The organism is Tomitella fengzijianii (genome assembly GCF_007559025.1).
Classification (GTDB): Bacteria; Actinomycetota; Actinomycetes; order Mycobacteriales; family Mycobacteriaceae; genus Tomitella; species Tomitella fengzijianii.
Genome location: NZ_CP041765.1, coordinates 3,899,952 through 3,948,637 on the forward strand (window position 1 = coordinate 3,899,952; position 48,686 = coordinate 3,948,637).

Consider the following 48,686-nt stretch of genomic DNA (forward strand, 5'->3'; position numbering starts at 1 on the left):
TCCGGACGGGTACGTCGCCGAGGCGGACGGCGGCGTCATCACCTCCGCGCCCCAAGCGCGCTACCTGACCGTCCGCGCCGACGGGTCCGGACCGGTGACGGTGCGCGTGCACGGCCGGTGAGGGGCGGAGAGGCGACTCACCGGCCGCCCCGCGCGCCCACTCCCGCGACACGCCGGGGCGACACGCGCGCGGGGCGCAGGTGCGCGCGTAGCGATCGATGCCACGCCGCCGGGGGACTGGGACTACTCAGCAGCGCAGGCGCTCGCGGATCGCCCACCCCATCAGCGCCAGCAGCACGAACAGGATCAGCGATGCCAGCATGCTCGGCTCGCCGACGACGATGGCACGCACCGCCGCGGCGGCCGTGACGACGAGGAAGAAGCCCAGGAAGCCCAGCACGGCCTCGAGCCGCTGGCCGCGCCGACGACGCGCCCGCTCCACCTCCGTCGGCCGGCGGCCTGCGGTCACGACTTCACCCCGCCGGCGGTGAGCCCGGAGACGATCCGCCGCTGGAAGATCAGCACCATGATCACCAGCGGGATCGTGACCAGGGTGCCGGCCGCCATGATCGCCGCGTACGGGATGGTGAACGAGTTGGGACCGTGGAACAGGGCGATCGCCACCGTCACCGGCCGCGTGGACTCGTTCGAGAGCTGGCTGGCCAGCATGTACTCGTTCCAGGTGAAGATGAACGCCAGGATCGCAGTCGTGAAAAGCGCCGGCGCGGCCAGCGGCAGCAGCACCATGCGGAACGCCTGCAGCCGGGTCGCCCCGTCCACGCGCGCCGCCTCCTCGAGCTCCCACGGCAGGTCCGACAGGAACGAGGTGAGCGTGTAGATCGTCAGCGGCAGCACGAACGAGATGTTCGGGATGATCAGCGCCTGGTACTGGCCGATCCAGCCGATGTCGCCGAACAGCTGGAACAGCGGCGTCACCAGCGCCACCGGCGGGAACATCGCGGCACCCAGGATCACGCCGGTGAGAAGGAACTTTCCCCGGAACTCCATGCGCGCCAGCGCGTAGGCGGTGAAGATTCCGATGAGCAGCGCGATGACGGTGGTCACGCCGCCGATGATGAGGCTGTTGACGATCGCGCTCAGGAAGTTGTTGCCGCTGGAGGTGTCGAGCGCATCGGAGAAGTTCTGCAGCGTCAGGTTGGTGGGCCACGGCGTGGTGTCGTAGGTGTGCGAGCGTTCACGGAAGGCGACGATCACCATCCAGTAGAACGGCGCGAGCCCCCACACCAGGATCACCGCCACGCCCAGGTAGGTGCGCACGGCCGGCCACCAGGGGCGGCGGTGCGTCGCCGGGACGGGGGAGGGCTCCTGCGGGCGTTCTGCGACGCGCACCCCGCCGCCGGACGCGCCGCCGGGTCCCTGCGATTCCGCGTCCATACCGGCGTCCTCGTCGGGCGCGCGGTGCCGTCCCGCCATCACAGTGCGCCTCCCTTGCGTTGCTCGTCCTGGGTTCTGACGGCGTTGGCCCCCAAGAACTTCACCAGGATGAATGCGACTATGAAGATGATGATGAACACCAACGTCGATAGTGCCGACGCGCTGTTGAAGTTGCCCTGGCGCATGTCGGCGGTGACGAGGATCGACATCGTGGTGGTGGGCGAGGCGCCCGAGTCGCCGGTGAGGATCGCCGGCAGGTCGTACATGCGCAGCGCATCCATGGTGCGGAAGAGCACGGCCACCATCAGGGCCGGCTTGACCAGGGGCAGCGTGATCCGCGTGAACCGCTGCCACGCCGTGGCGCCGTCCACGCGCGCGGCCTCGTAGAGCTCGTTCGGGATCATCTGCAGGCCTGCCAGGATGAGCAGCGCCATGAACGGCGTCGTCTTCCACACGTCGGCGATGATCACCGCGAACCGCGAGGCCCACGGGTCCGTGGTCCACGCGATGGGCTGGCCGATGATCTTGTTGGCGATGCCGTCGGGCGCGAAGATGAACGCCCACAGCTTGGCGGTGACCGCGGTGGGGATGGCCCACGGGATGAGCACCGCCGCACGCAGCAAAGATCTGCCCAGGAACGAGCGGCCCATGACCGTCGCCATCCAGATGCCCAGCACCGTCTCCACCGAGACGGTGATGACGGCGAAGAAGAAGGTGATCCCGACGGCCGGCCAGAAGTCGTGCCCCAGTGTGCCGGGGACGCACGACCACGCCCCGCCGCCGCAGTCGCCCAGCAGCCACGTCTTGTAGTTCGACAGCCCGGCGAAGCCGCCCTGCACGAACATCCCGGTATCGGGGTCGAGGCCCTTGTCCTGCTGGAACGACATGTAGGCGGCCCGCACCACCGGGTATCCGATGACCGCCGCCAGGACCACGACAGTGGGGCCGACGAACCAGATCAGGCGCTTGTCGAAACCCGCGACCCGCGACCGCAGCCGATCGAACACGCCCCCGCCGGGGCCGCCCTGGCCGCCGCCGTCGCTCTTACGGTCCGCGCCGCCGCCCCGGTGGGCGTGCTCGACGTCCGCACGGGCGCCGCGGCCGGAGTCGATGACTCCGGCCGCGGCCCGGGCGTCGTCTGCCTCGGCAGATCCAGCCATCTTCTTCGTCGTCCCCGTTCTCGCCGATCACCCCGCGCGGGGTGATCCGGCCTGGTTACTGACCGGCGTTCTTGATCACCGTCGAAATGTCGGTGACCGCCTGATCGATCGACTTGCCCGCGGTGAGCGACGCGTAGACGTTGTCGCGGATGCCCTTGCTGACCTCGGAGTAGAACGGGGTCACGGGGCGCGGCTTCGCCGTCTCGAGCGCCTGCTTCAGCACCGGCATGTACGGGTACTGCTCCGCCAGCGCCGGGTCGTCGTAGATCGAGGCGAGCACCGGCGGGAACGCGTTCTCGGCGAACGACATCTGGCTCTCCGGGCTCTCGATGAAGCGGATGAAGTCCAGCGCCGTGCTCTTGGCCTTGGAGTTCGCGTTGATCGCCAGGTTGTATCCGCCCAGCGTGGACGCGCCCGGGCCGTTCTCGCCGACGATCGGCGCCACGGCGAACTTGCCCTGCACCGCCGACTTCGGCTTGTCGCCGGTGCCGTCCGAGGCTGCGTTGTCGTACATGTACGGCCAGTTGGTGGCGTACATCGCCTCGCCGTTGACGAAGGCGTTGTTGGTGGCTTCCTCGTCGAAGCCGTTGGAGCGCTTCGCGATGACGCCGTTCTTGTAGCCGTCGACGAGCGCCGTCAGGCCCGCCTTGGCCTCCGGGGAGTCGACGGTGGGCGTCTTGCCGTCCGGTCCCACGACGGAGCCGCCCCAGGAGTTGATGAACTGGGTGGCGTTGACCGTCAGGCCCTCGTAGTTCTTCAGCTGGGTGACCATGCAGTCCACGCCGGCCGCCTTGGCCTTGTCGCAGCTTGCGGTGAGGTCGTCCCACGTGGCCGGGGCCTGCTCGACGAGGTCGGTGCGATAGTAGAGCAGCTGCGCGTTGGTGTTCTGCGGGCCCGCGTAGAGCTTGCCGTTGTAGGTGGCGCTCTCCACGGTGGCCGGCAGGAGCTTGGAGGTGTCCAGCGCCAGGTCGCCCTCCAGCGGCGCGATCCACCCGTTGGCGGCGAACTCCGCGGTCCACGTGACATCCACGGCCATGACGTCGTAGTCGTCGTTGCCCGCCTGGAGCGACTGGACGAGCTTGTCGTGCTGGCCGTCGGCGTCGGCAGGCAGCTCCTTGAACTCCACCTGCTGGTCCGGGTGCGACTGGTTCCACTTCTCGATCAGCGGCTTGACCTTGCCGGCGTCGTTGGAGCCCATCGCGAAGGTGATGCTGCCGCTGCCGCCGTCGGATCCCTCGCCGGTCGCGGACGAACTGCCCCCGTCGTCGCCGCTCGAGCAGCCGGCGAGTGCGATCGTGGCCGCAGCCGTCACCGCCACGACCGCCCGTGGAATGTAAGAACGCATGGTTCGCCTTTCCCCTTACCGAATTCCGTCGGCGCTAGCATGTCACGTCTGCGCGCGCCTGTCGCCGATTACTGTGACATGACTTACCGGCCAAGGCGAAACCGGCCCGCGGTGGTCCGCCGTCCGCCGCGGGGCGGGGTCAGCCGACCCGCGCCCCGTCCGCCGCCGAGAACAAGTGGGTCTCGGCGGGGTCGAACGCCAGCGTCACCCGGTCCCCGCGCCGCGGCGGGGTGCGCCAGTCGGCCCGGGCCACCATCTGATGCGCCGGACCGGCCGCACCGGTTCCCGGAACCGCGCCTTCCGCGACCTGCGCGTCGGCACCGAGTCCGGCGATGTGCCCGTACATGTAGGCGTCGGCGCCCAGCTCCTCGACCACGTCCACGCTCAGTTCCAGCGTCACCCGGTCGCCCGCGCCCTCGGAGCCGACGGTGACGAAGTGCTCCGGCCGGATGCCCAGCACAAGCTCCCCGCCGGAGCGGTCCGCCGTCTCACGCTCCACAGGCACCACCGCGTCGCCCAGCCGAACCCCGCCGTCGACGACGGGAAGCCGCAGCAGGTTCATCGCGGGCGAGCCGATGAAGCCGGCCACGAACTCGTTGACCGGGCGGTTGTAGAGCTCGCGCGGCGGGGCGCACTGCTGCAGCACGCCGTCGCGCAGCACCGCCACCCGGTCGCCCATCGTCATGGCCTCCACCTGGTCATGGGTCACGTAGACCATCGTGGTGGCGAGTCGGCGCTGCAGGTCGGCGATCTGCGCGCGGGTCTGCACGCGCAGCTTGGCGTCGAGGTTGGACAGCGGCTCGTCCATGAGGAACACCTGCGGCTGGCGCACGATGGCCCGGCCCATCGCCACGCGCTGACGCTGCCCTCCGGAAAGCGCCTTGGGTTTGCGACCCAGGAACTCGGTGAGCCCCAGCAGCTCGGCGGTCTCGGCGACCCGCTTGGCGATCTCGGCCTTCGGGGTCTTCGCCAGCTTGAGCCCGAAACCCATGTTCTCCGCCACCGACATGTGCGGGTACAGCGCATAGTTCTGGAACACCATCGCGACGTCGCGGTCCTTCGGCTGCAGGCCCGTGACGTCGCGGTCGCCGATGCTGATCCCGCCGGAGCTCACGTGCTCGAGCCCGGCCAGCATTCGCAGCGAGGTGGACTTGCCGCAGCCGGACGGACCGACGAGGACGAGCAGCTCGCCGTCGACGATCTCGAGGTCGAGCGCGTCGACGGCCGGGCGGTCCGAGCCCGGGAAGATGCACGACGCGCGCGCATAGGTCACTGAGGCCATGGGTGGCGGTTCCCTTCACCGGCAGGAACGTGCCGGACGATCCGAGTAGAGGGTTGCGCCAGAACGCTAGCAGCCCCGCCCTCGCCGGCAGGTCATCCCGTGAAGACCCGCGCCGTCGCCGCATCCGCCGGATAGAACGATTCGATGGCGAGCTCGGACACCGTCACCTCGAGCGGCGTGCCGAACACCGTGGTGACGCTGAGCAGCGACAGCACGCCGGCGTCGGTACGCAGGCGCAGAGGGACGATGATCCCTTCGCCGACCGCGCAGTCGCCCGCGGCCGGGTCCGCCCCGCCCGGGCACGGATAGCCGCGCAGCTCGGCGTACAGCCGCTCGAGCCGCGCGTCCGCGGAGGCCTCGATCTCCTTGCCCAGACGGTGCAGCAGGTGCGACCGCCACTGGGCCAGGTTCGCGATGCGCGGGGCGAGGCCGTCGGGGTGCAGGCTCAACCGCAACACGTTGACCGGCGGCTCCAGCAACGAAGGATCAGCGACACCGGCCAGCAGCGGGGTCAGCGCATCGTTGGCGTCCACGAGCTCCCATCCGCGATCCACCACGAGCGCCGGATACGGCTCGTGGACCTTGAGGATGTGGGCGATGGCATCGCACACCGCGGCCATCGGCGGGTCGGCCAGCCCGCGCTCCGGATAGGCGGGCGCGTACCCGCCGGTCAACAGCAACGTGTTGCGTTCACGCAGCGGCACCTCCAGGGCATCGCACAGTGTCACGATCATCGACGCCGTGGGATTGGACCGTCCGGTTTCGACGAAGCTGACGTGCCGGGTCGACACCTCGGCGCGCAGCGCCAGCTCCACCTGGGTGAGCCCTCGGCGCAGGCGCCACCCGCGCAGAAGATCGCCCAGGGCGGCGGTCTGCGGCGGCTCCGGGGTGTGCGGGTGGTCCGAGGCGATCTGCACCATGACCACGACGCTATGCCGCGGCGCATCCGCCCGTTATGACCTCCGGGGTAATCGACGCCGTGACCTCCGCACCGCAGAATCGGACGTACCCGCCGGAACGCGGCAGGGCAACCGAGGAGGACTTCATGGCCGACACACTGTCCGATGAGCAGATGCGCGGGCTCATGCCGCTCGCCGCGCACCTCGGCATGGAGTTGATGGAGGCCTCGCCGGAGCGGGTAGTGGCCCGGGTGCGGCACGCGCCGGAGCTGTGCACCGCAGGCGGAATGCTGCACGGCGGCACCATCATGGCGCTGGCGGACAGCGCCGGGGCCGTCGCCGCGTTCCTCAACCTGCCCGAGGGCGCCTCGACCTCCACCACGTCATCCAGCACAGTGTTCCTGCGCGGGGTGTCCGGCGGGGCCGTCACCGCGATGGCGCGCCCGCTGCACGTGGGGCGCAGGACCATCGCGGTCGTCGTCGAGGTGGCCGACGACCAAGGGCGCGCGGTGGCGCAGGTCACGCAGTCGCAGGCCGTGTTGTCCTGAACCCGCGCCCCGCTCCTGGTCACCGCGCATAGCACCCGGCACCGGGGGCCTGGCCGGGATTCGGAAGGCAGGCGGCCCGGAGGCTCTGGCTACCCTCGTCACCGTGCCTTCGACCCACACGACCCGCGCGACGACGATCCTGCGGGCGGACCGCCGCCTGCCCGTCGTCGCGCAGCTCGCCGGCGCGGTGATCGTGGCCGCGGCGGTCAGCGCCGGGTACCAGGCCGCGTACCGGCGCTTGCATTTCCCGCTGCCGTCCGAGGTGCCGACGGTCGTCGCCTCCCTCGTCACCATCGCCGTCACGGCCTGCATCGCCGGGGCGGTGCTCGCGCGCCGACGCCGCCTGATCGCGGCCTGCGGCTGGGTCCTGCCCGCACTGCTGAGCACCGCGATCCAGTCGTGGCTGCTGACGGGCACGAAGTTCTACATGAACGGACTCGGCGGCGACCAGCAGTTCCGCACCGCGTTCCTCACCCGGATGACCGACTCGCCGGCGCTCGCCGACGCGGTCTACCCCGACCTGCCGCCCTACTATTCGCCGGCCTGGTTCTGGGTCGGCGGGCGGCTGGCCGACGTCACCGGGATCCCCGGCTGGGAGTTCTACAAGATCTGGTCGATCCTCACCCTCGCCGTGGCGGCGGCGCTGGCCCACGTCCTGTGGTCGCGGGTGGTCCGGCCATCCACGGCCCTGATCCTGGCGCTGGTCACCGCGCTGGTCGGGCTGCAGACCGACGCCTACTCGCCGTACTCGTGGATCCTGGTGGCCCTGGCCCCGCCGCTGGCCGTGCTGGCCCTGCGCACGGCCCGCCGGCTCCTCCGCGACGGGCGCCTCGACGTGGGCGCGTGCGCGGGGATCGGCGTGTTCGTGGGGATCGCGTCGATCACGCACGCGCTCTACGCCGGGGTCGCCGCGCTGTTCCTCGTGGCCGCGGTGGCGGCGGTGGCGCTGCGGGCGCGGACCCGGGCGCGCACGCATCTGCCGCAGTTCCTGCGCGGCGCCGGGATCGCCGTGGTCTCGGCGCTGCCGTTCGTGGCGGTGGTGTGGGTCCCGTACCTCCTGGCGTCGAGCCCGCTCGACCCCGACAGCACGGCGGCGAAGTTCCTGCCGGAGATCGGCGCCCGCATCCCCACCCCCGTCTTCGACGCCACGCCCATCGGGGTGCTGTGCGCCGTCGGCCTGGGCTGGCTGATCGTGCGCGCCCGGCGCGACGTGGTCGCCACAGGGCTGGCGATCGCCGTCGGCACCGCATTCTTCTGGTACGCGCTGTCTTTCCTGGCTCCGCTGGTGTCGACAACGCTGCTCGCGTTCCGCCTGGAGCCGCTGCTGGTCCTCGCGCTGGCCTGCGCCGGCGTGCTCGGGATCCGCGACGCGGCGGCGCTCGCCCGTCGACGCGTGCGCGATCCGGGGCGCCGCTCGCGGGCGGCGGAACGGGCACGCGTCGTCACGGCGGTCGTCGCCGCGTTCGCCGTCCTGGCCACCCTGCACGTGGCCTACCAGGTTCGCTACGTGCATCCCGATTGGGACCAGGCCGCGCTGAACACTCCGGGCCCCGACGGCGTGATCGCCGAGGGCACCGAGCTGCAACGCACCGCGGGCGGGCCGTCCGCCGACGAGATCCGCGACGCCATCGCCGCGCTTTCCGGCGGGCAGGACCCGAGCGACCTGGTCGCCCTCACCGACGTCCACTCCCTGCTGGCGTTCTACCCGTACCGCGGCTTCCAAACCGTGACGTCCGCCTACGCCAACCCCAAGGCCGGTTTCGCCGACCGCAACGCCCTCATCCGGGACTGGGCGAAGGCCGGCGACGGGCTGGCCGCGGCGCTCGACGCCTCTCCCGTGCGGGCCCCGGACGTGTTCGTCCTCAGCCGCACCCCGCAGGGCTGGGTGTACAGCCTGTCGGTCTCGCGGCTGCCCCGCGAGCCCGGTGACGTCGGTGAGCCGGTGGTCTTCGCGCCGTCCGCCTTCGACCCGGAGCACTTCGCTGTGCAAGAGGTGGGGCATCTGGCTGTCGCCGTGCGGCGGTGATGGGTCGCACATCTACCATCCCACCGCCGAGCGTATGCGCGACCCGCCGGATTCAGCGCGATCGCGGCGGTTTGTGCATACAGTCGTGGTGACCGCACACCCGATACCTCGGAGGTCAGCCCATGACGGATCGCCCCATCCGCATCGGAGTGCAGCTCCAACCGCAGCACGCCCCCCGCTACGAGCTGATCCGCGACGCCGTACTGCGCGCCGAGGACGCCGGCGTGGACATCGCGTTCAACTGGGACCACTTCTTCCCCCTGTACCCCGACGCGCAGGGCAACACCGACGGCCCGCACTTCGAGTGCTGGACGATGCTGGGCGCCTGGGCCGAACAGACCGAGCGCATCGAGATCGGCGCACTGGTCACCGGCGGCGGGTACCGCAACCCGGACCTGCTGGCGGACATGGCGCGCACCGTCGACCACATGAGCGGCGGGCGGCTCATCCTCGGCATCGGCGCCGGTTGGTTCGCCAAGGACTACGAGGCGTACGGCTACGAGTTCGGCACCAAGGGCTCGCGCATCGACCTGCTGGGGGACAACCTGGACCGCATCGCGGCGCGGCTGCCCCGCCTGGACCCGCCGCCCACGCGCGCCATCCCGGTGCTCATCGGCGGGGGAGGGCTGCGCAAGACGCTCCGGCACGTGGCCCGGCACGCGGACATCTGGCATTCGTTCGCCGATCCGGACGGCTACCCGGAGAAGCTCGACGCCCTGAACCGGCACTGCGCCGACGTGGGCAGGAACCCGGCCGAGATCGAGCGATCTGTACCGTGGCCGGCCGCCTCCGACGACGGCCACACACCCGAGCAACGGGCGGATCAGCTGGTGGCGCAGGGCGCGACGCTGTTCACCGTCGCCTCCGGCGGCCCCGAATACGACTTCAGCGAGCTCCGGCAGGCGCTCGCCTGGCGGGATTCGCGGGCCTGATTCTGCCCGCCGCTCGGACTCGCGGCGTCAGCTCGCAGGGCGGGCGTGCGCACCCGACGCGCCGCGCGGCACCGTCGGCCCCGCGCTCCCGGCGAGCAGGATGGACGCCACCAGCTGCGGGTTGTCCCACATCGGCACGTGGCCGACGCCGGGGACGATCGTCACCTCGGCCTGCGGGAAGACGCCGCGCACCCGTTTGGCCTCGTAGCAGGGGAGCACCAGGTCTCGCCGCCCCCAGGCGACGGTGACCGGCACCGACTGGTCCACCGGCCGGGTGAACGAGAAGTCCGCGTTGAGGCCCCGGTCGATGACCTTGTTGCTGAGCAGGCTCGCCGCGTCGATCCGCGCCGTCGCCGCGGGCACGCGCCACGGGTGCGACATGAACACGCCCATGCCCACCGACTTTCCGACGGGGTTGCCGACGAAGGCGTCGCGCGCCCCGCCCATCCGGCGCGTCGCCCAGCGCAGGGCGCGGAACGTGTTGACCGTCCGGGCCTGGTCGAGCGCGTTGGCGAAGAAGCCCGCGGGAGACAGGCCGGTGGCCGACGCGACCTCGCCCCGCGCGGCCGCCTCCAGTGCGAACCAGCCGCCCAGCGAGTTGCCGGCCACGTGCACCTTCTCGTCCGGTGCGATCTCGCGGAGGAAGTCCACGGCGAGGTCCATCCCGATCTGCAGCGGGTTCGCCCCCGCTGGCATCTCCGGGGAGTCGCCGTGCCCGGGCAGGTCCACGGTGACCACGCGGCGGTGCCGGGCGAGCAGGTCCACCACCGGGTCCCAGGCGTGCCGCCGGTGGATGACGCCGTGCACCAGCACCAGGGTGGGGCCTTCGCCGCGGATGTCGTAAGCCAGCTCCATCCCCTTAGTGTGACCCACGTTCACGCCTACAGCAAGATGGACGTGTGACCGATGCCACCGGGACTCGGCTTTGGCCCGCCGGGTCATTTAGTTAGACTTACTAACTATGTCCGATCATGCGGTGTCCCCGCAGTCGCCCCCGGCGGGCGCCCACCCGACGGCCTGCGCCGACGAAGCCGCGCTCGCATCCGACCTGCGCCCGGTGCTGCTGCGCCTGAACAACCTGGTGCGACGCCGAGTACCGTCCGTCGAGCTGACGCCGGCGCAGAGCACCGCCCTGACGACTGTGCTGGACCACGGACCGCTGCGCATGGGGGAGCTGGCCGATCGCGAGCAGATCCGCATGCCCACCGCCACCGCCATCATCCGGCGCGTGGAGAAGCTCGGGCTGGTCCAGCGCCGGCCCGACCCCGACGACGGGCGCGCCGTCCTCGTCGAACTGACCGACTCCGGTCGCGAGCGCCTGGGGCACGTGGCCCGCGAGCGGAACGCCCTGCTCGCCGGGCTCCTCGAACAGCTCACCGACGCCGACCGGCAGGCGATCGCGGATTCCGTCCCCGCCCTGACCGCCATGCTCGCGCTGGACCTGCCGGGTCCCGAACGCCTCGACGACCACCGCTCCGACATGACGCGCACCCAGGAAAGCGAGCCGCAACCACGATGAGCACCACCCCGCACAGCGCACCGCCCGACCACGCCGACGAACATCCCGGCCTCCTCGACGCCCTCAAAGGCCAGCCCAAACAGGTGTGGGTCACCGCGTTCGCGGCGGTCATCGCGTTCATGGGCATCGGCCTGGTCGACCCGATCCTCAACACCATCACCGAGGCGCTGCACGCCACGCCGTCGCAGACCACCCTGCTGTTCGCCTCCTACCTGGGCGTGCAGGTGTTCGCGATGCTGCTCACGGGGCTGATGAGCTACCGCTTCGGCGCCAAGCGCACCGTGGTCACGGGTCTGGTCCTCATCGTCATCGCCGCCGGGCTGTGCGCCTTCGCGGGGACGATCGAGCAGCTCGTGTGGCTGCGCGCCCTGTGGGGCCTGGGCAACGCGTTCTTCATCGCCACGGCGCTGTCGGTGATCGTCGGCGCCGCCACCGGCGGCCAGAAGGGCGCGATCCTGATGTACGAGGCGGCGCTGGGCCTGGGCCTCGCCGTCGGCCCGCTCGCGGGCGCCGTGCTGGGCAACATCTCGTGGCGCGGGCCGTTCGCCGGCACCGCCATCCTCATGGCCATCGGCGCGCTGCTGTGCGTCATCATGCTCCAGCGCGACGGGGACAAGGCGGACCGCACACCGATCCGGCTCACCGATCCGATCCGCGCGCTCAAGGACCGCAACCTGCTGATGACCTCCATCGGCTCCGCGTTCTACACGGCCGCATTCTTCGCGGTGATCGCCTGGGCGCCCTTCGCACTGGGCAAGGGCGCCTACTACATCGGCTTCGTCTTCTTCGGCTGGGGATTGTGCGTGGCGGTGTCGGGCGTATTCGTGGCGCCGCGCGTGTCGGCGAAGTTCGGAGAGCGACACGGCCTCATGGGCGCGGTCTTCCTGTGCGCCGTCGTGCTCGCCGTCATCGCCGTCGGCACCGCCATCGAGTCCGACGCGCTGATCGTCGTCGGCGTCGTCGTGTCCGGCCTGGTCTCCGGCGTCCTCAACACGCTGTTCACCGGCGCGGCGATGAGCTCGGCCACTACGGTGCGGTCCGTGTCCAGCGCCGGCTACAACTTCCTGCGCTGGATGGGCGGCGCCGTCTCCGCGATCCTCGTCGGCCATCTCGCCGAGTGGTTCGGCTCCGACGGCAACCCGGCGATGGCCGCGCCGTTCTGGGCCGGCGCGCTGTGCTGCATCATCGCCGTCGGCGTCCTGTCACTGCGGCCCAGGGCGGCGGCCCGCACCGAATCCGAGCTCGAGGTCCTCGAGGACAGCGTCTCCGCCGAAGGCCCCGCGCAGGCCGTCGACGAGTCGGAACTGGAGCCGCGCGGGGACGCCGACGCGGTGCACTCCCGCGCGTGACCCGGCGCCCCGGACCGCCGAGGCCGGATCAGGCCTGGCCGAAACCGGTGCGCCCGGCACCGTGAGCGGGCACGAAGCTCCCGTATCCGCCGCGGAAGAACAGCAGCGGATCCGTCTGCCGGTGCACCTCCAGTTCGCTGACGCGGGCGATCACGATCGTGTGGTCGCCCGCGTCGTGCTCGAACTCCACGTCGGCCTCGATCCGCGCCAACGTGCCGTTCAGCGCCGGCGCGCCATTGCCGCCGGGCTCCCAGGCGGTGCCGTCGAACTTGCCGGCGCCGCTCGTGGCGAACCGGCGGCACAGCTCGAGCTGGTCGTGCGAGAGCACGTTGACGCAGATCGTGCCCGCGTCGCGCATGAGCGGCCAGCTGCGGGAGCTCTTGGCCGGGCAGAACGAGACGAAGGGCGGGTCCAGCGACAGCGACGTCACCGACTGGCACGCGAAACCCTGCGGCGCGCCGTCATGGACGGCGGTGATCACGGTGACCCCGGTACAGAAGTTGCCCAACACGCGTCGCAGCTGGTCCTGATCGATCAGCCGTTGCCGTCCGTCGTCGCGCGCCACAGTTACCATACGGCCATCTTCCCAGCCCGATCGCCGGTGCACACGGCGGTCCGGGCGACGACGCGACAGCACACCGCGGAGGCGGCCAATGACCAGCACCGACACCACCGACCGGACCGCACTGGTCACCGGGGCGTCCAGCGGCCTCGGGGCTGACATCGCGCGCGACCTCGCCGCCGACCACCGCGTGCTGCTCGGCGGCCGCGACGCGGCGCGGCTCGGCGCGCTGGCCGGAGAGCTCCCCGGCGCCGAACCCTGGCGGGTGGACCTCACGGCGGCCGACGACGTTGCAGAGGCGACCGCGCGCATCGGCCGGCTGGACGTGCTCGTGCACAGCGCCGGCGTGTGCGAGCTGGGCTCGGTCGCCGACTCGGACTCCGGGCAGTGGCGCCGCGCATTCGAGGCCAACCTGTTCGCCGTCGTAGACCTCACCCGCGCGCTGCTTCCCGCACTGCGCGCGGCGGGCGGCCACGTGGTGCTCATCAACTCCGGCGCCGGACTGCGCGCGAACCCCGGGTGGGGGTCCTACGCGGCCAGCAAGTTCGCGCTGCGGGCATTCGGTGACGCGCTCCGCCAGGAGGAGCCGGAACTGCGGGTCACCTCCGTGCACCCCGGGCGCATCGACACCCCCATGCAGCAGGCCATCGTCGAACACGAGGGTGGCGCCTACGATCCGGGCCGCTTCCTCGCGCCCGCCACCGTCGCCCGCGCCGTCGGCAACGCCGTGCGCACACCCGCGGACGCGCACCCCACCGAGATCGTGCTGCGACCCACCGGGCGCTGAGCGCGGGCGGCCGGGATCGGGGCGCCGCCCCGCGATCCGCGCACCGCGTGTGCAGGCCGCGCGCCTGATCCCGCGCCGCCGGCGGGAAACGGTGCTCGAAGTGCCGGGAAGGTTCAGCCGGCGCCGGGCCGCGGCCCCTACCGCGCGGGGGTGATCCGCGCCTGCGCCGCGATCGCCGTCCCCATCCACCGGTCGAGGTAGCTGCGCAGCGCAGTGCGCCCGCCGACCGGGTCCGCGGGCGACAGGAAGAACGACTGCATGGTCCGCAGCACGAACTCGACGAGCTCGCGCAGCGCCGCGTCGTCATAGCCGTGCGCCTCCCAATCGACATCGAAGCGGCGGATCATCGTCATGCCGAACTCGATCGCCTCGGGAGCGGTGACCCCCTGTGCCTGACCGCCGGAGAGCATGAGGCCCAGGTGGGGAATCCGGTGGACGTCCTCCAGCGTGAACAGCACGGCCTCGACCATCGCGCCCGCGGGGTCGGTCAGGCCGTCCACGTGCGCGGCGAGGCGGTCGAGGAAACCGTCGACGGAGGCGATCGCGGCCGCGCGCATCAAGGCGTCCGCGCTGGGGAAGTAGCGGTACACCGTCTGGCGGATCACGCCGAGCCGTTCGGCGACGTCGGCGATGGTGATGCCGGCTCCGGTCTCCGTGATCAGGGCTACCGCCGCGGAGACGATCCGCTCGGCGGCCTCCTCGTCGCTCGCCGGGGGAGCACCGCCCCAGCCTCGTCTGCGCGCCACCTGCCGTGTCCTCGTCTCGCAATGCCCCGTGCCCCGGGGAGCACCCCATTCCCCGCACCCCGGACCGCTGCTGAGCGGCCCGGCCGACGCTACCACGCATGGGGCCGCGCGCCCCGCGCGAAGACCGCCCGCACCTGCCCTGATGCGTCGTCCATTGACCATACAGTGATCCAGGTGCTTGTATGTTCGTATTACCCCTGAGCGGCGCGGGGCGCTGCCGGACGGCGAGGAGTGTGCCGATGACCAACCTGCAGATGCGCAAGATGCGCTTCGCGTTCGACGACTACGACGTCCCATTCAACTGGAACCCGGACAATCCGTCGTTCTCCGCGATGGCCAACGCGGTGTCGTTCCTGGCCATCGGGTTCGAGAAGATGATCGTGAACATGATGCGCGAGATCACGCCCCGGATCACCGACCCGGAGATCGCGGAGGAGGCCACCGCTTTCGTCCGCCAGGAGGGCCAGCACTCCGCCGCCCATCGTCAACATGCCGCCGCGCTCGTCCGCCGATACCCGTCGCTGCAGGAGACCCTCGACGGCGTCGTGGGCGCCTTCGACAAGCTCGCGGTGGACACCTCCGCCGACTACCGCCTCGCCTACACCGCGGACCTGGAGGCCACCTTCACCCCGGTGTTCAAGCTGATGCTCGACAACGAGGCGAACCTTTTCCGTCCCGGTGACGACCGCGTCGCGTCCCTGTTCATCTGGCACTTCGTCGAGGAGGTGGAGCACCGCAGCTCCGGGCTGATGATCTTCGACTCGGTGATCGGCAGCGACCGGTACCGGATGCGCATGGCGCCCTCGATCTTCAAGCACGTGCTCGACGTCATCCGCATCGCCTGCGAGGGCTTCAACAAGCATGTCCCCCTGGAGGATCGCCAGGTGGACGCGATGTGCATGTTCGCCAACTACCGCCGCCGTCAGCGCCTGGCCAAGCTGATCCCGGGCATGGAGTACGTCGACCGCGGCCCCATGCCGCGCGCGTTCACGGCGCTCCCGATGCGCGAGCAGCTCGTCGCACTCGCCGGCACCGTGCGCAGCCAGCTGCCCAAGCACGACCCGGCTCACGAAAGCCTGCCCGCTCTGGCCGACGTGTGGTTTCGCCGCTACGACGACGGGTACGACGTCACCCACTGGTACACGGCCGAATCCGCCTCCGCCGCTTCCTGACCCCGCTCACCACCCGAACGTCGCAGGGAGTTCCGCATGACCGACCACTGCTCGCCGGCCTTCGCCGAACTGGCCCAGGCCATGGGGTTCTCCTGCTCCGAGACGGGCGGTGTCGTCTCGTTCCGCAGCCCCTTCGGCCTGGAGAACTGGACGCTGCCCGTGCTGGGCACCCTCATCATCGTCGGCTCGGTGCTCGCGCTCGTCTACGCCATCGTCCGGCTGCGCCGCCACGGCGACCCCACCAACCTGGTGCTGTGGTTCGGCGCGCTGTTCTTCCTGTTCATCATCGAGCCGCCCATCTACTTCCCGGCCACCTTCGGCACCGAGGAGTATCTGGGAACCATGTTCGCGCACAACGTGTTCGCGGTCGATTTCCTGTGGGGCCGGCTGCCGCTGTACATCGTGGCGATCTACCCGCTGATGGCCACGACGGCGTTCGAGCTGGTGCGCATGCTGGGGGTGTTCCGCCGCTACGGGGTGTTCATCGGCGCGGCATGCGTGGGGTTCGTGCACCACGCGTTCTACGAGATCTTCGACCAGCTGGGGCCGCAGCTGCGTTGGTGGGAGTGGTCGGCGGACAACGAGATCGCCAAGCCCTTCCTCGACGCGGTGCCCGTGCCGTCGATCGTGGTGTTCGCGGCGCTCTGGCCGATGTCGCTGGCATTGTGCGTGCAGTTCTTCGTGGGCCGGCACGTCGACGCGGGCCGGAGCTTCAGCGGTCCCGGGCTGGTGTGGCGCACGGTCGTGGTCGGCCTGCTCGCGTCGGTGGGGGTGCTCATCCTTCCGATGCCCGCGACCATCATGGGCATCGGCGGCAACGGCTGGCGGGCCGCCGGCTATGTGATCGAGCTCGCGGTCATCGCGGTGATCGCGGTGATGGTGCTCACCCGGCAATGGCTGCGGCTGCGCCCCGGATCGGGCGAGGGCCTGCTCACCGGGGCCGACGCCGTCCGGCACGACAACCCGTTCGTCCGTTTCTACGCGGTCGTCTACCTCGTGGTGTTCGCCGTGTTGTGGGCCTCGGCGCTGCCCGACTACGTCGACGCGGTCGATGGGATCACGGCGAACGGCGACCCCATCGGCAACATCTGGTACACCCTCGCCTGCTTCGCGGTGGCGATCGCCGTCGTCGTCGCCGCCTGGTCGGTACGGATGGCGCGGTCGGCGTTTTCCGGCGACGGTCCCGGCGAGCCCGCGCTGACGCCGACCAGCTGACTGCGGCCCGCCGACCACGCACCGAGCGCCGTTCCGCGAGCGGAACACGGCGTGGGGTGCGTGGTCGGCGGGGTCCGGCCTACAGCGTCTCCATGTCCTCCTGGCCCCAGAAGGCGCGCATGCTCGTGATCTTCGCGTCGTCGTCGAAGGTCATCACGTCGATCGGCGTGATCTGCACCTTCTGATCGCCCGCCTCCGTGGTGATGCGGAAGTGGAAGGCCGCGCTGCTGCCCGCGATGCGGATCGTGTAGATCTCGCCCGTCTGCTTCATGCCGGCGACGACACCGTAGAACTCGCGGATCGACTCCTCGGTGTCCCGCACGCCGCTGCCCACCGGGTCCTCCACCGTCGCGCCCGGCGCGTACAGCGCGAGGATCTCGTCGACGGTGCCGGTGGTGACAGCCGTGATGTAGGCCTCGATGGTTTTGCGGACGGCCTCGGGTGCGGGTGCCATGGGGACTCCTCGGTGACGGAATGAGAACTCGTTCCACCGGAGAGTACGCGAAGGGCGGCGGCGGCCCGCCACCCTCGTTCCCGCCGGGCGGACGCGCCAAAGGCGACCCCGGTCCTTTATACAACCGTGATGAACTGTCCGTCCGGTCTACGTCATTTGGCGGATTCCATCCGGATCGAACAGCTCTATTCTTGCGAGGAAGACCTATTCAACGACGTGAGGATCCGCCATGTTTTCACACCGCCGTCTGCGCGGCGTCGCCCACTTGGCCGCCGCAGCGACACTCGCCGTCGGGGTCGCCGCGGGCGCGGCCACCGCCGCGGAAGCAGACCCGCTGCCTACCGAGCCGACACTCATCGCCACCAGTTGGGCCGACAGCACCGTCGCCACGATGGGCCTCGACGGCTCCGGAGCCGCGACGCTCGACGCCACCGGGCTCGACGGGCCGCAGGACGTGGCGGTCATCGGCGACACGGCCTACGTCGCCTCGTTCTTGAACGGCAACGTCGTCGCCGTGCCCCTGGACGGCTCGCCCGCGCACGTGGTGATCTCGGGCCTGGGAGGCCCGGAGGGGATCGCGTCCGCCGGCGGACGCCTGTACGTCGCCGATACTGCTTCCGGGACGATCTTCTCCTCGCTGCCCGATGGGACCGGCAGGGAGACCATCGCGACTGGCGGCGTCGTGTATACGGGGATCACGGTGCACGACGGACGGCTCTACGTGGCCGCCTCCAACGACGGCGACATCATTTCCATGACCACCACCGGCGCGGACGTGACGACAATCGCGAGCGGGCTCGACCACCCACGGGACATCGCCTTCGCGGGCGGCCGGCTCTTCGTCACCGAATACACCGCCGGAGTGACCTCGATGAATCCCGACGGCTCGGATCAGCAGACGATCGCCACCGGAATCGACCACGCGACCGGCATCGTCGCGGACGGCGACACCCTGTACGTCACCGCGGATGACGCCGATCAGATCCTCACGATGGGCCTCGACGGCTCCGACTCCCGCGTGATCTCCACCGCCGTCGAGCACCCCGTCGGCATCGCCGTGTACACCCCGGACAACCCGGCGTGCACCGGCTCGCTCGCATCCCTGTGCACCATGTTCGGCAGCCTGGGCAGCGTCGGCTGACCCGGACCGGCCCCGCGCGGCCACCGGCTTCGACCAGTGAGCGCGTGCCTACGCTTTCCCCCCGGAAGCGTAGGCACGCGCTCACCCGTCATTGGGCCGGACGGCCTACTTGACCACGTTGATCATCTTGCCGGGCACCACGATCACCTTCTTGGGGGCCGCACCGCCCAGCAGCTCCACCACCCGCTCGTCGGCCAGCGCCGCCGCCTCGATGTCGGCCTTGCCCATGTCGGCAGGCACGGTGATGCGGCTGCGCACCTTGCCGTTGACCTGGATCGGGTACTCGAGCGTGTCCTCCACCAGGTACTTCTCGTCGGCGGCCGGGAAGGGCCCGTGCGCCAGCGAATCGGTGTGGCCCAGCAGCGACCACAGCTCCTCCGCCAGGTGCGGGGCCACCGGGCCGAGCATCAGGGCCAGCGGCTCGACGGCGGCCCGGGGCGCACCCGCCGGGTACGCCTTGGTCAGGTGGTTCGTGTACTCGATGAGCTTGGCCACCGCCGTGTTGTCGTGCAGCGCGGCGTAGTCCTCACGGACCCCGGCGATCGCCTTGTGCAGCGCCCGCAGGGTCGCCTCGTCCGGCTCCTCGTCCGTCACGGTGACGGAACCGGACTCCTCGTCCACCACCAGGCGCCACGCGCGCTGCAGGAACCGCTGCGCGCCCACCACGTCCTTGGTGGCCCATGCGCGTGAGGCGTCGAGCGGCCCCATCGACATCTCGTACACCCGCAGCGTGTCGGCGCCGTACTGCTCGCAGATGTCGTCGGGCGCCACCGAGTTCTTGAGGCTCTTGCCCATCTTTCCGTACTCGCGGTGCACCTTCTGCTCGGTGCCGTCCGCGCCCACCAGGTAGAACCCGCCGTCGCGCTCCACCACGTCGTCGGCGGAGACGTAGATGCCGCGGTCGTCGGTGTAGGCGTACGCCTGGATGTACCCCTGGTTGAACAGGCGGCGGTACGGCTCCTTGGAGGAGACGTGCCCCAGGTCGAAGAGCACCTTGTGCCAGAACCGCGCGTAGAGCAGGTGCAGCACGGCGTGCTCGAGCCCGCCCACGTACAGGTCGACGCCGCCGGGATCGTCCGCGCCGTGCTCGGCCGGCCGGGGCCCCATCCAGTAGCGCTCGTTCGCGGGGTCGCAGAACGCCTCGGTGTTGGTCGGGTCGATGTAGCGCAGCTGGTACCAGGAGCTGCCGGCCCACTGCGGCATCACGTTGGTGTCGCGGCTGTAGTGCCGGAACCCGTCGCCCAGGTCCAGCTCCACGCTGACCCAGTCGACGGCCTTGGCCAGCGGCGGCGACGGTTCGGAGTCGCGGTCGTCGGGGTCGAAGCTCACCGGCTGGTAGTCCTCCACCTCCGGAAGCTCCACCGGCAGCATCGATTCCGGCAGCGCGTGCGCCTGGCCGGCGTCGTCGTAGACCACCGGGAACGGCTCGCCCCAGTAGCGCTGCCGCGCGAAGAGCCAGTCGCGCAGCTTGTACTGGACGGTGCCTGTGCCCACACCGTGGCCCTCGAGCCATTCGGTGGTGGTCCGCTTCGCCTCGTCGACGGCCATGCCGTTGATGTCGAGCCCCTCGACGTTGGCCGAGTTGACGGCGAAACCGTCACCGGCATAGGCGCCTTCGGTGATGTCGACGGCCGCAACCCCGTCGGTCGAATCGCCGTCGGCGCTGCGGCCCGCGCGGACCACCTCGACGATCGGCAGCCCGAAGGCGGTGGCGAACTCCCAGTCGCGCTGGTCGTGCCCGGGCACCGCCATGATGGCGCCGGTGCCGTAACCGGTGAGCACGTAGTCGGCGATGAAGACGGGGACCTGCTCGCCGTTGACCGGGTTCACGGCGTAACTGCCGGTGAACACGCCCGTCTTGTCCTTGTTCTCCTGGCGTTCCAGGTCGGACTTCGAGGCGATGGCGTCGCGGTAGGCCTGCACGGCCTCGGCGGGGGAGCCGGCGCCGTCCGTCCACCGCGGGTCCACCGGCGTGCCGTCCGGCCCCTGCGGCCAGAACGCGGCGGTCAGCGTGTCCACCAGCTCGTGTTCGGGCGCGAGGACCACGTAGGTGGCGCCGAAGAGCGTGTCGGGGCGCGTGGTGAACACCTCGATGGGCTGCTCGGCCACGGAGAACTTGACCGTCGCGCCGTGCGAGCGGCCGATCCAGTTGCGCTGCATCGACTTGACCTGCTCGGACCAGTCGAGCAGCTCGAGATCGTCGACGAGCCGGTCGGAGTAGGCGGTGATGCGCATCATCCACTGGCTCAGCTTCTTGCGGAACACGGGGAAGTTTCCGCGGTCGCTGCGCCCGTCGGCGGTGACCTCCTCGTTGGCCAGCACCGTGCCCAGGCCGGGGCACCAGTTGACCAGCGAATCCGAGCGGTACACGAGCCGGTGCGAGTCGATGACCTCCGCCCGCTCGGCCTCGCTCAGTCCGGACCACTCCCTGCCGTCGTCCAGCGTGCGCCCGCCCGAGGCGAACTCGGCCTCCAGCTCGGCGATGGGCCGCGCCTTGCCCTGCTCGGAGTCGAAGAAGGCGTTGTAGATCTGCAGGAAGATCCACTGCGTCCACTTGTAGAACTCGGCGTCCGTGGTGGCGACGCGGCGGCGTTCGTCGTGGCCGAGCCCCAGCCGGCGGATCTGCCCCAGGTACCGCTGGATGTTCTGCTCGGTGGTGGTGCGCGGGTGCGTACCCGTCTGCACGGCGTACTGCTCGGCGGGCAGGCCGAACGCGTCGAAGCCCATCGTGTGCAGCACGTTGTGCCCGGTCATGCGGTGATAGCGGGCGTAGACGTCGGTGGCGATGAAGCCGAGCGGGTGGCCCACGTGCAGGCCCGCGCCCGAGGGGTACGGGAACATGTCGAGGACGAACAGCTTGTCGTCGGGGACCTCGCCCGCCAGCGGCCCGGTGGGGTTCGGCGCGTAAAAGGTGCCCGCCGACTCCCAGGACCGCTGCCAGCGCTGCTCGATCGCGCCGGCCCTCTGCGCCGTGTAGCGATGCGGCGGCGCGGCGTCGGGTGCCGACACCGCTCCCGCCGGGGTCGCGGTGCTGCTGGAGGCGGAATCGGTCACGGGCGTCACCATCTACTCGGGGGGTTTCGGCACTCTACTCGGGGTCCTCGGCACGCCGCAGGCTGTCACCGCAGGCACGCCGCACAAGCCAGGGTAATGGGTGTGCGCCGCGCGGTCCCCCGGTGCCCGCCGCACCGTGCGGGCGGCGAGCGGGCCGTCGGATACCATGAATCCCGTGGTGATCGCTGCAATCGTGTTCCTCGTGTTGGCCGTCGCGCTCGGCGCCGTCGCTGCCGCGGCCCTCTCCGGCAGGCTTCCGCGCAACCGGTGGGTGGGTCTACGCACCGACGCGACCCTGCGGGACGACGCCACCTTCCGCGCCGCCAACCGCGTCGCCGCGCCCGCTCAGCTCGGCGCCGCCGTCGTCCTGGTGCTGGGTGCGTGCGGCGGGCTGCTGCTCGACGGCGCTGCCGCGCTGTTCGCCGTCATCGCCGCCCCCGTGGTCGCCGTGGCGCTCACCGCGGTGGGGGCCGGCATTGCGCAACGCGTCGCCTCCGCCATGCCCGCCGCGGACACGGGCGCGTGCGGTCACTCCTGCGGCGCCTGCTCGCTGCAGGATTCGTGCGGATCCGCCGTGCACTGATGCGGGCCGGCCGCCGCAGGATGCACCACGCCCACCGGATCACCGTGTGAGGCTGCTCAAACGCCTGAACATCGACGGTTTCGTCCTGGCGATCTTCAGCATGGTCATCCTGGCGAGCCTGCTCCCCGCCTCGGGAGTGGGCGCCGACGTGCTCGACTGGGCGGTGAAGATCGCCATCGGGCTGTTGTTCCTGCTCTACGGCGCGCGGCTGTCCCCGCGCGAGGCGCTCGAGGGGTTCACGCACTGGCGTCTGCACCTGACCGTGCTCGCCAGCACCTTCGTGCTGTTCCCGCTGATGGGGCTCGCGATGAAGCCGTTGGCGCCCGGCATCATCTCCGACGACCTCTACATGGGCCTGCTGTTCCTGTGCCTCGTCCCTTCGACGGTGCAGTCGTCCATCGCGTTCACGTCGATCGCCAAGGGGAACGTGGCGGGCTCCATCGTCAGCGCTTCGTTCTCCAACATCATCGGCGTCTTCCTCACACCTGCCTTGGTGCTGTGGCTGATGGAGACCACCGGGTCCGGCGGGATCCACGCCGGCGCCATCGTCGAGATCGTCCTGCAACTGCTGGTGCCGTTCATCGTCGGCCAGCTGCTGCGGCCCTGGCTGGTGGGTTTCCTGCAGCGGTACTCCGCCCCCATCAAGATCGTCGACCGCGGCTCGATCCTCCTGGTGGTCTACGCTGCCTTCAGCGAGGGGATGAACGCGCACATCTGGTCGTCCACGTCGGCGGCGCAGATCTTCATCGTCATCGGCCTTTCCTGCGCCATGCTCGCGTTCGTGCTGGGGGTGACCGCCGTCGCGGGACGCGCCCTGGGCTTCTCCTGGCCGGATCGGATCGTCATCATCTTCTGCGGCTCCAAGAAGTCGCTGGCCAGTGGCCTGCCGATGGCCACAGTGCTGTTCTCCGGCGGGACCGTGGGCCTGATAGTCCTGCCGTTGATGATCTTCCACCAGATCCAGCTCGTGGTCTGCGCGATGCTGGCGCCCAAGTTCGCCGAGAAGTCCAACCGGCTGGCGGTGGCCGAGGGATGACCACCCGGCGCGTCGACCCGGGCGGAGCCGCCGACGCACTGGCGGACCGGAGATCCCGGCGCTGATCCGCCCTGCCCGGGCGGCCTGCTCCCGGCCGACGCGGGGCCCGCCGGTATCGTTATGCCGTCCGTCACACCGCGGACGAGTCGAACAGCAGGGGGAGAGATGACCACCACCCGGGGCGGACGCGTCCGCATCGCAGCCGTATCCGCAGCGTCCGCGTTGGCGCTCGCCGGCGTGCTCGGCGGGTGCTCGTCTGGTTCCGACGCCGATTCCGGTTCCGCCGAGATCGCCACCGGCACGGCTGCCGCCACCGCCGGGGCGGCGGCCCAGGCCGGCCCGGAGGAGCTGCGCGCACTCCTGCCGGAGCAAGCCGCCTTCGGCGCGGGGTTCGTGGCCGCCCCGGTCACGACCGCCCAGCTGGAGGCGACGCTCAACCAGGTGCGCGACAAGGCGAAGACCCAGGTGGTGGACCCCGCCGACTGCAAGGACACCCTCGACCTCACCGCCGGCCTCGATCCCGCGGCCACCGCGATGGTGGCGGCCGGCAACGAGGACCAGGGCACCAAGATCGGCGTGATCGTCTCCCGCGACGACACCTCGCTCGACGCGTTCCGCTCGTCCCTCGACCGGTGCGGCACGGTGACGGTGCAGGTCGACGGCACCACCACCGACGTCACCACCGAGGGCTTCGCGCCCGCCGGCGCGACGGGGGAGGAGCCGCTGGGCATCACCCGCACCCAGTCCGTGGGCGACGCCGGGAATGTCACGACCATCCTCACCGCCGAGGAAGTGGACGGGACCGCGATCCGCGTGATGGTCCACCAGCCGTCCACCGAGGCCCTCACGCCCGAGGTCCTCGATCACTTCCGGCAGACGGCGGCGACACTGATGAACGACACCGCCACGCGCGTCGCCCAGAAGTAGCCGGTAGGCCGGGGCCCGGCCGCCAGGTCAGTTCCGTCCGACGTCGATCGGGTGGGTGGCGAGCATCGCCCACGGCTGGGGCTGTCGCCGGAGCACGCTCGCCCACAGGTCCACCTCCGGCGGCGCGATGACGTCGCCCGGCCGCGAGGTGAACACCATCCAATCGTCGCGGAGCAGTTCACCGTCCAGCTGCCCGAAGGTCCACCCGGAGTAGCCGACGAAGATGCGTGCGCCCTCCACCAGCGGCGCCACGTCGAGCGGATCCGCCGCGACGTCGATCAACACCACCCGCCCGTCGACCCGCGTCATCCCGTCGACGCCGTCGATACCGGCGCCCCGCCGGAGGACCCCCAGGCACAACGCACCGTCCAGCTTCACCGGCCCACCCAGGTGGAACACCTTGGCGGGGGAGCAGACCTCGGACCATTCCGGCAGCCCGTCGACCAGCGGTGTCTCGCTGGGACGGTTGAGGACCATGCCGAGCGTGCCACCGTCGTTGTTCTCGATCACGTAGATCACGCTGCGGCGGAAGACCGGCTCGCTCAGATGGGTGCCGGACACGAGCAGGCTCCCTGGGCCCACCTGTGCCACCGGCGATTCCTGCCGTCCCTCTCCGTCAGCTGGATACGTCACACTGCCATCTTGGCATTGATCTTCCGCGGTGGCGCGGTGATCGGTGCGCGGAATTCGCGCGCGTTCTCACTGGACGCCCACGCCCCAGGAACCGGGGCCGGACACGGCGGCCAGTCCGCCGAGCATCGCCTCGACGGCGGACCCGACCACCGGCCGTGGCCCGTCCACCGGTCCGGCGGTGTCGAGGTAGCCGTCGCCGTCGGAGTCCGCGAGTCGCGTGTCGGCGATGCCGTCGCGGTCGGAATCGACGAGCAGTCCGCGCTCTTCCGGACCGCTTTCGTCCGGACCGGCGTGGACCGGGTTTCCGCCCGCCTCCATGACGTGCGCGCGCGCCGGCGGCTCCCGCGCGCCGCCCGGTCCGCCGGCGTCGTGCTCCACCGGAATCTCCGTGGCCCACGTGCCGTCGCCCGCGGAATCGACGAACCACCTTTCGCCTTCCCCCGGGCCCGCGGCGACGTCCAGGCAGGTGGTGTCCGCGACGCCGTCCGCGTCCGCATCCCACATCGCGTCGTCGATCAGACCGTCGCCGTCGAAGTCCAGCGCCACGGCATCCGCAGTCCCGTCACCGTCCGAGTCGAGGTCTGCCGAGGAGGTCCATTCCGTGACCTCGCCGTCGCCCGTACCGAATGCATAGGTGATGTCCACACGCCCCCCCGTTCTTCCGCGCCGGCACGGTGGCCCGCACGAATGGAAGGCCCCTGCGAGCGGCCGGCGATGCTGCACGCCCCTGCCCCTAGGACGTACCGGGGTGCGCTGCGGTTCCGCTCAGATCCCGAACAGCTCGGCCTCCGGCCTCCAGCCGGTCACGTCGGCGAAGCGCGCACTGGAGACGCGCTGCGAGCGTCCCAGCGGGCCGGCCACCACGCCCGGAAGAGTGTGCAGGTCCTCGCGGCCCACACGCCGGGCGAACTCGCGGCGCCATTCGCCGCGCGTCCGCGGCTCCTCTGCCACGTTGTAGAGGCCGGCGGGGGCGTCCAGCGCCGCGACCACGGCCCGACCGACGTCCGACAGTGCGATCGAGGACATATACGAGCCCTCCCGTCCCGCCAGCGCAAACCACCCGCGGCGCGCCGCCGATTCGATCATCGCCATCATCGGGTCGTCCGCCGGGGCGCCGTGCACCTGCCCGAGTCGCAGACTCACCCCCGTCCCGCCACCCTCAGTGAAGCGGCGCACGTGCGCTTCGCCGGCCAGGTTCGCGCGCATCGGACCCGGAGCGCTGACCGGGCTCGTCTCGTCCAGCCAGGCGTCCCCGCCGTCCCGGTAGATCATCGTGACGGTGTCGTGCACGATCCGGGGGATCCGGAACTGCAGCGCAGCGTCGACCAGCGCCCGCACGCCCCCGTCGCGCACCGCCCGGTACTGGCGCATGACACCGGCAGTACGCAGCGACGTCGGCAGCGCGACGCGCATGTCGACCACCGCGTCCGCCCCGTCCAGCACGCGGCGCAGGTGCGCCCCGTCGCCCAGCAGATCGCCGCCGACCCACCTCACACCGTCGTCGCCGGAATGCGGCAGCTCGGCACCGGTCCCCACCCGGCGACTGTGCGCCACCACCTCGTACCCGGAACGTCTGAGCTCCTCCAGCGCCGATCGGCCCGTCGCGCCCGCCGCACCCAGCAGGACGACCCGTCGTGCAGTTCCCTCGGGCGAGTTGCTCATGACCACAGCCTAATCCCGTTCGCGGCCCTGCCGAGGCGGAGATCGACCGGCGGCCGTGACCATCCCACGGCCGTGGCCAGGCCCCATTGCATCCGCGGAGCGCGCGGTTTCACGTGAAACCAGGGCGTCAGGAGCGGTGCGCCCACCAGTCGAGCAGCGCCCGCTCCGCCTCGTCGCGGGGGAGCGGACCGCGCTCCAGCCGGAGCTCCTTGAGGAAGCGCCACGCCTCGCCTACCTCCCTACCGGGCCCGATGCCCAGCAACTCCATGATCGCGTTGCCGTCGAGGTCCGGGCGCACCCGCGCCAGATCCTCGGCGGCCGCGATGGCTGCGATGCGCCGCTCGAGGTCGTCGTACGTCGCCTGCAGCCGCGCCGCGCGCCGCTTGTTGCGGGTCGTGCAGTCGGCGCGCACCAGCCTGTTCAGGCGGGGCAGCAGCGCGCCCGCGTCGGTGACATACCTGCGCACTGCCGAGTCGGTCCACTCGCCGCTGCCGTACCCGTGGAAGCGCAGGTGCAGGAACACCAGGGTCGAGACATCCTCGATCATCTTCTTCGAGTACTTCAGCGCGCGCATCCGCTTGCGGGTCATCTTCGCGCCCACCACCTCGTGATGGTGGAAGCTGACGGCCCCGCCCGGCTCATTGCGCTTGGTGGCGGGTTTGCCGATGTCATGGAACAGCGCCGCCAGCCGCAACACCAGGTCCGGATCACCGTCCTCCAGGTCCATCGCCTGCTGCAGGACGGTGAGCGAGTGCCGGTAGACGTCCTTGTGCTGGTGATGTTCGTCGATCTCCAGCTGCATCGCCGGGACCTCGGGGATCACGTACCCGGCCAGGCCCGTGCGGCAGAGCAGGTCGACGCCCTCCACCGCGTGCTCGCCCAGGATCAGCTTGTCGAGCTCCGCCCGGATGCGTTCCACCGTGATGCGCTCCAGCTGCCCGCCCATCGCCGTCATCGCCGCGACCACCCGCGGCTTCGGCGTGAACCCCAGCTGCGACAAAAACCGCGCGGCCCGCAGCATGCGCAGCGGATCGTCGTCGAAGGAATCCTCGGGGGAGGCGGGCGTGTCGAGCACGCCGGCCATCAGGTCGTCGAGCCCGCCGAGCGGGTCGACGAACCCGAGCGTCCCGTCGCCGTCCACCCGCATCGCCATCGCGTTGACGGTGAAATCACGCCGGACCAGGTCGTCTTCGAGGCTTTCGCCGTAGGTGACGGCGGGATTCCGGCTCACGCGGTCGTACTTGTCCGCACGGAAGGTCGTGACCTCGATCTGCCACCCCTCCCGGACGGCGCTGATCGTTCCGAACGCGATCCCGGTGTCCCACTGCGCCTCAGCCCAGCCCGCCATGATCTGCTGCACCTGCTCCGGGCGGGCATCGGTGGTGAAGTCGAGATCCGTGCCCAGCCTCCCCAGCACCGCATCGCGGACACTGCCGCCCACCAGGTACAACCGGTGTCCGTTCTCGGAAAACCTGCCGCCCAGCCCGGTCAATATCTCCGATAGGGATCGCAGGGTCGCCGTGGCGCCGGCAAGCAGCCGCTGCCGGCGTTCCGCCTCGGTTCCTCGGGTAGTCGACACGATCGGCCATTTTATCGTCACGGCCGACCGACATGGTCGACGGCGTCCCCCCCCACGCCCGAAAGCGCCAAGTACGATTGTCCCCGTGTCCTCTGCCGATCATTCCCGCAGCGGGCGTCGTCGCCGACGGCGCCCCGCTCAGCCGGGCAACGGCACCAAGAACGGGGGCACGAGAAGCGCGGCAGGGCGAAACTCGGGCGGCCGGGGCACCGGCTCCCGTGGCAGCGGTTCCCGGAGCAACGGCGCACGGAAGTCGACCGGCGGGCCACGGCAGGGCTCCGGCGGAGGGCGCCGCTCTGCGGACGGATCCACCGGCCGCCGCATGCACACCGTCCGCGAGACCTCGGCCGGCGGCCTGGTGATCGACGGTTTCGACCACACCTCCGCGGACGGCTCCGCATCGGCGGGCGAGCTGCGGGCCGCGTTGATCGGCCGCCTCGACCGCCGCGGCCGCACGTTGTGGTCCATGCCCAAGGGCCACGTGGAGGCCGGCGAAACCGTCGAGCAGACCGCCATGCGCGAGATCGCCGAGGAGACGGGCATCAGCGGCGAGGTGCTCGCGTCACTCGGAAGCATCGATTACTGGTTCGTCTCGGACGGCCGACGCATCCACAAGACCGTCCATCACTTCCTCCTCCGTTACCAGGGCGGCGAGCTCTCCGACGAGGACTACGAGGTCAGCGAGGTCGCGTGGGTGCCGCTGGGCGAGCTCTCCGGCCGGCTCGCCTACGCGGACGAGCGCAAGCTCGCCGCGGTCGCAGCCGAGATCCTCGGTGAGATGATCTCCGGACCCGCGCCCCGCGCCGATTCGGACGTCGAGGCGGGCACGCAGCCGCGGCCGCAGCCGGGGGCCGACCCGGCCAAGCGGGCCCGCAGGCGCCGCCGCAGCCACCGCGCAATGCTGCCGAAGCCGAGGGGGAAGACCAGCCCCACATGAGGATCCGGACCACCAGGCCGTTCGGCATCGTGCACGGGGTGCGCCGGGCGGCCGCCGCGGTGGCTGCGGCATCACTCGCATGCACGCCCGGCGCCGTCGGCATGGCCGCCCCGGCCGCGCAGGCCGTGCCCGTCTCCACGGCCACGTCTCCCGCAGATTTCCCGGCACCCGGGACGACGGGTGCCGCCTCCACCACTGCGGACCCCTCCGCAGCCGACCCCACCACAGCCACCACCACGGCGGACGCCTCCACCACGACCGCCGTGGCGAACTCGACGGCGACGGACGCCGGAAGCACACAGCCCGGCGGCTCCGACCGGACCGGCATGCCGCAGTTCCTCTCGCTCACGATCGATACGGTCACGCCTGAGGTCGTCCGCGCCGGGCCGTCCACCGGCGCCCCGCCGACGAGCGGTCCCGACCGGGCCGGCAGTGCGCCCATGGTCACCGTCACCGGAACGGTCCGCAACGTCGGCGACCGCGACGTGTCCGACGTGGAAGTCCGTCTGCAACGCGCGCAGCAGATCGATGACGCCGACGAGGTCCGTTCAGTGCTGAACCTGGATCAAAGCAACTACGGCACCGTCGGCCTCTTCCACCCGGTGGCCGACTCCCTCGCACGGGGCCAATCGGCCGGATTCTCGCTTTCTCTGCCGCTGAACGACCCCGCGACCCGCTCTCTCGCGATCACCGAACCGGGCGTGTATCCGCTACTGGTCAACGTCAACGGAACCCCCGACTACGGCGGGCGCGCACGTCTGGACGACGCCCGCTTCCTGCTCCCGGTGCTATCTCTGCCGGCCGGTACCGCACCCGGCGGGGACGCCAGGCCACAAGGACCGGTGGCGCCGTCGCCCGTCCCGGTCACCATGCTGTATCCGCTGACGGCGGCACCCGAACTCGCGGCGGGGCAACCGGGGCCAGCACTGGACTCGCCCTCGGCGGTCCGGCTCGTCGACGACTCGCTGCCCCGGTCGCTGGCCTCCGGCGGCAGGCTGCACGGGGTGCTCACCGCCGCGCGCCAGGCGCTCACCCCGGCCGCGGACCCCCACGGCGCGCTGGCCGCAGGGCTGTGCCTGGCCGTCGATCCGGACCTGCTCGTCACCGTCGACGCCATGACCCGCGGATTCGAGGTCGCCAAGGACCCCGCCGATCCCGACTCCGACGCCGCGAGCACCGATCGCATCGAGTCCGAGGGGCAGGCAGCCGCGGCCGCGTGGCTCAAGGACCTGCGACAACTCGCTTCGCAAACCTGCACCGTGGCGTTGCCGTACGCCCAGGCCGACCTGGACGCCGTCCGGAAGCTGGCTTCGCCGCGCGTCACCGGATCGGCACTCGCGGCGCCCGCCGACATCGTCGACGGCATCCTGGGGGTGAAATCCGTCCGCAGCCTCGTATGGCCGTCGGTGGGACAGCTGGCACCCGAAACCCTCGCCACCGTCACGCGCGCACTCGCCCCCGCCGGGGAGGAGGCGGGCGACGGGGCCGGGCAGCCGGCCGATCCGTCCGGAGCCGCCGACGGCCCGAGCGCGCCGCCCACGGTGCTGGTCTCCGACAACTCCGTGGACACGACAGGGTCGACCGGGGCCTCGGGCAACGCCTCCTCACCGAGTACCGGCTCCTCCGCTTCCTCCGCGACGCTCCCCGGCACCGCCGACGCGGTGCGAATAGAGCTGCCGACGGCCGGCGCGGCGGGCCCCGACGGAGCGGGTGCACCCCCGACGGCAGGCAGCGAATCCACCGACTCCACGGCGACCGGCACGGCAGCGGGGTCCAGTCCCGCCCTGCTGTTCGACATGCCCACCAGCGCCGCGCTCGCCGCCGTCGGCGCCCGACCGTCCACCCCTGCGTTCGTGCCCGCCGACCTCCGATTCGACGTCGACCACGACTCCCGCACGGCCCGGTTGCAGGACGCCATGGGGGCCATGGCCTGGCCGTTGCTCGAGGCCCGCAGATCCGCGAAGTCCACGCTCGGAACGGCCGGTTCCGGGAGCGGATCGCGTGATGAACCCGCGGCACCGCCGGCTCCGCTGCTCATCGCGCCGCCCCAGGACTGGACCGCAGACCACGACGAGGCGGCCGCGCTCCTGGGCTTTCTGCAGCAGGCATACCGGGACGGCCTCGCCGCGCCGCGCCCCTTGACCACCGCGTTCGCCGCGGCGAGCGCGCCCGGGGTGCCGTCGGCCGAACTGACCGATCCGTATCCGGGCGACGGAATCGCGGAAGGCGCCGCGTCGGGCCCCGCCGGCACCGGGACGACGAGCGGGGCGGACTTCGGTTTCACGTGGAACACCGACCGGTCCGTGCCGGAATCGCTGCTCGAAAGCCTCCGCGGCCAGCTTTCGCGGCTGGCGACGCTGGACCACATGCTCGCCGGCAACGGGCCCGACGGCGAGACGCCGGAGCACTACATCACGCCGCTCTACCGCGACGTGCTGCGCGCAGTGAGCACTTGGGGGCGCGGCGGCGACGGAGCGCTCGACGCCCGCGCGGCGGCGGATGGCCGGTCCGCCGCGCTCACCACGTCGCTGACCGACCAGTTCGACGCCGTCACCGTCGTCGCCCCCGGCTCCGTCTACACCCTCGCCTCCTCGCAGAGTCCTCTCCTCGTCGTCGCGAAGAACGACCTGGCGATGCCCGTGAACGCGAGCCTGCGGATCCGCGCCCCGGAAGGCGTCCAGATCGGTCAGGCCGACGATTACGTCATCCCTGCCCGCGGTAGCCGCCAGATCCAAGTCCCCGCGCAGATCGAGTTCAGCAGGCAGATGGACCTGCGGGTGCAGCTGCTCGCGCCCGATTCCACGCCGATCGGTGAGCAGATCCACATTTCGTTGCATTCGAACGCGTACGGCATGGTCATCCCCGTCGTGACCGGCCTCTCCGGCGCGCTGCTGCTGTTCCTCGCGGGCCGCCGCGGATGGCATCGGTTGCGCGGACAGCACGACCGGGCCGACGATCGTGCGAGCGAACGCGGGCCAGTCCTAGAGCAGTACCGACGCGACGGTACTCAACAGGGCCCGGAAGACGAAGGTTGAGAAGCCAGATGACCGACGCCCACCGCCACGACGACGGTAGCGACACCGGGGTGCACAGCACTTCCGGCGATGGCTCCGGCCCGTCCGGCGCCCGAGGCGGCTCCCGGCCCAGCGTGCTCGCGTCCACCGGGTCGATGGCCATCGCGACACTGATCAGCCGCATCACCGGGTTCTTCAAGGTGCTGCTCACCGCGGCGGTCCTGGGCCCCGCCATGGCGAGCGCCTTCACCGTCTCCAACACGCTGCCCAACCTGGTCTCCGAGCTTGTGCTGGGCGCGGTGCTCACCGCGATCGTCATTCCCGTGCTGGTCCGCGCCGAACGCGAGGACGCCGACGGCGGCGCCGCGTTCATGCGAAGACTCTTCACGGTGGCGATGGCGATCTTCGGCATCGCCACCGTGGTGTCCGTCGCGGCCGCGCCCTGGTTGTCGCAGCTCATGGTCGGCGACGACTCCGAGGTGGACCTGGGCCTGTCCACCGCGTTCGCGTATCTGCTCCTGCCCCAGATCATCTTCTACGGCGCAGGCGGGCTGCTGACGGCGATCCTGAACACCCGCAGCGTGTTCAAACCGGGTGCGTGGGCCCCGGTGGTCAACAACGTCGTGGCGATCACGGTACTGGTGCTGTTCGCGGTGATGCCCGGCGAGATCACCCTCAACCCGGTCGACATGGGCACCCCCAAGCTGCTCGTGCTGGGCATCGGCACCACCCTCGGCGTGCTGTGCCAGGCCGCGGTGCTCGTCCCCGCGATCCGCCGCCAGGGGATCGACCTGCGTCCCATGTGGGGCATCGACCCGCGGCTCAAGAAGTTCGCGGGCATGGCCGTGGCCATCATCGTGTACGTCGCGATCAGCCAGGTCGGGATGGTCATCACCACGCGGATCGCCGCCGACGCCGACGCGGCCGGCCCCGCCATCTACAACTTCGTCTGGCTGCTGCTCCAGGTTCCCTACGGCATCCTCGGCGTCACGCTGCTCACCGCGGTGATGCCGCAGCTGAGCCGGAACGCGGCGGCGGGCGACAACCGGGCCGTCGTCGACGACCTGACCATGTCGACCAAGCTGACGATGCTCGCCCTGCTGCCCGTCGTCATGTTCTTCACCTTCGACGGGCCCGGTATCGGGCGCGCGCTGTTCAACTACGGCGCGTTCGGCGGGGACTCGGCGACGCTGCTGGGCATCACGCTGTCGGCATCCGCCTTCACGCTCATCCCGTATGCCCTGGTGCTGCTGCAGCTGCGCGTGTTCTATGCGCGCGAAGAGGCGTGGACACCGACCTTCATCATCATCGGCATCATGGCCGTGAAGACGGCGCTGTCGCTGTTCGCGCCCGTGCTCGTCTCTCCCGAACACGTCGTGGTCGCACTCGGCACGGCCAACGGGCTCGGCTTCGTCGCGGGCGTCGTCGTCGGCGGCTACCTGCTGCGGCGCAGCCTCGGAGACCTCAACCTCGGCTCCATCATGCGCGACTCCCTGCGGATCCTTCTGGCCTCGGCGGTAGGCGTGGCCGCGATGCTGCTTCTGGAACTGTTGACCGGGTTGCACGAGATCGCGGGCGGCGGCCGCGGCCTGCTGTCCGTGATGGCGGTGAGCGTCGACGGCGTCGTCATGCTCACCGTGACGGTCCTGGTGCTGTCCCGGATGCGCATTCCCATGGTCGACCAGGTCGGCCGGTCCCTGGCGCGCGTGCTCGTACGGGTGCTGCCCGGCGCACTGGTTCCGGCCCGCCTGCGCCGGGCGGCCGCAGCCGACGCCGCGGCGGCCGCGGAGCAGCCCGGCCACTACGACACGCACGGCGAGCAGTACCGGGACGGCCTCCACGGTCCGCGCGGCGACCACCGCGGTCCCGGCGCGCCCGCACCGGGCGACGCGGCGGGCCGCGGCGGCAGATACCTGCCGCCGCCCGGTCACGGCCCGCATCACCCGGACGACCCGTACGTCGGCGACCCGGCACGGTCCCGTCGGCCCGTTCCGCGGGGCCCGCTGTTCAGCGGGCCGGGACAACCGCTTCCGGACCTGTTCGTCCCGTACTCTGGATTCGACACGACCACCTACGACCCGCTGCTGCCACGGGTCGATGCCGCACTGAGGAAGTTGCAAGTGACAGAGACGCACGCCGCGGCGCAGCGCGCCGGATCCGGCAGCCCCCAGCGCGGACCGCGACTGATCCCCGGCGCGATGGTCGCCGGCGGTCGCTACCGGCTGCTCGTCCGGCACGGCGGCACGCGCGGCCTGCAGTTCTGGAAGGCGCTCGACACCCGGCTCGACCGCGAGGTCGCCCTCACCTTCATCAACCCCGACGGGTCCAACGCCGGCACCGACCCGGACACCATCCTCACCCGCACGCTTCGGCTCGGTAAGATCAACGCCCCGGGGCTCGCGCGCGTGCTCGACGTCGTCCGCAGCGTGTCCGGCGGGATCGTCGTCTCCGAATGGACGGACGGCAGCCCCCTCAGCGAGGTCGCCGCCAACGACCCGCCACCTGACGGCGCCGCGCGCGCCGTGGCCGTCCTCGCCTCGGCCGCCGAGCAGGCGCACCGGGCGGGCGCCGAGATGTGCATCGACCACCCCGACCGCATCCGCATCACGCCCGGCGGCGCCGCCGTCCTGGCCTTCCCCGCCACTCTGCCCGGCGTCGAACACGCCGACGACGTCCACGGTCTCGGAGCCACGCTGTACGCCCTGCTCACCAACGAGTGGCCGGCCTCCCAGGACGACCCGGCCGGTGAGGTCGGCGGTTTGCGCACGGCGCTCCTCGGCGCGCAGGGGCTGCCCACCGAACCGCACGTCGTGCGCAACGACATCCCCTTCGAGATCTCGGCAGTGGCGATGCGCGCCATCCAGGGCAACAGCGGCATCCGCACCGCCGCGACCGTCCAGCACGTGCTGGAGCAGGCGGCCAACGCCCCCACACCGCCGCCGCCGGGCCGCCGCTTCCCCCGGCCCGAACGGAGCACGAGGACCGACGGCCGCCCCGTCGAAGCGCCCGTCGACCGGACCGAGGGACACACTCGAGAGACGGAGCACGCGGCGGACCGCGCGGCTCCCGGCCAGCATGCCGGGAACGCACCGCACCGCACACCCGACGAGCACACCGGGCGGATACCGGCCGGGGGCGGACAGGCGACTCCCGGCCGCACCACCGCGCGCCCGCGTTCCCTGCTCCTGGACGACGGCCCAAAGGGTCCCTCCCGCCGGACCATGTCCACGGTGCTGGTGGCGCTGGCGGTAGCCGTGATCGCCGTCGTCATCTTCGTGATGGTGCAGGTGGGCGACGTCTTCGGCGGGGGCAGCGACGCCCCGTTGACGCAGCAGAACATCGGGCTCAACCCCACGACCACCGCCGCGCCCACCACCGCGCAGGCGCCGGCGCCGCCGCCACCGCCGGCCAGCGTCACGGCGAAGCCCGTGAAGATCGCCGTCTACTCGCCGCAGGGCGTACCGGACGATCCGCGCGGCGCGCCGCTGGCCATCGACGGCGACCCGGGCACCCAGTGGTCCACCGACCAGTACTTCCAGCAGCTCCCGGCCCTCAAGAACGGCGTGGGCCTGATGGCGGAGTTCGACCGCCCGGTCAAGGTCATGAATGTCGGGATCGACTCGCCCACCCCGGGCACACGTGTCGAGATCCGGACCGCTCCCGGACCGAACGCGTCGATCGCGCAGACCCGCCTCATCGCGTCGAGCGAGTTGCAGGCCGGGCACACCGAGATCCCCGTGGATCCGCCCACCGACCAGGCGTCCACGCACGTGCTCGTGTGGCTGACCGAGCTCGGCCCCGCGGGTTCCCGCTTCCAGTCCAAGATCACCGAGGTCAACTTCACCGTCGCGGAATAGTGACGGCGGTCTCCCATCGCGCCCGTTCACCGGTGCGCTAGGGTTCCGTGCGTGCGGACCAATGGGGGGGATCGCTCGCAGAGCGATGTGGAACTGCTCGCTGAGCATGTACGGGGCGACCGGTATGCGTTCGCCGATCTGATCGCCCGGCATCAGGACTACCTGTGGGCGGTGGCGCGGCGCAATTGCCGCGATGCGGAGGACGCCGCGGACGCCGTTCAAGAGGCGCTGCTGTCCGCGCACCGTCGTGCCGCCGCGTTCCGCGGCGAGTGCGCGGTGCGCAGTTGGCTGCACCGGATCGTGGTCAACAGCTGTCTCGACCGGCTCCGCCGCAACGCTGCGCGACCTTCCGTCCCGTATCCCGAGGGCGGCTGGGAACCCGCCGATCGCCACGACGAGTACGCACATGTCGACGCGTCGATGACGCTGCGGGTGGCTTTGGCCGAGTTGCCCGACGAACAGCGCATGGCCGTGTACCTGGTCGACGTGGAGGGCAGGTCGGTGGCCGACGCGGCACAGATGCTGGGCGTCGCGGGGGGAACGGTGAAGAGCCGCTGTGCGCGGGCGCGCCTCAAGCTGGCCCGGAGTCTCGCCGGCCTGCGCGAACACGCGGGTTGATCCGATCGACCGACATCCGCGGCCCCCCGGAACCCGCAGACGCCCGCGTGCGTCGTAGAAGACAGTGGCCGTTGCACGGGAAGGAGGACGGGAATGTCGAATGAACCGACGCCGGATGCCGGGTTCTCGTCGCCCTTCCCTCCGGAACTCGTCGCAGCAGTGCACGCGGACCTGCACGACCCCGGGCCCCCGTCACGCCCGCCTGCGTCGCGGGAGTCCTCGCAGACTCCGGCCGGGCCCGCTGACGGGCACGACGCACACGGACCCGCCCACCGCGGGGATGCGCGAGCCGCATCCCCCGAGTGCGCGTTGCATGAGGCCGTCCTCGCCGACGGGGAGGCCGCGCGTCTGCTGAAAGATCTCGACGAGGTCAGCGCCATGCTGGGCGCGCTCGCACCCGCGTCGGATCCCGGCATCTCATTCGCGGACGACACGCCCGGGGACCGACACGCTTCCGGGCGGACTCCCGCTGACGGCCTTTCCGGCGGCGGCTGCTCCGGCGAAGACTTCTCCGGACCGGGCGACGCGGACACCAGCGGCGACGACGTGGAGCGGATGCCGGAGCTGGTCGCTGCCCGGCTGCGGCGGGAACTTCTCGCAGCGGTTCCCATGGACGGCGGATCGCCGGCAGGCGACGCCGACCGGAACGCCCCCGCCGCCGTCCGCCGCTCCGGGTCTCGGAGTCGCAAGCTGCTCGCCGCCGCGGCCGCGGTCGTCGCCATCGGGTCGGCCGTCGGCGGATCGGCACTCTGGCTCTCCGTCGACACCGACCGCGCCGCAGACTCGGTCACGGCGCACGACGCACACCCGCGCGGCGGGACCGTCGCGGGGAACGGGCGGGACATCACCGTGCACGGACAGGCCGGCGACGGCGATACGGCTGCGGGCCGCACGGACGGCGCCCCGCCCCCCGGAGGACTCGACCCCGACGGACTCCTGCGCATGCGGGGGACGGACGATCTGGGGCCGTTCGCGGAGCCCACCGCCCTCCACCAGTGCCTGTCCGCCAACGACCTTCCGCCCGACGCGCACATCCTGGGGGCGGGGCCGGTGCGCGTGGACGGTCGCGCAGGCACGCTGCTGCTCGTCCCCGGGCCGCGTCCTCCGATGCTGACCGGGCTTGTCGTCACCGAGCGGTGCGGTGTGGACGGCGACGGCCTGCTCCTGCGAACCGATCTCGGCGCGCCCTGACCCGCCGCCGCACCCGGCGCGGGAACAACACCGATTAGTCTGGTGTTGACCGGATAGGCACCGCCCGACGGCATACAGGAACACCTCGAGCCGGTCGTGTTCCGCCGTAGGGCCGCGCGACGCCCACAGTGTCGGCGTCGGCCCAAGCGGCGCGGCGGCACTGTCACGGCATGGTCCGCCCGGGGCGCCGCAGCCACCGGCACCCCCGTACCGCCCGAACGGAAGGCACGTATGAGCACCCCCATCGTCCACGACCTCATCATCGTCGGTTCAGGCCCCGCCGGATACACGGCCGGGATCTACGCCGGCCGCGCCGAGCTCGCGCCCGTGTTGTTCGAGGGCTCCCAGTTCGGCGGCGCACTGATGACGACGACGGACGTGGAGAACTACCCCGGATTCGCCGGCGGCATCATGGGCCCCGAGCTTATGGACCAGATGCGTGAGCAGGCGATCCGCTTCGGTGCCGACGTGCGCACCGAGGACGTCGACTCCATCGACCTGTCCGGGCCCGTCAAGACCGTCACGGTCGGCGACGAGGTCCATCAGGCGCGCGCGGTGGTGCTGGCGATGGGCGCGGCCGCCCGCTACCTGGGAGTCCCGGGCGAGCAGGAGCTGCTGGGCCGCGGCGTGAGCGCCTGTGCCACCTGCGACGGGTTCTTCTTCAAGGAACAGGACATCGCCGTGATCGGCGGCGGCGACTCCGCGATGGAGGAGGCGACCTTCCTCACCAAGTTCGCGCGGTCCGTCACCATCGTGCACCGGCGCGAGGAGTTCCGGGCTTCCCGGATCATGCTCGAGCGTGCTCGCGCCAACGAGAAGATCCGCTTCCTGACCAACAAGGCGGTCGAGTCGGTGGCGGGCGACAAATCCGTTTCCACACTGAACCTGCGGGACACCGTGACCGGCGAGGAGTCGACGCTCCCCGTCACCGGCATGTTCGTCGCCATCGGCCACGACCCCCGCAGCGAACTCGTCAACGGACAGGTGGACACGGACGCGGACGGATACGTGCGCGTCGATTCGCCGATGACCTCCACGTCCGTGCCCGGGGTCTTCGCGGCCGGCGACCTCGTCGACCACACGTTCCGGCAGGCGATCACCGCCGCCGGCACCGGGTGCTCCGCGGCCATCGAGGCGGAGCGCTGGCTGGCCGCCCTGCCGGCCGACACCGTCTCTTCGAAGGACGCGGCGGACCCCGTCGCCGCCACCGTCTGACCCACCCGTCCAAATTCCGGAGGTTCTCATGTCCTCGACCATCACCGTCACCGAAGACTCTTTCGAAAGCGACGTGCTGCACAGCGACAAGCCCGTCCTCGTGGACTTCTGGGCCACCTGGTGCGGCCCGTGCAAGATGATCGCCCCCGTCATCGAGGAGCTCGCCGCCGCGCATTCCGACAAGGTCACCTTCGCCAAGGTGGACGTGGACAAGTCGCCCGGAATCCAACGTGACCTGCAGATCATGTCGATTCCGACGTTGATGCTCTTCGAGGGCGGTCGGCAGGCGGGACAGCTGGTCGGTGCGCAGTCCAAGGCCAAGATCCTCAAGCTGCTGTCCGGCAAGATCTGACACGAACACGTGCTGCGGGGCCCCGGTGACACGCGCACCGGGGCCCCGCAGCACGTGTTCGTGCGCCCAGTCCGAGGGTCCGGAACTCTCGGGGTTCCCCGGTCGGCATCACCCCGCGACACCCCCACCCCGCCCGTCACACCGACGCCGCCCCGCGCGGCCGTTCGCCCGAGGTTCTGGAAGAATGATCGCGGTAGTCGCCGGAGGACCGCACCGCGACAGCCGCAACCCCGGTGGTTCGGCGGCTATCCGGACCGATCAATCCAGCGAACGACACTCCCACGCGAAAGGTACGAACGGTATGCAGCCACTCCGCCTCGGTTCGCGCGGTGCCGCGGTGGCAGAGGTCCGTTCCATCCTCACCGGCATCGGAATGCTCCGGGGCGAGGCCGCGGTGGATGCGTCGGTGCCGGTCGGCAGCGCGCGGTGGAACCGCAGTGAGCCGATCTTCGACGAGCATCTCGACCTCGTCGTCCGCACCTTCCAGCAGCAGCGCGGCCTCCTGGTCGACGGCGTGGTGGGTCCCGCCACCTACCAGGCTCTGCGCGACGCTTCCTACCGCCTCGGCACCCGCACTCTGTCCTATCAGGTGGCCGCGCCGATGACCGGGGACGACGCCGCCACGCTGCAGCTGCGGCTGCAGGACCTCGGCTTCTACCGCGATCTGGTCGACGGCTATTTCGGCCGCGCCACACATGAGGCGTTGGTGTCCTACCAGGGCGAGTACGGCCTGTCCGCAGACGGCATCTGCGGACCCGCCACGCTGCGCTCTCTGCAGTTCCTCGGCACGCGGGTCACCGGAGGCTCGCCGCACGCGCTGACGGAACGCGAGCTGGTGCGCCGCTCGGGCCCCCGCCTCGCCGGCAAGCGCATCGTGCTGGACCCGGGTCTCGGCGGTACCGAGCCCGGCCTGACGGTTCCGAATCCGCACGCGGACAACGAGTCGCTCACCCAGGCGGACATCGCGTGGGACATCACGACGCGCCTCGAGGGCCGCATGGCCGCCACGGGAATGGAGACCATCCTGACTCGGGGGCGCAGGAACAGCCCCACCGTGGCGGAACGCGCACACATCGCGAACGCCTTCGGTGCGGACCTCATGATCTCCATCCAGGCCAGCTCGTCGAGTTCGCCGAACCCCAACGGCGTGGCCACCTTCCACTTCGGCAACTCACACGGATCCACGTCGATGATCGGTTCGATCCTCAGCGGCTTCATTCAGCGCGAGATCGTGGCGCGGACGGCTCTGCGCGATTGCCGCAGCCACGCGCGCACGTGGGACATCCTGCGGCTCACGAGGATGCCCGTCGCACAGGTCGACGTCGGATACCTCTCGAATGCGACCGACCTGACGCTGCTGACCAACCCGCATACCCGCGACATCGTCGCCGAGGCGATCCTCGTCGCCGTCAAGCGCCTCTACCTGCTCGACAAGGACGACCAGCCGACGGGAAGCTATACGTTCTCGCGCCTGCTCGCCGAGGAGCAGGCCTGACATCTATGCTCAGCGCGCATTGTGCGCTGAGACCGCCCGCGCGGTGACCAACGGGGCGCCGTCGCCGCTCTTCCCCGAAACGACCGGCTCGACGTCGAAAAGGCTCTCGATAGCCGCCTCCACCTCGGCCTTCCAACCCAGGTCCCGTCCCAGTTCCAGCCTGTACCGGGGGAAGCGGTGATGCGGTGCCACTTCCTCGAAGCCCCACGCCGCCAAGAACTCCGCGGGGATCATGCACCGCCCGCACGTGCAGTCGGGGCCCGCCGATTCCGGCACACCTCTTACCAGGTCTGCGGGGTCGAAGTCCGGGTCGCCGGGAGCCTCCGCTGAGGCTTCCCGGTAACCGAACGACTCCACGGCGCGCACCCCACGCCGGATGAGGTCGCCGATCACGGCATCGAGCAGGATCGTGCTCCGGCCGGCCGCCGAACCCGTCTGGTCGGCAATGCCGGTCAGTTGCGACAGCAGTATGGCGTCGGTGCTCACCGGTCCTGTCGGAAACCGGCTTGCGTACGGCATCAGCGACGGCGGGGCATAGAGGGCATAACCGACTGCCTCGGACTCTTCCCACGCGATTCGCCCACACGTGCCCCAATCGAGCATGACCATCGACAGCCACGCCTCCTTTTCGAAGGCGGCGTCGAGGAGCGGACGATGACCGGCTTCGGGATCGACCTCCCAGAAGACGCATGATCGACCGTGCCCCGGAAGATCGCTGATCGTCGCCATCGTCAGGGGAGTGGTGTCCATCGTCACTGCGTCAATCGCCTCCCAGCGCATCTACGCCGACCGGGGCACCCCGCGCATCTTCGCCGAGTTTCATCACAGTGACGAAACATCCACGAGGGGCGGGACGGCACGATTCCGAACCGCTATCGCCCGAACTCGGCTCGCTCAGGCCTCGTTCTCCATAAGCTTGATGATCCGCTCAAGATCGTCGACGGTACCGAACTCCACGACGATCTTTCCCTTCTTCTTGCCCAGGCTCACCGTCACCCGCGTGTCGAAGCTGTCCGAGAGCCGCTCCGCAACCTCCTGGAGCGCGGGCATCTGGATCGGCTTGCGCCGGGTCGGTGCGGGGGCGGGGGAGTCGTCCTCCCTGTTGGCGAGCGTCACCGCCTCCTCGGTTGCGCGCACGGACAGCCCTTCGGCCACGATGCGTGCCGCCAGTGCCTCCTGCGCTTCGGCCCCGGCCTCGAGCGACAGCAGCGCTCGCGCGTGGCCGGCGGACAACACTCCTGCAGCCACGCGCCGTTGCACCGGAACCGGGAGGCGCAGCAGACGGATCGTATTGGAGATGACAGGGCGGGAGCGCCCGATCCGTGACGCCAACTCGTCATGGGTCACGTCGAACTCTTCCAGCAGCTGCTGGTAAGCCGAGGCCTCCTCGAGCGGGTTCAGCTGGACGCGATGGATGTTCTCGAGCAGCGCGTCGCGCAGCAGCGTGTCATCCGCGTTGTTGCGGACGATCGCCGGAATCGTCTCAGTCTCCGCGCGTTGGCTGGCCCGCCAGCGGCGTTCACCCATGATTAGCTGGAAGCGATCAGGAGCGACCTGACGGACGACGACCGGCTGCAGGAGCCCGAATTCGCGGATCGAATGGACCAGCTCGGCCAGCGCCTCTTCGTCGAAGACCTGGCGCGGCTGCTTCGGGTTCGGTTCGATCTGCCCCAGCGGAATCTCGCGGTACTCCGCACCGATATCCGCGGCGTCTCCCATCGCAGCGCCAGCCGGTTCGGATACCGCGGCATCCGAACCGCCACGGACGGCCGCCGCAGACTGGACGCTATTGGCGGACGCGTCCGAAGACGAGGCTGCTTTGTCGGTCGCGCTGTTCTTCGTGGAGGTCCGGGCTACCGCGCTGCCGGCATCGCCGTTACTGTCGGCGCTCTCGGTGGATTCGGATCCTGACCCTTCGTCCGGCCCGGCCGCGGGGGGAGCACCGATGATCTTCGAATCTGGCCCGAACACGACGTCGGCCGCCGCCGCGCCCAGTCGCGGGCCCTCCGTCGGACCGGTGGGGATCAACGCGGCCAGCCCTCGTCCGAGACCGCCCTTACGTGTCTGACTCATCTCATGACTCCCGCACCTTGACCGTGGCTGCCCCACGCTCCGCTATTTCCTTACCCGCATCGAGGTAGCTCATCGCACCCCGGGACGCCGGGTCGTACTCCAACACCGTCAAACCATAGCCCGGCGCCTCCGAGACCTTGACGCTTCGGGGGATGATCGTCTTGAGCACCACCGGACCGAAATGATTCCGGACCTCGTCGGCAACCTGCCCTGCGAGCTTCGTCCGGCCGTCGTACATCGTCAGCAGGATGGTCGAGACATGCAGCGACGGGTTGAGGTGCGCCTGCACCAGCTCTACGTTGCGCAGGAGCTGACCGACTCCCTCGAGCGCGTAGTACTCACACTGGATGGGCAGCAGCACCTCGCGCGCCGCGACCAATGCGTTCACGGTGAGCAGGCCGAGCGACGGCGGGCAATCGATGAGCACGTAGTCGATATTGTGCTGATCGAGCGCGGTGTGGTCGATCGCGTTCTTCAGCCGACCCTCGCGCGCCACCATCGAGACCAGCTCGATCTCGGCGCCCGCCAGATCGATGGTCGCGGGAACGCAGTAGAGGTTGTCATTATGCGGGCTCTGATGGATCGCCTCGGACATGTCGACCTCGCCGATCAGCAGTTCGTACGACGACGGAACTCCCGAACGATGATCGATACCCAGCGCCGTGCTCGCGTTTCCCTGAGGATCCAGGTCGATAACGAGAACCGAGAGACCGTGGGCAGCGAGCGCCGCAGCCAAGTTCACCGCCGTGGTCGTCTTGCCGACGCCACCCTTCTGGTTCGCGATAGTGATCACGCGTCGCGCGTCCGGGCGAGGGAGTGCACGGAGCGCGGGCTGCGCGTTCTGCACTTCTTCTGCAGTGTCGTTAGTCATGCCACCGTCCGTAGGGTCGTCAGCCTGTAGTTGGTCCGCGCAAGGGGAGTGTTTCACGTGAAACTCGGTCAGCACACCATCTGGCGGCGACTCGTCGTTTCACGTGAAACCGCGAACCTTGCCGTTTCACGTGAAACGGTGCGGCCCGGCATCCGGCGTGGCCGTCCCCCTTGTCGGGTGGACCTGATCGACCGCCATGCATAGGCTCCATGCGCGTGTGTGATCGGTCCTGCTGGGTCACTGGGAGCGAGCTACTCTGCGGGTAGCGCGGACTGCGGTTACCACAGTAGTCGGCGTGCCGAGCAGTCCCTCACCGCAGGTCGCCAAGCCCAATTCCGCCGCGCCGGCCTTTTCCAGCTCTCGACGAGCACGCTCGATCTCTTCCTGCGCGCTCGATCCCTTGATCGCCAACATCCGGCCGCCCTTACGGACCAGGGGGAGCGACCACGGGACGAGTCGCTCCAGCGGTGCCACCGCACGGGACGTCACATAGTCGGCGCCGCCCGCCTCCTTGATCACCCCCGATTGCTCAGCCCGTCCGCGAACGACGACCGCGCCGAGCCCGAGTCTTTCATTGACCTCGCCGAGATACCGGGTCCGACGCAGGAGCGGTTCGACGAGCGTAATCGTCAAATCCGGGCGCGCGATCGCAAGAGGGATCCCCGGCAGTCCGGCGCCGCTGCCGATGTCGACCACAGTCGCGCCGTCCTCGATCAGCTCGCCCAACACAGCGCAGTTCAGGATGTGACGCTCCCACAACCTAGGGATCTCGCGTGGACCAATGAGACCCCGCTCCACGCCATCGGAGGCGAGTGAATCGTGATACCTGACGGCAAGCGGCAGCCGATCTCCGAACACGCGCTCCGCGGCTTCCCGCATGGACTCCGGAACGTCTTGTTCCACGTGAAACAACCTCGCTCATGACAGACGGTTCGATTCTGGACAGAACTACATTGCTGTAATTCAGACCCCGGGGTCACCGGCACATCGCCCCCGCTCGCGACGCACAACACATGGGGGCACACCCGCTATGCAGGCGCCGGGAACCATTGTCACCGGAGCGCGATGCGGCGCACAAGCCCGGTGGCCCGGGCTGTGGATAACCCGTGAAGGCGCCGGGGAACCGCCTGCGCCGTCCGCCCCCTCCGAAACACATCCGGCCCCCCAGTACGAGACTGCGGGGCCGGTTCCGCTAGCGATTGTCGCCGATCATCACTCCGGGAGGACGACTACCCGCCGCGATGCGTCGGCGCCCACGCTCTCGCTGTACACACCATCGACCGCCGCCACGGCATCGTGGACGATCTTGCGCTCGAACGGCGTCATCGGCTTGAGCTCCTCGCGCTCCCCGCCATCCTTGACGCGCTCGGCGACCGACGTGCCCAGCCGGGTCAGCTCCGTCCGCTTGTCCGCGCGCCAGCCGGCCACGTCGAGCATCAGGCGGCTGCGGACGCCGGTCTGCTGCTGGACGGCCAGGCGGGTCAGTTCCTGCAGGGCATCGAGAACGTCGCCCGTACGGCCCACCAGGTGCCCCAGATCGCGGCCGCCATCGATGCTGACCACGGCTCGGCGACCCTCGACGTCCATATCGATATCGCCGTCGTAGTCGAGCACGTCGAGCAGCTGCTCGAGGTAGTCGCCGGCGATCTCGCCCTCCTCGACGAGCAGATCCTCGCCCCTGAGACCGGAACCGTCCTGCTCGCCGTCCGATCCCTCGCCGTTCTCCTCCGGTTCCGCCGGTGAGGTCGCGTCGGCCTGGGCGGCGGCCGGGTTGTTCTCAGCCTGCGCCTCTTCGGGCTGCAGCAGATCATCGTGAGCCACGTGGTCTCTCCTTGTCTCGTGCCCCTGCGGGGGAAGCTTCGTCATCGCGTGCGGGGGGCTGATCTCGGTGGTCGGCCGCGTCACCGGCCGTGCGTGGGGGAGCGCGACCGTCAGCGGCGCTTCTTCTTGCCGCCGCCGGACTTGTTCTGCGGCCCCTTGCCACCGGGTCTCTGCCCCTGCGGATGCCGCTTCTGGCCCTGTCCCGACCGGTTCTGCGCACCGGCGCGATTCTTGCCCTGCTGGCCCTTCTGGGCGTTCGGTTTCTGCCCCGGCCCCGGCTTCTTCTTCGCCGCCTGCTGCGGGACGCCGCCCCCCGCGTCAGTACCGGACTGCGTCGTGTCGTCCTCGGCGGAGCCGGCCTCGCCGACGGCGGCTCCCGCATCATCATCCGAGACCACAGTGCCGTCGATCACCGCGGCAGAGCCCTTGGCGCGCCCCTTCTTCCCCTGCGCCGGCCGGGCGCCGGGCTTGGGGGCCCGATCGGCGCGCACCTGCTCCAGCCGCTCCTTCTTCGCCTCTTCTTCCTTCGTGATCTTCTTGAACACGTAGTGCTGCTGGACCACGGTCCACGCGTTGTTGCTCACCCAGTAGATCAGGATGGCGACAGGCAGGAACGAACCCGAGACCAGGACGCCGAGCGGGAACACGTACACCGCCAGCTTGTTCATGATCTTCGCCTGCGGCTGCGTGGCGGCATCCGGGCTCTGCCGGGCGACGGACGCCTTGGCGTTGAGGTGGGTGGCGATCGCGGCGATGACCATCAGCGGAACGGCGACGGCCGCGATCTGCCAGCGCGACGGGTAGTCGACGAAGCCGAAGAAGCCGGCGAACGACGCCTCCGCCTGGGTGATGTAGCTCGAGAGCGGGACACCGAAGATGTTCGCGTGCAGGAAGTTGTTGACGTCTTCCGGCGTGAACGCGTAGTTGGCCAGGCTCGCGTTGAAACTCGCGCACTGCGCGGGATCGGGAATGTCCTCGCACACATTGACCACGTTGCCGATGCCGCCGGTCCGGTTGAACGAGCGCAGCACGTGGAACAGGCCGATGAACACCGGGGCCTGGGCGAGCATCGGCAGGCAGCCCAGCAGCGGATTGAACCCGTGCTCCTTCTGCAGCTTCTGCATTTCGACGGCCATGCGCTGGCGGTCGTTCTTGTACTTCTTCTGCAGGGCCTTGATCTGCGGTTGCAGCTCCTGCATCTGCCGCGTGGTACGGATCTGCTTGACCGCTGGCCAATACAGGATGACGCGCAGCGTGAACACCAGGAACACGACGGACAGCACCCACGTGATGGCGCTCTGCGAACCCAATCCCACAAGCTCGAAGAACTTGTACCACATCCGCATGATCCACGAGACAGGCCAGTAGATGAAGTCAAGCACGGCGCTAGGCACTCCTATTCTCAGCGCAGACTGCGGTGCAGCCCGTCCGATGCAACGTCGAACGATCGGTGCGGTCAATCATGGCGGACACCGCCCGCCGCCGTCGCCCGGGTCTCCGGTTCCGCACAGGACGGAGAACCATCCGCATCGCCGGCCTCACGAGCCCGGATACGACGCCCGTGACGCTGTGGAACCGGATCCCAACCGCCCGGATACCACGGCCCGCACTTGAGCAGCCGCCAGCAGGCGAGCGCGGTACCGCGCAACAGGCCCCATTCTCGCAGGGCGGTCACGGCGTACTCACTGCAGGTGGGGATGAAGCGGCACGTGGGCGCCCGGGTGGGCGAGACGTACGTGCGATAGAGCTCCACGGCGAACACCGCGGCGTTCGCCGGTGACGCCGCCAAGCGCCGCCACCCGCGCTCTCCATCCGCCCCGTGCGATACATCGCCGACGGCCGGCTCGGACTGCTCCCGGGCATCCGCCGACGGGGGGTCCGCCTTCATCGGGACGCCTCCCGATGGGTGAGCAACCCCAGCTTGGACAAACCGCCGCCCACTTGCCGGTCGAGCTGTGCGGAGGTTGCATACGCGGCACCCGGTAACGCCCGAAGCACTACCGAGACACCGGGCTCCAATTGATCGACATACCCGGCGGCGACATGACGAAGCCGCCGGGAGACCCGGTGGCGGACCACCGAATTCCCGACGGCTGTGCTCACGATCAGGCCGAAGCGCGGACCGTGCATGAAGACCGGCTGATACGCGGTCGCCGCGTGCACGACGATGTCACGCCGACCGCACCGGCGGCCTCCGCGCATCACCGCGGTGAAGTCTCCGCGGTGCCGCAGACGGTACCGATCCTGCAGCACTTTCGCGTCCCGCGCTCTGGCTGCCGATCAGGCAGACAGAGCTGCGCGGCCCTTGCGGCGACGGTTCGCGACGATCGAGCGGCCCGCGCGGGTGCGCATGCGCAGCCGGAACCCATGAACGCGCGCGCGGCGCCGATTGTTCGGCTGGAATGTCCGCTTGCCCTTGCTCACGGTGATTCTCCTTCAGTTTCTCCGGCACCTCGTGGCGCCGCTTCTTGTGTCCGACGCGTCCCATGACCCTCCGCGCTGCGACGGCACTCCGAGGCGACCGCCCCCGGAGGGGCGACCGCACACCTGTGCCCGAATCGCATGAAGCAGAAGGCCACGTACGTATGGTCTGCACGTCACCGGAAGTCCGCGACCACGGGGACCGGACCAGGATCGCGCTCCGGACCTGATCCGCGTGCACGCTGACGTACGCTGCCGATCCGCCGGCGGCGACCCACGTGGATCTACCCATACCGAGGACGTCCCGGATGAAACGGGAGACCGCCCGAGACTACTCAGTGCAAGCGTCGAGGTCAAACCGCCGATCCACCTTCGCGGCACGGCTGACCTGCGAAGCAGGTGCTCCGTGCGACACGCCACAGGAACCGGGTGCTTGCGAATGTCACTTGACTGTGCGTTTCCGTTGCACAACCGTGTCCCCCTTGTTAGCGTTCCCAGGTGACGAAGCGGTAACAACGGATCGAAGAAATACCGGACTCGTCGGGACACGGGCGAAGAACTCGACCGGCGACGATCGGACGGAAACGAAGCGACGACGCAGTGGCGGCTGCATCCGACGGCCGCAGACGGCCGCAGATCGCCGGCCTCGGAGTCGCAGAACACCTGACAGACCCGAGAACTTCACACCGAACCGACGCTTTCCACAGGTTCATCCCCAGAACCGTGGGTAGTCGTACCGGGTCACCGCGCCACTCGCTCGCCGAGTGGTCCACTATCGTCCACAGTTGTCCACAGGTGTGGATAATCGTGTGGAT

General features: G+C 70.3%; 45 protein-coding genes (1 of these 45 only partly in view). 21 read left to right on the plus strand and 24 right to left on the minus strand.

Annotation, left to right across the window (positions count from 1 at the left end; all coding sequences use genetic code 11):
* A protein-coding gene (locus tag FO059_RS17720) for an endoglycoceramidase I (RefSeq protein ID WP_143910250.1) crosses the window boundary here: on the plus strand, positions 1 to 121 show its final stretch. 1,433 nt of this gene lie to the left of the window's left edge; the window shows 121 of its 1,554 coding nt (coding positions 1,434-1,554); its start codon lies beyond the left edge, outside the window; its stop codon occupies positions 119 to 121.
* Between the two features lie 126 nt (positions 122 to 247).
* Here FO059_RS17720 and FO059_RS17725 read toward each other — a convergent pair whose 3' ends face one another.
* The 6 genes from FO059_RS17725 to FO059_RS17750 form a co-directional block, all read right to left on the minus strand.
* Complete coding sequence (locus tag FO059_RS17725) at positions 248 to 469, minus strand: hypothetical protein (protein WP_233266977.1); 222 nt, start codon at positions 467 to 469, stop codon at positions 248 to 250.
* Positions 466 to 1,434 (minus strand): carbohydrate ABC transporter permease, encoded by a 969-nt coding sequence (locus FO059_RS17730; RefSeq protein WP_372497906.1) that lies wholly within the window; start codon positions 1,432 to 1,434, stop codon positions 466 to 468. The genes FO059_RS17725 and FO059_RS17730 overlap by 4 nt, the downstream gene beginning before the upstream one ends.
* Positions 1,434 to 2,555, minus strand: coding sequence for a carbohydrate ABC transporter permease (locus tag FO059_RS17735; protein ID WP_143910251.1), 1,122 nt, complete (start codon positions 2,553 to 2,555; stop codon positions 1,434 to 1,436). The genes FO059_RS17730 and FO059_RS17735 overlap by 1 nt, the downstream gene beginning before the upstream one ends.
* A 55-nt stretch (positions 2,556 to 2,610) precedes the next feature.
* Positions 2,611 to 3,900 (minus strand): ABC transporter substrate-binding protein, encoded by a 1,290-nt coding sequence (locus FO059_RS17740; RefSeq protein WP_143910252.1) that lies wholly within the window; start codon positions 3,898 to 3,900, stop codon positions 2,611 to 2,613.
* A gap of 139 nt (positions 3,901 to 4,039) precedes the next feature.
* Positions 4,040 to 5,182 (minus strand): ABC transporter ATP-binding protein, encoded by a 1,143-nt coding sequence (locus FO059_RS17745; protein WP_143910253.1) that lies wholly within the window; start codon positions 5,180 to 5,182, stop codon positions 4,040 to 4,042.
* Positions 5,183 to 5,274: 92 nt separating this feature from the next.
* Entirely contained in the window at positions 5,275 to 6,102 is an 828-nt protein-coding gene (locus FO059_RS17750) for a helix-turn-helix domain-containing protein (RefSeq protein WP_143910254.1), read from the minus strand.
* Between the two features lie 125 nt (positions 6,103 to 6,227).
* Between FO059_RS17750 and FO059_RS17755 the strand changes: the two genes are divergently transcribed.
* From FO059_RS17755 to FO059_RS17765, 3 genes are all read left to right on the plus strand, one after another.
* On the plus strand, positions 6,228 to 6,629 hold the full coding sequence (locus tag FO059_RS17755; protein WP_143910255.1) for a PaaI family thioesterase: 402 nt from the start codon (positions 6,228 to 6,230) through the stop codon (positions 6,627 to 6,629).
* Positions 6,630 to 6,732: 103 nt separating this feature from the next.
* Entirely contained in the window at positions 6,733 to 8,655 is a 1,923-nt protein-coding gene (locus tag FO059_RS17760) for an arabinofuranosyltransferase (protein WP_143910256.1), read from the plus strand.
* Between the two features lie 122 nt (positions 8,656 to 8,777).
* Entirely contained in the window at positions 8,778 to 9,587 is an 810-nt protein-coding gene (locus FO059_RS17765) for an LLM class F420-dependent oxidoreductase (protein ID WP_143910257.1), read from the plus strand.
* Positions 9,588 to 9,614: 27 nt separating this feature from the next.
* On the opposite strand, the gene FO059_RS17770 is transcribed toward FO059_RS17765, so the two are convergent.
* Positions 9,615 to 10,442, minus strand: coding sequence for an alpha/beta fold hydrolase (locus tag FO059_RS17770; RefSeq protein WP_143910258.1), 828 nt, complete (start codon positions 10,440 to 10,442; stop codon positions 9,615 to 9,617).
* A gap of 106 nt (positions 10,443 to 10,548) precedes the next feature.
* Here FO059_RS17770 and FO059_RS17775 point away from each other — a divergent pair, with 106 nt between their 5' ends.
* A complete protein-coding gene (locus FO059_RS17775) occupies positions 10,549 to 11,106 on the plus strand; it encodes a MarR family winged helix-turn-helix transcriptional regulator (RefSeq protein ID WP_143910259.1) in 558 nt (185 codons plus the stop codon).
* A complete protein-coding gene (locus FO059_RS17780) occupies positions 11,103 to 12,455 on the plus strand; it encodes an MFS transporter (RefSeq protein ID WP_143910260.1) in 1,353 nt (450 codons plus the stop codon). Before FO059_RS17775 ends, FO059_RS17780 begins: the two co-directional genes overlap by 4 nt.
* A gap of 28 nt (positions 12,456 to 12,483) precedes the next feature.
* Here FO059_RS17780 and FO059_RS17785 read toward each other — a convergent pair whose 3' ends face one another.
* Complete coding sequence (locus FO059_RS17785; RefSeq protein ID WP_143910261.1) at positions 12,484 to 13,029, minus strand: flavin reductase family protein; 546 nt, start codon at positions 13,027 to 13,029, stop codon at positions 12,484 to 12,486.
* A 79-nt stretch (positions 13,030 to 13,108) separates the two neighbouring features.
* Between FO059_RS17785 and FO059_RS17790 the strand changes: the two genes are divergently transcribed.
* On the plus strand, positions 13,109 to 13,804 hold the full coding sequence (locus FO059_RS17790) for an SDR family oxidoreductase (RefSeq protein ID WP_143910262.1): 696 nt from the start codon (positions 13,109 to 13,111) through the stop codon (positions 13,802 to 13,804).
* 137 nt (positions 13,805 to 13,941) lie between these two features.
* Here FO059_RS17790 and FO059_RS17795 read toward each other — a convergent pair whose 3' ends face one another.
* On the minus strand, positions 13,942 to 14,550 hold the full coding sequence (locus FO059_RS17795) for a TetR/AcrR family transcriptional regulator (protein ID WP_143910263.1): 609 nt from the start codon (positions 14,548 to 14,550) through the stop codon (positions 13,942 to 13,944).
* A 239-nt stretch (positions 14,551 to 14,789) separates the two neighbouring features.
* Between FO059_RS17795 and FO059_RS17800 the strand changes: the two genes are divergently transcribed.
* On the plus strand, positions 14,790 to 15,722 hold the full coding sequence (locus FO059_RS17800; protein ID WP_143910264.1) for a metal-dependent hydrolase: 933 nt from the start codon (positions 14,790 to 14,792) through the stop codon (positions 15,720 to 15,722).
* Positions 15,723 to 15,758: 36 nt separating this feature from the next.
* On the plus strand, positions 15,759 to 16,937 hold the full coding sequence (locus FO059_RS17805) for a hypothetical protein (RefSeq protein ID WP_143910265.1): 1,179 nt from the start codon (positions 15,759 to 15,761) through the stop codon (positions 16,935 to 16,937).
* 79 nt (positions 16,938 to 17,016) lie between these two features.
* Here the strand turns inward: FO059_RS17805 and FO059_RS17810 are convergent, their stop codons facing one another.
* Positions 17,017 to 17,391 carry a nuclear transport factor 2 family protein gene (locus FO059_RS17810; protein WP_143910266.1) on the minus strand — a complete coding sequence of 125 codons (375 nt, stop codon included), beginning with the start codon at positions 17,389 to 17,391 and terminating at the stop codon, positions 17,017 to 17,019.
* Positions 17,392 to 17,620: 229 nt separating this feature from the next.
* Here FO059_RS17810 and FO059_RS17815 point away from each other — a divergent pair, with 229 nt between their 5' ends.
* Positions 17,621 to 18,532, plus strand: a complete 912-nt coding sequence (locus FO059_RS17815) for an NHL repeat-containing protein (RefSeq protein ID WP_143910267.1) — start codon at positions 17,621 to 17,623, stop codon at positions 18,530 to 18,532.
* A gap of 105 nt (positions 18,533 to 18,637) precedes the next feature.
* Here the strand turns inward: FO059_RS17815 and FO059_RS17820 are convergent, their stop codons facing one another.
* Positions 18,638 to 21,598 (minus strand): leucine--tRNA ligase, encoded by a 2,961-nt coding sequence (locus FO059_RS17820; protein ID WP_143910268.1) that lies wholly within the window; start codon positions 21,596 to 21,598, stop codon positions 18,638 to 18,640.
* A gap of 163 nt (positions 21,599 to 21,761) precedes the next feature.
* On the opposite strand from FO059_RS17820, the gene FO059_RS17825 reads away from it, so the two are divergent.
* From FO059_RS17825 to FO059_RS17835, 3 genes are all read left to right on the plus strand, one after another.
* Positions 21,762 to 22,169, plus strand: a complete 408-nt coding sequence (locus FO059_RS17825; protein WP_143910269.1) for an SdpI family protein — start codon at positions 21,762 to 21,764, stop codon at positions 22,167 to 22,169.
* A gap of 46 nt (positions 22,170 to 22,215) precedes the next feature.
* Entirely contained in the window at positions 22,216 to 23,205 is a 990-nt protein-coding gene (locus tag FO059_RS17830) for a bile acid:sodium symporter family protein (protein WP_143910270.1), read from the plus strand.
* A 165-nt stretch (positions 23,206 to 23,370) separates the two neighbouring features.
* Positions 23,371 to 24,132, plus strand: coding sequence for a hypothetical protein (locus tag FO059_RS17835; RefSeq protein WP_143910271.1), 762 nt, complete (start codon positions 23,371 to 23,373; stop codon positions 24,130 to 24,132).
* Between the two features lie 27 nt (positions 24,133 to 24,159).
* Here FO059_RS17835 and FO059_RS17840 read toward each other — a convergent pair whose 3' ends face one another.
* From FO059_RS17840 to FO059_RS17855, 4 genes are all read right to left on the minus strand, one after another.
* Positions 24,160 to 24,765 carry a YqgE/AlgH family protein gene (locus FO059_RS17840; protein WP_143910272.1) on the minus strand — a complete coding sequence of 202 codons (606 nt, stop codon included), beginning with the start codon at positions 24,763 to 24,765 and terminating at the stop codon, positions 24,160 to 24,162.
* 66 nt (positions 24,766 to 24,831) lie between these two features.
* The gene (locus FO059_RS18500; RefSeq protein WP_199257104.1) at positions 24,832 to 25,410 is read right to left on the minus strand and encodes a hypothetical protein; all 579 of its coding nucleotides are present in this window, start codon (positions 25,408 to 25,410) and stop codon (positions 24,832 to 24,834) included.
* A 120-nt stretch (positions 25,411 to 25,530) separates the two neighbouring features.
* Complete coding sequence (locus tag FO059_RS17850) at positions 25,531 to 26,427, minus strand: NAD-dependent epimerase/dehydratase family protein (RefSeq protein WP_143910273.1); 897 nt, start codon at positions 26,425 to 26,427, stop codon at positions 25,531 to 25,533.
* Positions 26,428 to 26,554: 127 nt separating this feature from the next.
* Positions 26,555 to 28,006: a CCA tRNA nucleotidyltransferase gene (locus FO059_RS17855; RefSeq protein ID WP_233266980.1), complete on the minus strand. Its 1,452-nt coding sequence runs from the start codon at positions 28,004 to 28,006 to the stop codon at positions 26,555 to 26,557.
* A 322-nt stretch (positions 28,007 to 28,328) separates the two neighbouring features.
* On the opposite strand from FO059_RS17855, the gene FO059_RS19040 reads away from it, so the two are divergent.
* The 8 genes from FO059_RS19040 to FO059_RS17895 all read left to right on the plus strand — a co-directional run bounded on the left by FO059_RS19040 (position 28,329) and on the right by FO059_RS17895 (position 40,685).
* On the plus strand, positions 28,329 to 28,943 hold the full coding sequence (locus tag FO059_RS19040; RefSeq protein ID WP_143910274.1) for an NUDIX hydrolase: 615 nt from the start codon (positions 28,329 to 28,331) through the stop codon (positions 28,941 to 28,943).
* On the plus strand, positions 28,940 to 31,978 hold the full coding sequence (locus FO059_RS17865; protein WP_143910275.1) for a glycoprotein: 3,039 nt from the start codon (positions 28,940 to 28,942) through the stop codon (positions 31,976 to 31,978). Before FO059_RS19040 ends, FO059_RS17865 begins: the two co-directional genes overlap by 4 nt.
* 8 nt (positions 31,979 to 31,986) lie before the next feature.
* Positions 31,987 to 35,814 (plus strand): murein biosynthesis integral membrane protein MurJ, encoded by a 3,828-nt coding sequence (locus tag FO059_RS18855; protein ID WP_233266981.1) that lies wholly within the window; start codon positions 31,987 to 31,989, stop codon positions 35,812 to 35,814.
* 51 nt (positions 35,815 to 35,865) lie between these two features.
* On the plus strand, positions 35,866 to 36,432 hold the full coding sequence (gene sigM, locus FO059_RS17875) for an RNA polymerase sigma factor SigM (protein WP_233266982.1): 567 nt from the start codon (positions 35,866 to 35,868) through the stop codon (positions 36,430 to 36,432).
* A gap of 93 nt (positions 36,433 to 36,525) precedes the next feature.
* A complete protein-coding gene (locus FO059_RS17880; protein WP_143910276.1) occupies positions 36,526 to 37,623 on the plus strand; it encodes a hypothetical protein in 1,098 nt (365 codons plus the stop codon).
* 231 nt (positions 37,624 to 37,854) lie between these two features.
* Complete coding sequence (gene trxB / locus FO059_RS17885) at positions 37,855 to 38,838, plus strand: thioredoxin-disulfide reductase (RefSeq protein WP_143910277.1); 984 nt, start codon at positions 37,855 to 37,857, stop codon at positions 38,836 to 38,838.
* 28 nt (positions 38,839 to 38,866) lie between these two features.
* A complete protein-coding gene (gene trxA / locus FO059_RS17890; RefSeq protein ID WP_143910278.1) occupies positions 38,867 to 39,190 on the plus strand; it encodes a thioredoxin in 324 nt (107 codons plus the stop codon).
* A 301-nt stretch (positions 39,191 to 39,491) separates the two neighbouring features.
* Positions 39,492 to 40,685 carry an N-acetylmuramoyl-L-alanine amidase gene (locus FO059_RS17895; RefSeq protein WP_143910279.1) on the plus strand — a complete coding sequence of 398 codons (1,194 nt, stop codon included), beginning with the start codon at positions 39,492 to 39,494 and terminating at the stop codon, positions 40,683 to 40,685.
* 9 nt (positions 40,686 to 40,694) lie between these two features.
* Here the strand turns inward: FO059_RS17895 and FO059_RS17900 are convergent, their stop codons facing one another.
* The 9 genes from FO059_RS17900 to rpmH all read right to left on the minus strand — a co-directional run bounded on the left by FO059_RS17900 (position 40,695) and on the right by rpmH (position 47,874).
* A complete protein-coding gene (locus FO059_RS17900) occupies positions 40,695 to 41,435 on the minus strand; it encodes a GNAT family N-acetyltransferase (protein ID WP_372497910.1) in 741 nt (246 codons plus the stop codon).
* A gap of 144 nt (positions 41,436 to 41,579) precedes the next feature.
* The gene (locus FO059_RS17905) at positions 41,580 to 42,758 is read right to left on the minus strand and encodes a ParB/RepB/Spo0J family partition protein (protein WP_143910280.1); all 1,179 of its coding nucleotides are present in this window, start codon (positions 42,756 to 42,758) and stop codon (positions 41,580 to 41,582) included.
* A gap of 1 nt (position 42,759) precedes the next feature.
* The gene (locus tag FO059_RS17910; protein ID WP_143910281.1) at positions 42,760 to 43,629 is read right to left on the minus strand and encodes a ParA family protein; all 870 of its coding nucleotides are present in this window, start codon (positions 43,627 to 43,629) and stop codon (positions 42,760 to 42,762) included.
* A gap of 237 nt (positions 43,630 to 43,866) precedes the next feature.
* Positions 43,867 to 44,541 carry a 16S rRNA (guanine(527)-N(7))-methyltransferase RsmG gene (gene rsmG / locus FO059_RS17915; protein WP_372497909.1) on the minus strand — a complete coding sequence of 225 codons (675 nt, stop codon included), beginning with the start codon at positions 44,539 to 44,541 and terminating at the stop codon, positions 43,867 to 43,869.
* Positions 44,542 to 44,841: 300 nt separating this feature from the next.
* Positions 44,842 to 45,450 carry a Jag family protein gene (locus FO059_RS17920; RefSeq protein WP_233266984.1) on the minus strand — a complete coding sequence of 203 codons (609 nt, stop codon included), beginning with the start codon at positions 45,448 to 45,450 and terminating at the stop codon, positions 44,842 to 44,844.
* A gap of 110 nt (positions 45,451 to 45,560) precedes the next feature.
* A complete protein-coding gene (gene yidC / locus FO059_RS17925; RefSeq protein WP_143910282.1) occupies positions 45,561 to 46,832 on the minus strand; it encodes a membrane protein insertase YidC in 1,272 nt (423 codons plus the stop codon).
* 74 nt (positions 46,833 to 46,906) lie between these two features.
* Entirely contained in the window at positions 46,907 to 47,338 is a 432-nt protein-coding gene (gene yidD / locus FO059_RS17930; protein WP_143910283.1) for a membrane protein insertion efficiency factor YidD, read from the minus strand.
* Positions 47,335 to 47,703 (minus strand): ribonuclease P protein component, encoded by a 369-nt coding sequence (gene rnpA / locus FO059_RS17935; RefSeq protein ID WP_143910284.1) that lies wholly within the window; start codon positions 47,701 to 47,703, stop codon positions 47,335 to 47,337. Before rnpA ends, yidD begins: the two co-directional genes overlap by 4 nt.
* Before the next feature lie 27 nt (positions 47,704 to 47,730).
* A complete protein-coding gene (gene rpmH / locus FO059_RS17940; RefSeq protein ID WP_143910285.1) occupies positions 47,731 to 47,874 on the minus strand; it encodes a 50S ribosomal protein L34 in 144 nt (47 codons plus the stop codon).
* Positions 47,875 to 48,686 lie beyond the last annotated feature (812 nt).

Coding starts and splice junctions, on each gene's coding strand:
- FO059_RS17805 (WP_143910265.1), top strand. CDS start 15,759: ATGACCGACCACTGCTCGCCGGCCTTCGCCGAACTGGCCCAGGCCATG.
- FO059_RS18855 (WP_233266981.1), top strand. CDS start 31,987: ATGACCGACGCCCACCGCCACGACGACGGTAGCGACACCGGGGTGCAC.
- FO059_RS17835 (WP_143910271.1), top strand. CDS start 23,371: ATGACCACCACCCGGGGCGGACGCGTCCGCATCGCAGCCGTATCCGCA.
- FO059_RS17900 (WP_372497910.1), bottom strand. CDS start 41,435: ATGGACACCACTCCCCTGACGATGGCGACGATCAGCGATCTTCCGGGG.
- trxB (WP_143910277.1), top strand. CDS start 37,855: ATGAGCACCCCCATCGTCCACGACCTCATCATCGTCGGTTCAGGCCCC.
- FO059_RS17750 (WP_143910254.1), bottom strand. CDS start 6,102: ATGGTGCAGATCGCCTCGGACCACCCGCACACCCCGGAGCCGCCGCAG.
- FO059_RS19040 (WP_143910274.1), top strand. CDS start 28,329: ATGCACACCGTCCGCGAGACCTCGGCCGGCGGCCTGGTGATCGACGGT.
- FO059_RS17895 (WP_143910279.1), top strand. CDS start 39,492: ATGCAGCCACTCCGCCTCGGTTCGCGCGGTGCCGCGGTGGCAGAGGTC.
- FO059_RS17755 (WP_143910255.1), top strand. CDS start 6,228: ATGGCCGACACACTGTCCGATGAGCAGATGCGCGGGCTCATGCCGCTC.
- FO059_RS17780 (WP_143910260.1), top strand. CDS start 11,103: ATGAGCACCACCCCGCACAGCGCACCGCCCGACCACGCCGACGAACAT.
- FO059_RS17905 (WP_143910280.1), bottom strand. CDS start 42,758: ATGAGTCAGACACGTAAGGGCGGTCTCGGACGAGGGCTGGCCGCGTTG.
- FO059_RS17730 (WP_372497906.1), bottom strand. CDS start 1,434: ATGGCGGGACGGCACCGCGCGCCCGACGAGGACGCCGGTATGGACGCG.
- FO059_RS17790 (WP_143910262.1), top strand. CDS start 13,109: ATGACCAGCACCGACACCACCGACCGGACCGCACTGGTCACCGGGGCG.
- FO059_RS17820 (WP_143910268.1), bottom strand. CDS start 21,598: ATGGTGACGCCCGTGACCGATTCCGCCTCCAGCAGCACCGCGACCCCG.
- FO059_RS17815 (WP_143910267.1), top strand. CDS start 17,621: ATGTTTTCACACCGCCGTCTGCGCGGCGTCGCCCACTTGGCCGCCGCA.
- FO059_RS17880 (WP_143910276.1), top strand. CDS start 36,526: ATGTCGAATGAACCGACGCCGGATGCCGGGTTCTCGTCGCCCTTCCCT.
- FO059_RS17785 (WP_143910261.1), bottom strand. CDS start 13,029: ATGGTAACTGTGGCGCGCGACGACGGACGGCAACGGCTGATCGATCAG.
- FO059_RS17745 (WP_143910253.1), bottom strand. CDS start 5,182: ATGGCCTCAGTGACCTATGCGCGCGCGTCGTGCATCTTCCCGGGCTCG.
- trxA (WP_143910278.1), top strand. CDS start 38,867: ATGTCCTCGACCATCACCGTCACCGAAGACTCTTTCGAAAGCGACGTG.
- yidD (WP_143910283.1), bottom strand. CDS start 47,338: ATGAAGGCGGACCCCCCGTCGGCGGATGCCCGGGAGCAGTCCGAGCCG.
- FO059_RS17740 (WP_143910252.1), bottom strand. CDS start 3,900: ATGCGTTCTTACATTCCACGGGCGGTCGTGGCGGTGACGGCTGCGGCC.
- FO059_RS17765 (WP_143910257.1), top strand. CDS start 8,778: ATGACGGATCGCCCCATCCGCATCGGAGTGCAGCTCCAACCGCAGCAC.
- FO059_RS17910 (WP_143910281.1), bottom strand. CDS start 43,629: ATGACTAACGACACTGCAGAAGAAGTGCAGAACGCGCAGCCCGCGCTC.
- FO059_RS17775 (WP_143910259.1), top strand. CDS start 10,549: ATGTCCGATCATGCGGTGTCCCCGCAGTCGCCCCCGGCGGGCGCCCAC.
- FO059_RS17800 (WP_143910264.1), top strand. CDS start 14,790: ATGACCAACCTGCAGATGCGCAAGATGCGCTTCGCGTTCGACGACTAC.
- FO059_RS17850 (WP_143910273.1), bottom strand. CDS start 26,427: ATGAGCAACTCGCCCGAGGGAACTGCACGACGGGTCGTCCTGCTGGGT.
- FO059_RS17770 (WP_143910258.1), bottom strand. CDS start 10,442: ATGGAGCTGGCTTACGACATCCGCGGCGAAGGCCCCACCCTGGTGCTG.
- FO059_RS17865 (WP_143910275.1), top strand. CDS start 28,940: ATGAGGATCCGGACCACCAGGCCGTTCGGCATCGTGCACGGGGTGCGC.
- FO059_RS17810 (WP_143910266.1), bottom strand. CDS start 17,391: ATGGCACCCGCACCCGAGGCCGTCCGCAAAACCATCGAGGCCTACATC.
- FO059_RS17735 (WP_143910251.1), bottom strand. CDS start 2,555: ATGGCTGGATCTGCCGAGGCAGACGACGCCCGGGCCGCGGCCGGAGTC.